Genomic DNA, 45,281 nt, shown 5'->3' on the forward strand with positions numbered 1-45,281 from the left:
GAGACCGCGGTGTTGTACCAGGAGGTGGCGGCCACGTCGGAGTAGCGGTTGGTCTTGGTCAGGTTCTCGTCGCGGACGTCGTCGGTCAGCAGGCGGAAGAAGATGGTCGTCGCCTCGGCGCGGGTGATCTGGCCGTTCGGCTGCACCGTGCCGTCGGGATAACCGACGATGTAGGCGAAGTGGTCGTCCGTGTTCAGGCCGAGGGGATCGTCATCAGGAATCTCAACGGTGGGCGTGGAGGGAGTGGGCGTGTGCTTCCTTGCAAAGGTAGCGCGGATCGTGTGGTTCTCCGTCACATTTTCAAACGTGTACGTGCTCACCGCGCCGACGCTCACGTCGTCCACCAGCACGTCCTTGATGCGGTAGCCGGAATCGGGCGTGATGGTAAAGGTCTGATCCTCGCCCTTGGATACGATGACTTCATCCGCGGGGCCGATCTTGCCGTGCTCGTCAGCCGTTGCGGTGATGACACGCACTTCATCGACCTTGACCTGCAACAGATGCGCTCCGTCCGTCGCATTGGCGTTCCCAACACCGATACCGTTATTTGCACTGAGATAGAATGGCGTATCGGTCTTTTCGCCATTCACAACATGATAACCGAACACCACTACAAGATAGTAGTCATTATAGCCCTCATAGGAGCTGCCTTCATATCTCGCGTGTTCCGTCTTTGCAATGGGAATGGTATTATGCTCGCCGTCCACATATTTAATTTCCACATTGCTTGTTGCGGTAGAAAAGTGCTCCGGTTCTTCCATGCTTCTCGGGCCGTTCAGAGTGTTCTTTCCGTCTCCGAGCGATACTTCGTCAAACCAGTAGTACTTAAAGTAAACGTAATCCTCGTTAGTACCCTGATTCTCCTTCAGCAGCGGGTGATCGACCTGAATACCGATCGAGTGCTCCTTGCCGTCGCCGATGGTCACGGTGAAGGGCTGGTCAGCATCGACCAGCTTGGATTCCCCATCCACAAGGTAAGAGATCGTGGGCGCAAGGATTTCATACTTGCCGCCGCCGGAAACAGCCGTTACTTCATCTTGGTCAGCTTTCAGATTCTTGGTAACGTCCAGAACCTCATCGTTTTCTTTGAGCTTCCAGCCACCGCCGGTCACATATTCATATCCGGGCTTCGGATCAACAGGAGTGCCGGAACCCTGTGCTGTGGGCAGTGCATACGCATCATTGAGTTCCCAGAATCCGGTCGTATTATCCAGCTGATACCCAAGCGGCTTGCCGTTCAGGTGCAGTTCTGTTTTATCGGTATCCTCAAAGGTGATTTTGACCGGATAGGTCATTGCTTTCTTTATATCGGCTCGTGGGTTGTAGTTGTCATATGCCGTCTTATTGGCAAAAACAAGCATACGGCTGCTCCCGCTCCGGAAATCAAATGCTTCCGGGTTATAGCCGCTGACGTCTGTACTCCTAAGCACAATCTGAGTGATGTGATCAACACTTCCGCTCATATAATAGAACGCTTCTTGCTCAATTTTCTTTACCGATTCGGGAATAACTACCTTAACATCATTTTTAAAGCAACCGTAGAAAGTATGTTTTCCAATCGCCGTAAGTTTTGCAGGTAACTCAAAAGTTGCATCTGCATTGGAACTCTCTGTACGAATGCTTTCCATGTTGGAGCATCCATAGAAGATAGAACCAGCTGTGTACCATCCGCCATCACTTTCAAGATTTCCAAGCATTTCCAGCGAATCAGGAAGAATGACTTCCTTCAACGCTGTACACTCATAAAATGCTCTCTTCTGAATCGCTGTAATATTTGTACCGGACAAATCAATGCGAACCAAATTATTGCAACGTTGAAACGCCTGACTGCCGATAGTTGTTACCGCTACGCCGTCAATTTCCGCCGGAATGGTAACGGAAAGGGGCTTATCCTTATTTTGGGCAAGCCAATCCGCATCAATGCCCGTGATCACGCCGTTAGCTTTATCAAAAATCAACTTACCCTCGGGAACAGCAATCGGCGTGTCCGCCGCCGCAGGCGCGGCCAGCAGCATGGGCGCAGCCTCCACAGGGGCGGCCTCTTCCTCTTCCACGCCCGCAACAGGCGCCAGCACAACTTCGCCGTCTTCCGCCTCTCCCGGCGCGTCTGCCGCCAGCATTCCGACGGGAAGCAAAGTCAGCACCATGGTGGCTGCCAGCAGCCATGTCAAAAACAACTTGCCGAACTTCTTCTCTCTCATAAAAAAATCCTCCCTCTTGTCCCTGTGGACCCGAGGAAGGAGAGTTCTCCGTCTTAGGCAGCCCGGCTGTCGTGCGGCTTGCGCTGTTTAGACCCGTGGCTTTGCGACACCGGCTTTCGCCGGCTGTGTCTTTGTCTGTACGCTTTGCCCCACTTTCGCGAGCCGCACAGATCATTCGATGATAAATTTATTATAGCAGTCAAAAAATAATCTTCAAGCGGAATCCCGTCGAATTTTGTCGGCAGTAAAACTTTTAATACCTGTTGAGTTTTGTCACGTTTCAGAAATACCTTGCAGTTTAATCGGTTTTATGACAGAACAGGAGGGGCGGATCGCTCCGCCCCCTGTCCTCTCTCAATCTCGTCTCCCTCGTTCACTTGCAATACTGGCGCAGCTCGCCGCACAGGCGCTCGGCCTCCTGCTCGCCGCGGGCAACGATCGCCACGGCGTCGTTGCCGGAGATGCAGCCGAGCATATCGGGCAGCTTCATCGCGTCGATGGCCGCGCCCGCCGCATCGGCGAGCCCCGGCAGCGTCTTGAGCAGCACGACGATCCCCGCGTAGTCCACGCCCACGCTGCACTCGTTCAAAATGAGCTTCAGGCGCTTCGTGTTGTCGATGTGGTCGGCCTTGCCGGACACGGCGTAGCGGCTGCGGCCGCCGCCGATCGGCTCCTTATAAAGGTACAGCTCCTTGATATCGCGCGAGACGGTCGTCTGCTTGCTCTCGATGCCGCACTCGGCGAGACGCGCAATGAGCTCCTCCTGCGTCTCGATATTGTACTTTTCGATCAGCTCCAGGATCTTCTCTTGTCGCTTGCTCTTCATGGCTCTCTCCCATTTTCCTCCGCCCGGCCAGCTGCCGGCGCGGATGAGCTCTTCTCTCTTCTCTCGTTCTGCGGTGGAATTTTTTACAGGTCGTCGCGGTTGACGGGGCAGGACATGCAGCGCGGGCCGCCGCGGCCGCGCGACAGCTCGGCAGACGGCACGGTCAGCACGTCGAGGCCGTGCTTTGCGAGCAAGTCGTTCGTCACATAGTTGCGCTCATAGGTGATGACGCGGCCCGGCGCGATACACAGCGTGTTCGAGCCGTCGTTCCACTGCTCGCGCTGCGCGGCCATCAGGTCGCCGCCGCCGCAGCGGATCAGGTCGACCGCGGGCAGCTTGAGCTCGAGGGCCAGAATGTCCTTGAGTTCTTCCTTGATCGCGCCGAAGCGGAGCTCGCCGTGCTCGTCGAGCGTCATCTCATAAACGCTCAGCGGGCCCTCGATCTCGGGATGGATGGTGAACTTGTCATAGTCGACCATCGTGAACACGGTGTCGAGGTGCATGAACGCGCGCGTCTCGGGAATGTCGAAGGCGAGCACCTTCTTAAAGTCGGAGTTTTGCAGAAGGTTGCGCGCGAACGTCTCCGCGCCGGAGACCGTCGTGCGCTCGGACAGGCCGACGGCCACGATGTCCTTGGACAGCACGAGCACGTCGCCGCCCTCGATGGAATAGCTGTCGGACAGGTCGTACCACATCTTGTTGTCCTGCGTGGCAAAGTCGCGGTTGTAGAGGAACATGTACTTTAAGAGCAGACTCTCGCGTTTGCGCGCAGGGGTATGCATGCGGTGGATGTTGATGCCCTCGCCCACGCAGGCGCCGGGGTCGCGGGTGAAGTACAGGTTCGGCATCGGGTCGGAGACGAACGGATAGTCGTCGTCTACTAAGTCCATCAGCGACGTCGGCTGTTTGGTGGCGACCTCGCAGCGCTTGATGCCCGCGATCATCTTCGTCACCATCTGCTTGGGCGGCATGTCGAGAAGTAAGCTCGTCATGCTCGCGCGCAGGCCCTTGGCGTGGATCTTACTGATGTTCAAAAAGTCGTTGACGAGTTGGATCTGGCGTGCGGGGTCGGCGATGGCCTTGGCGACCTCGTCGACATAGTAGATGACCTCGACGCCGTTTTCGCGCAGGACCTCGGCAAAGCGGTCGTGCTCCTCCTGGGCGACCTTTAAGTACGGGATATCGTCAAACAGCAGGCGCTCGAGCGTCGCGGGCGTCAGCGATTCCAGCTCCTCGCCGGGGCGGTGCAGCAGCACCTTGTTGAGCTTTCCGATCTCGGAAAAGTTATGAATGCCAGGATACATAGTCGTGCTCCCTTTCCCGGGACGCCGGCGGCTCTCTCATCGACCGCCCGTACATCCCGCTGTGTTTTCGATCGTCTCGCCGCGATGCGCGGCTTCTTTACGGATCGTTTTACCGTTATTACGCAGTAAAGTATACACGTTCTAAAAGCGCTTGTGATGTATCAGTGGTTTTGCTATTTCGTGTGCCAGTCACTCCTCCAGTTCTTCTTCCAGCGCTTTGCGCAATACGTCCATGCCCTGCCCCAGCCGCTCGTAGGATTCATAGGAGTAGTTGATGCGGATATGGTCGCGCCCGCCGTTCTTGCAGGGGTAAAAAACGTATCCGGGGATCAGCGTGACGCCCATGTTGTAGGCCCTGCGGATAAACTGCTTGCTGTCCACCCCGTCCGGCAGCCTGCACCAGACATATACGCCGCCTCTCGGCTTTGTATAACTCACGCCGAGCGGCGCAAGCTCGTCGAGCTTTTGGCATACCAAATCTCGATTCGTGCGGTAGACGTCGCGAAATTTTAAAAGCGACGTGTAGTAAATGCCGTCGTCCAGGTACATGCCGAGGAGCTTTTGCGTCATCCAGTCTGAGGCCATCAGCCGCACGGAGACGAGGTAGCTCAGCGCGCGGATAAAATCGCGGTTACCCGTGATGAAAGCAAGGCTCAGTCCCGGGATGAACGTGAGCGAGAACGAATAGATGTAAATAACATTTCCCGTCGTGTCGAAGGCCTTGATCGGCGGGAGCTTATCGCCGTCGTAGACGAGTTCGCTCGCCGCGTCCTCCTCCACGATCGGCACGCGGTAGCGGTTCGAGAGCTCAACGATCTTCTTGCGCCGCTCGAGCGACAAAATGTTTCCCGTCGGGTCGTGGTAGCTCGAATTGACGAAGATGAGCCGCGGGCGCGTCTGCGTGAGTAAGCTTTCGAGCACCTCGCAGTTCATGCCGTTCTCGTCGACGGGAACGGTCAGTATCTTCGCGCCCGCAAGCTCCATCACGCGGTACATGTCCGGGTGCACCGGCTCTTCCATCACCACGCTGTCGCCGGGCTTGACGAGCAGCGTCACGATAAAGTCGAGTGCCTGATTCGTCTCCGATAGGATCTGAATTTCGCCCGAGGACGCCTTCACGCCCTTCGTGCCGAGAAAGGCCACGAGCTTCTGCCGCAGGAATTTATCGCCTTTATAGGGGCTGAAAAAATACTGGCACGGGCCGCTGCCCGTGAGCAGTGTCGCAATGTCGCCCGCGACACGCTCGGACGTGTACACCTCGCGCGAGGCGACGCCGCTGCCGAGGGAATAGTGGCTCTCATCCGTAAAGCGCTGGAACAGGTCGTCAAACGTCTTTTCCATGTCGAGGTATTTATCGGCCACCTCGCTGACCCAGTTGACACGGCCGGACTGGACCTCGCTGCTTTCCTCCTCCGGCGCTTTTTCGCTGCTCGCCGCGGCCACGACATAGCCCACGCCCTGGCGCGACTCGATCCACGCGTCGCTCTTGAGCTCACTGTAGGCCTTGACCACGGTGTTGCGGTGCACATCCAAGATCTGCGCGAGCGCGCGCTCGCTCGGCAGCGCGCTCCCGCGGGGCAGCGCGCCGCTGATGATCTGCGACTTGATCTGGTCGGCGATCTGCAGATAGACCGGCACCTTCGAAAACTTGTCGATGCTGACTTTCATGTACTTCTCTTCTCCCTCTCGCCGGCAGGCCGCGCTCTCATCCGCAGCCGTCGGAATTTGCGTTGGTCTCGCAGAGGTCTCTCTGTTCGCATTTTACCACATAACCGTGTGCGTTGTACAGTTATTTTTGTGCATATGACATAAAATTCAAAAAGAAAGAGCCAAGGCATCCCGATGAGATGCCTCGACTCTTTCAGGTCAGCAACCTGAGTAAGGGAAAAGAAGCTTTTCCTTTTTAGAACAGCAGATGCGCGATGGGGCAGACGATCAGCAGGCTGATGATGGTGCGCTCCAGGAAGATGACGAACAGCTCCCAGATGTTGAGAGGAAGTTTGGAGCCGAGGATCAGACCGCCGACCTCGGAGAGGTAAAGCACCTGCGTGACGGAGACGACCGCGACAATAAACTTGGCCATCTGGCTGGTGGACTCCGCGATCAGGATGGCGGGGGTGAGCATGTCGGTGAAGCCGACGATCATCGTGGAGGCAACAGCGTCCGCTTCGGGCACCTGAAGAAGCTGGAGCAGCGGGCGGAACGGGATGCCGAGCCATTCAAAGATCGGCGTATAGTTGGCAAGGATCAGTGCGATGGTACCGATGGCCATGACGGAGGGCAGAACGCCGAACCACATGCTGCAGGCGTTCTTGGCGCCGCTCTTGAAGAATTCACCGATGCCCTTGTGCTCGGCAACGCGCTTCATGGCGAGGTCCATGCCGTACTCGACGTTGCTCTTGTAGCCCTCAGGAAGAGTGTCGGGAGCAGCCTTGCCTTCGACTAAGTACGTGTTGGGCTTTTTGCGCAGGGGATAGAGATACGGGCAGATGATGGCGCAGATGATACCGACGAGGCAGACGATCAGGTAGTAGATGCCGAAGTAATCGAGCAGCCCCACCGTATCGAGAACGACGAGGGTAAACGTGATGGAAACAGCGGAGAACAGCGTGGCGATGATGCTTGCTTCCTTGGCGGAATAGTAGCCACCCTCATACTGGTTGCAGGTCAGCATAACGCCGAGCGTACCGTCGCCAATCCAGGAGGTGATGCAGTCGACCGCAGCACGGCCGGGAACCTTGAAGAGGGGACGCATGACCTTGGTGAGCAGCGCACCGACGAACTCCAGCAGGCCGAAGTCGAGCAGCAGCGGCAACAGCAGGGCCGCGATGACGAAGATGATAACGAGCGTGGTGAGCAGGTCATAGAGGACAAAGCCGCCCTGACCGCCGCCGGTGATCATACCGACGAGACCCACATCTTCCTCGCCCACACCGAGATAGGTGAGCCACACGAAGATGACCGCGAGCACACGGATCACGACCCAGATGGGTTTGCAGGCGAAGCATTCCTTCATGATGTCGCTATTCATAATGAATTTGGGCTTTGCCAGCGCAATGAGGGACATCACTGCCGAAACGGTGAGGATCAGCACGCACAGCAGCGGCAGGAAGCCACCGATGACACCAGAGATGATGTCGGCCAGGATCTTGACCACAACGGTCCATTCACCTGCTGCGTTCTTGACCGGGATCATGAACAGGATGACGCCGACGACTGACGGGATGATAAACAGAGCTTTCAGTTTCGCGTTACTTTTGGTTTCCATTCTCTCTCCTCCTTCATATTGGCAAGTCGCGCCGGAAGGCGGTCTCTCTCATAGCCGCTTCCCCGGCAGACAGCTCTTGCCTTTACTTTATACGAATTCAGCAGTAAAGCAAGTGCCAGCAACGTTCTCAATTTGTATACCAGCAATAAATTTCTCCATTTTGTCATTCACTTTTTTGTCGAATCTGTATGTATCTTTTTTGCTTTTTGGGAAAAAGCCCATTTTCCCGTGCCGTTTCAGGGATTTTGGAGAAGAAAAAAGGGAGACGCGATACGCGTCTCCCTCCCGTTTGCTTTATTGCAAGTTTTCAACGTCCTTCTTGCCGACCGCCATGCGCTTCCATTGCTCAGGAAGGCCCGGCGCGATGAGCGGGAACAGATTTTCCGTGTCCGACGTCGGCTGGATGTTATAGGTGCCGTACTTGTTGACAAGATCGGCGCAGTCGTCCGGCTGGCCGAAGCGCGCCTTGAGCATCGGTGCCAGGTCATACGGCATGCCGGGGTCTTTTCGCGGCATAAAAATCACCTCCGGACTTAGTATGTCCGGAGGCGGCAGATTTTTTCGATTTGTCTCGCTCACGCGCGCAGCGTTTTGGGGTACACGCCCGCGTCGTGTAATTTCTGAAGCTCGCGCTGCACCATTTCCTTATCCTCGTGATACGTCATGCCGAACCAGCGCGCGCTCGAGCGCAGAACGGAGACACTGAGCTCGCCGCGGTCGATGAGCTCGCCGATCAGGCTCGGCAGCAGGCACTCTTTTTTGAGCTCGCCGTCGGGCAGCGCGCGGAGGAAATCCTTAAAATAGGCGTCCAGCTTTTCAAACAGCCACGGCGTAAAGCCCCAGAAGTTCATCGAGACCGGCGTCTCGGGCGCGTAGACCGGACCGTCGCCGTCTTCCTGAATGTCGCGGATCCTACCGTCGGCGCAGGGCTTTAAGTGGAACGTCTCGACCACGCGGTCGAGCATCCCCTGTTCGTTCACGTGGCACACGCCGCGCGTGACCGTGCCGTGCTCGCTCACGGTGTTGCAGAGGTCATAGCCGACCATCGTGCCCTCGCCGCTTTCGGCGAGCTTTGAGAGCTCGGCGTAAATCGTCTTGAACGCGTCCACGCCGTAATAGTCGTCAGCGTTGATGACGACGAACGGCTCGTGCACGAATTCGCGCGCGCACAACAGCGCGTGCACCGTGCCGAACGGCTTGACGCGCTCAGACGGCACCTTATAAAAATTGGGCACGCTCGAAAAATCCTGATACGCGTAGCAGACCTCGACGTTTTCCCCGTCCGCGGTCTTGCGCGCGGCAAGGTGATGTCCGACCATGTTCTCCATCAAGTCGCGCATGTCGGGCTTGATGATGAAGACCACCTTCGTAAAGCCCGCGCGCAGCGCGTCGAAAATGGAGTACTCCATCAGGATCTCGCCGTTCGGGCCGATGCCGTCCACCTGCTTATTGCCGCCGTAGCGCGAGCCCATGCCCGCCGCCATAATGACCAGCGCTGCTCTCATAAAAACAAAACTCCTCTCAAAGTTCTCGATCTCGTTGTTCCGAGCTGCGCACCGCGCGCTCGTCTCCGCCCATCATAGCGTATCCGAACTGGCATTGCAACCGTCTTTTTCGTCTCTTGTCTTTTGCCGCAGGCGTGTTATACTGGTGTAACTATTTCTTAACACCGAGGTCACACCATGGAAGGATTTCTGCACGCGGTCTCTTCTGTCACCATCATCCTGCTGCTCACGGTGACGGGCTATTTCTGCGCGGCCAGGGGCTGGATGGGCCCGCAGGCCAAGGCCTTTATCGGCAAGTTCACGCTCTCTGTCGCCATCCCCTGCATGTCGGTCTACGGGCTGACGAATAACCTGACCCGTGATCTTCTGGTTCAGTCGGGCAGCTTTCTGCTCGTGCCGCTGCTCGGCACCGTGGTCATCACGATCCTGTCACTGCTCGTCGGCAGGCTCTTGAAGCTGCCGCGCAAAAAGCTCGGCGTTTTCATGATGATGTGCTCGGTGTCGAACGCCATCTTCGTCGGCCTTGCGATGTGTACCGAGCTCTTTGGCGACACCTGCACGCCCTATGTTATGCTCTACTACCTTGTCAACACCAGCTTTGTCCAGCTCTTGTTTCTCTCGCTTGTGCGCTGGTCGGGTGAGAGCCGCGGCTTTGACCTCAAGATGCTCCAGAAATTCCTGACCACGCCCGCCGTCATCGCCGTTTTCGTCGGCCTCGCGCTCGTGTGGTTTGAAGTGAGGCTCCCCTCGCTCGTGATGAGCTACTGCCGCTATATGAACAACCTCGTCACGCCGCTGGCGCTGCTGCTCACGGGCTATATCATCCACGACATCGGGCTCAAAAATGTCCGGCTCGACCGCGACTTAGGCATCGCGATGATCTTCCGCTTCCTGCTCGCGCCGACGCTCTCGGTCGCGCTGTGCAGGGCGTTCGGCGTGACGGGCCTTGCTCACGACGTGCTCATCGTCGAAACGGCGATGCCGGTCGTGACGCAGACGGTCGTCGCCGCCGCGGAATACGGCGCGGACGAGGAATTCGCCGCGCAGGGCGCCGCCCTCTCCACGATCGCGTGTTTCGTCGTGATTCCTGTGCTGATGCTGATTTTGTAATCAAAAAAGTGGCAAAGCCACTTTTTTGAGAAGGTTTCGCTGCGTTCTGTGCCTCGGTTGTCCGCTAAAAGCGGACAATTCGACCTTACACCGTTGCGGCACTACGATTCCCGCGCCCTTGCAGGCGCGCCAATCGTGCCGCTTCCTCGAAACCGACTTGCTGTTTCCGCCGCTGGCGGCACTTCGCCGGTTTCCACTTCGCGCAAAGAGTTTTCTGCCAGAAGGTGAATTGCCCCGCAGCGGGCAAGAGAAGCCCCTCTGGAGGGCGCACATGTCGCGGCGGAAAACCGATTTGAATTTATTTCGTGCCGTGCGCGGCACCTGGGCAGCCGTTGGCAGCTTTGCTGCCTTACGGATGCTGTGTACCCCTTGCGGGTAAAAACTCTGCGAGGCTCTCTACCCTGAAAAGAATTCCGCGCCGTGGGCGCGGGATTCTTTTTGTTTTCAATTTCCGATCAGTGCGGACAGGCCGCCGGTTCTCAGTTCGTCTTTGTAGTAGTTGAGCTCATCGCCGATGAGCTCGTCGAGCACGCGCATGCCCAGCACCTCGACAGGGGCCTTGTCGTCCGTCAGGATGCAGCTTCCGCCCTCATAGGGCGTGAGCTTGGAGTAGACCGTGCGCATCATATCGGCATAGTCGCTGTCCTTGAGCTTTGCGATGCTGCACAGGAACGTCTCCTCCCAGTCATCCGCGTTCGTGCAGAAGACCTCGGTATTCGTGTTGCCCTTCACCGGCGCGGTGACGGTGTGCTGGAAAACGCTCGCCATCGTGTCGCAGAGGTATTCGTTGATCGAGCCGTTCTCCGCCGACGTCATGTTGAGGTTCACGACCATCACGCCGTTCGGCTTCAAATGAGAGCGCACTTCATTGAAAAACTCGACGCTCGAGAGCTGGAACGGGATGGTGATATCCTGATAGGCGTCCACCATGATGACGTCAAACTTCTCCTTCGACGCGGCAAGGTACGCGCGCCCGTCCTCGACCGCGACGGTCACGCTGCCTGGAAGTCCGAAGTAGTCCGTCGCGATGCCGGCAATTTTTTTGTCGATCTCCGCGCCCTGCACACTCGCGCCGGGGAAATAGCGCGTGCAGTAGCTCGCGTACGTGCCAGAGCCCATGCCGAGGATCATCACGCTGCGGTTTTCGTTGTCCGTGCCGTCCATGCCCGCCATGCAGGGCGCGGCGAGCGCGTAGTCATAGTACATGCCCGTCAGCGCGTCGCCCTTGACCTGCACGCTCTGCACACCGAAGAGCACGTTCGTCGAGAGCGTCGTGCGCTTCGCGTCGTCCTGCACCTGCAAATAGTTGTAGATGGACTCGTCCTCAAGCGTGATGTCGCTCTGCCAGAAGGCGAAGCTGTAAGACGGCAGGGCAAAGCACAGTCCAGCGATCAAAAGGACGGAGACGATCCCCGGCACGCTCTTTTTCTTCTCGAACACGAAGTACGCGATGCCGATGGCCGCGAGCACACCGGAGAAGATCAAAAACGTTGCCGCCGTGCCGACGGCGGGGATCGTCACAAACGTCGGCACGAAGGTTCCGATGATGCTGCCGATGGTGTTGAGCGCGTTGAGCCTGCCCACGGTCTTGCCTGTGTCGTCGAGGTTGTCGACCGTGAAGCGCGTGAGCGACGGCGTGACGGTGCCGAGCAGCACGCACGGGAACGCGAAGATCACAAGGCACGCCGCGAGCGCCGCCCAGACGAGGAAGTTTTTCGTCACAAAGAGCGCCAGCAGCAGCGAGATGCCCGCGATCAGGTACCGTCCCACAAACGGGATAAGCGCGATCCAGATGGCCGCGATGATGAGGCGGCGGTAGAGCTTATCGGGCGTCGCGCTCCTGTCGGCGAGCTTGCCGCCCCAGACGTTGCCGATGGCCATCGCGATCATAATGACGCCGATGATAACGGTCCACACGATCTGCGACGAGCTGAAATACGGGGCCATGAGCCTGCTCGCACCGAGCTCGACCGCCATGACGGACATACCGGCAAAAAATTCGGTCAGGTATAAAAAGTATTTGCTGCGGATGAGTTTATTTTCCATGCAGGACCTCCCTGTCGTTTCGTTTGTGCCGTCTTCGGTGTAGACAGAGAAATTATAACATGCCTGAACCGCTTTGCACAACGTTTTTGCCGCGTATTCATTCCCGATGCGCATATTCCCTCTCTGCACGCATATAGATGGAGCAACATGAGTCAGGAGTGTGCTGCATGAAGGGTAACATGGAAGAGCGCGCCTGCGCGCTGGCCGCCTACATCATCGAAAACCGCGCCACCGTGCGCGCCGCGGCAAAAAAGTTCGGCGTGAGCAAGTCCACCGTGCACAAGGACCTGCAGGACCGCCTGCCGCAGTTCAACCGCAGCCTATACTTGCAGGTCAAGGAGGTGCTGGAGGTCAACAAGGCCCAGCGCCACATCCGCGGCGGCATGGCCACGCGAAAAAAATACAAGGGATTTTGAAACTTTTTTCGACTTTTTGCGTCTAACATAAGAGTGCGCCCTCCGCGCGGCAAAATTTCTCTTGCACAATTCCGCCGCGCAGGGTAGAATGCATTATTGTCAACCAAAAGAAAAAAGAACGGAGCAATGAGATGAGAAAACAGGACTATTACGAGCCCGACTTTGACGACGTGCCGCGCCGCAGCAAAAAGGCAAAAAAGCGCAAAAGAAAGCAGTCCGGCAGCCGCGGCGAGCGCGTCGTCGTCACGCTTCTGTCGCTTCTTTTCCTGACCGTGGCCGTCGTGGCGACGGTCAAGTACGTCGTGCGCGCGCCCGAGCCCGTCACGGACGGTGAAGACCAGCAGACGCAGCAGGACGGCACGGCGGAGGACAGCGACGCCATTCAAACCATTTCTAACGGCAAAGAGCGCAAAAAATACTGCTATACGATCCTCGCCTACGGTGTGGACAACGACGCCGGCGGCAGCGACACGAACATGCTCGTGCGCTTTGACGCGGAGAACAAGAAGATCGACGTCGTCAGCCTGCCGCGCGACACGCTGATGAGCAACGGCCACAAGCTCAATTCTTCTTACAACAACGGCGGCACGGAAAAGCTGCGCAGCAACATTGAAGATATGCTCGGCATTCCCGTGGACTTCTACGTCTCCGTCGACCTGAAGGGGTTCATCGCGCTCATCGACCAGATCGGCGGCGTCGACTTCGACGTGCCCGAGGACATGGACTACGACGACCCCTACCAGGATCTGCACATTCACTTCAAAAAGGGATTGCAGCATCTCAGCGGTCAGCAGTCTATGGAGGTCGTGCGCTTCCGCCACAACTCCGACAAGGATAAGCCCGCCTACGGCGGGCGGCAGGATATCGGCCGCATCGGCACGCAGCAGGCGTTTTTGAAGACCGTGGCGCAGAAGCTGATGAAGATTGAAAACGTCCCCGCGATGGCGGAAACGTTCTTAAAGTATGTCAAGACCGACCTGACGCTCGGCAACCTCGTGTGGCTCGCCAACCAGGCGCTCTCCATGGGCGGGACGGACGCCATCAGCTTTGCCACGCTCCCCGGCGACGGCGCGGGCTGGTACAATGGCAAGTCCTTCTACACGCTCTATCCCGAGCAGGTGCTCGAGATGACGAATTCGATGCTCAATCCCTATGTCGCCGACATCACCGCAGACGAACAGAACATTTTAGTCCCGTGATCCCCGTGAAATTTTGAGAATGTGAGAAAGAGAGAGCAAACGCCATGAAGTTCCGCTTTGCGCTGCTTGTCGCGGCGCTCGCACTTGCGCTGAGCATCAGCGCCTTTGCTTACAGCGAGAAGCCCGCGCAGGACACTGCCGCTCCCGCACAGGAGGAAACGACGACAGACGGCAGCGCCCCGTTTGTGCTGCTTCGCGTCTACGAGGGCCAGTTTGCCGACGTGAAAGACGGCGACTGGTTCGCCCCCTCGGTCGTCTCGGCCTATGAATACGGCGTACTCAACGGCCGCAGTGAGAGTTCCTTTGCGCCAAGCGGCAACGTGACGATCTCCGAGCTTTTGACCATCGCCGCGCGGCTGCGCGCCATCTACACGACCGGCAGCGACGCGGTCATCCCCGCCGCGAAGGAAAACGAGGCGTGGTATGCGCCGTATGTCTCGTATTTGAAGAGCCAGAATTTGCTCGACAACAGCTTTGAGGGCTTCTACCTCCTGCCCGCGTCGCGCGCGCAGATGGCGGGCATTTTCGCCTTCGCCGTGCCGGAGGAATGGTACACCGAGCCCAACGCCTCGCTCGTCACCTCGGCCTACGCGAGCCGCGACTACATCGCCGATGTGACGGACAAAACGCCCTACCGCAGCGAAATTCTGCTGATGTACCGCCGCGGGCTGCTCTCCGGCATGGACGCAAAGGGCAGCTTTTATCCCGACCACAGCGTCAGCCGTGCGGAGATCGCGGCGCTTTTGACGCGCGTGGTCAAGCCCGAAACGCGCCTGACGCTCACGTGGACGGTCGCGCCGTATCACTCCGTCAAAAATGCGACGCTCGCAAGCCTTGTCAAAGCGCCCACAAGCACGCCGCTCCCGACGTCGGCCAAGGACACCGCCGCCATCAATGGACTCGTGCGCAATATGCTCGCGCGCGGCGAGCACACGATCACGCTGAACTACCCGAAGGCGCTCACCACCTCTACCGCCAGCGCGCTGACGCAGGCGTTCACCTCCTGCGTCAAAACATACTGCGAGCAGATGTACAACGCCGTCTCCTGCCGCTCGTATTCGACGGGCAAGGTCGTACTCACGTTTTCGTCCACCGCCTGCGCGGACGAAACACTCGAATCGTACCGCGCCAAGGCGCTCGCCGCCGCGATCAAGGTCCACGACTCCCTTTGGGAGAGCGGCACGCTGAGCTACGACATGAGCCAGTATGAGATCGCGCGCACGTATTTTCAATGGCTGTGCGACCACTGCCGCTACGATAACGCCACCGCAGACGATTCCGCGAGCCATCTTGCCTACGGCGCGCTTGTCAGCGGCCTTGCCGTGTGCGACGGCTACACGGGCGCTTACAATCTGCTCTTGAAGCTCGAGGGCATCGAGTGCACCTCGCTTTTTAACAACAGCCACATCTGGACGCTCGCGACGCTGGACGGCACGCAGTACCACATCGACGTCACCTGGGGCGACCAGTACGGGCGCACGGACCTGCGCTACTTCGGCATGAGCGAGGAGCAGTCCTACCAGTGCCACCCGTGGGGCACAGCGGACAAAAAGAAATAAGGATCGACATATAGGGATCCCTGAGACGGTATGTCTCAGGGATCCCTTTTTTATCACCATTCGAGCTTTGTGCGCACGTGCGCCAATGGCAGGTGAAAGCTCTCTCGCAGGACGTTGCGATGTTCCGGAGGAAAGTGCTCCTCTGAAAATTCATACAGCGGCAGAACCGAACCGTACTGCTGCGCGGTCTCGTAGAACCAGCAGCCGAATTCCAGACGTTCGAGCTTCGTTTGCAGCGCCGCGATCTGCGCGCGGACGTTGTCGCGCTCTTTGGCAAGGATGTCGCGGCGGGCGCTGAGTGTCTCTCCGCCGGGCCGGATGAGCGGCAGGAACGAGCGAATCTCCTTGAGCGGAAGACCGCAGAATTTCAGGTACTCGATGATTGAAAGCGTTGCAATATCGTCGTCTGTGTACGTTCGCTGCCCATTGCTCCCGCGCACACCGAGAGACAGCAGCCCCTCCTTTTCATAGTAGCGCAGGGTCGATGGGGCAATATTCATCATGCGTGCCACTTCTCCGATTGTATAAGGCATACGAAAATCTCCTCAAAAAACTGTTAAGATGACCGCGCGAAAACCTATTGACTTAAAGGCGACTTTAATAGTTACAGTTTACTTATCCAAATCGGTATTGTCAACAGAAATTAACGGGTAATTTTTCTTCCGTTTGTGCATGATGTTCCGGTACCGACAGTTTTTAAGAAGGAGAAAAGAAGCTATGAGAAAAATGATGCAGCGATCCCTGAGCTGTCTGCTGACTCTCGCGATGGTCGTCACGATGCTGATGACCAGCACGCTCGCAGCAGAGAAAAGCGTGAAGATCACGCTTGAATATCCTAAGGATGTTCCCGCAAACGACGTAGTCGTAACCATGTTCAAGGGTATCCCCGCATGGTATCAGAAACGTGAAGCAAAAACCGTCGAAGGTATTGTCAAGGCCTTCACCGAGCCTAATAGCGAAAACTATCCCAAGCTGACAATCATTGAACCGGACAAGGACGGCAAGTACACCGTTACCGAGGCGGGCGGCTACTGTTATCTCGTCCACGGCAAGGTCGAGAGCAAGTATTACAGCATCGTCAAGCTCTTCCTCGTCACTGAGGCAGACCTGAAAGCTGGTGCGAAGACACTACCCGTCAAAACTGCGCCCATCGCCGGCACCGGCTATGAGACCAGTAACAACAATCCCGTCGGCGTGAACGGTGAAAAGGCCCCCGCAGGTTTTGACCAGGGCGTTGGCTACGGCGTTCCCATCGAGGGAACCGATGAGATGGAGTACCTGCTCGGCACGGACGAGCTCGTCGGCTACAAGCCCTTCACCACTCCCGCCTTCCAGGAGGGCCGCGCGCTCTATCAGGCCACCACCAACGAAGAGATGACCGCTTTCATCAAGGAATACGCGACTAAGAGCAGCTACATGCACGTTTTCAGCGCCGGTAAGACTGCCCACTATGGCTACGACTACCCCGTGCTCGTGTTCACCAAGAAAAATATTCCCGCAAACGCCACCATGGACGATGCGGCCAAGATCCTGCGCGAGGACGGCAAGCCCATCGTGTGGCAGCAGGCCCAGATTCACCCCTATGAGCCTGCCGCCGGTGAGAGTGCGCTCGTCATGATTCAGGAGCTCTGCGGCCAGTACGGTGAGGACATCCTCGACAAGATCGATATCGTGATGATCCCCCGCATCAATGTGGAGGGCGCATTCCTCTTCGTCCGCACCGATTATGACGGCATCGACATGAACCGCGACCACATGGCGATCAACTCTAAGGAAACGGCCATGCTGCACGAAACATACTACAAGTTCATGCCGCACGTTGTGATCGACAACCACGAATTTTTCTTCTCCGAGATGGGCAACTACAATAACGATCCCGAGAAGTTCGAACTCAATGACTTCCAGATCACCGGCGCTTCCAGCCTGAACGACGATCCCGCCGTGACCAAGCTGACCACCGAGCTTGTCATCGATAAGATGCACAAGGACCTGCTCGACACCGGTTTCCGCGCCTACCACTACGGCATCACCAGCAATAACCCCATTGGCCGCGCCTACTACGGTCTCGGCAACGCCATCTCCATTCTGATTGAGAGTCACGGCGCTGACGGCGCGCTGTTCGCCATGCCGCGCCGCGTATACGGTCAGGTCGTTGCGACCAAGTCCATCTATGACACCACCGCCGCCAACGCCAAAACCGTTATGGACACCGTGAACACCGCCCGCGCCAAGGTCGCCGAGACCGGCAAGACCTACAGCGAATCCGACGTTCTCGTCCTCAAGCAGAGCGCCTCCGGCAAGGTCAAGAGCCCGACCCCGCTGCATCAGTATGTCGCCGATATCTACGGTAACATCAACAGCATCGGCGCCAACGCCATCAGCCTGCAGGACACCATCGTCCGCAGCCGCACCCGCCCGACTGCCTACGTCGTCCCCACGGACGTTGAGTGGATCGACAAACTTCTCTACACGCTCGACCACCACGGCGCAGAGTACTATAAGCTCAATGCCGGTTCCAGTGCCGAGCTCCAGCAGTACTATTACATCGAGGCCGACGGCACCAAGAGCTGCATCGCCGACCTGCGCGACAGCGCGAAAGTCACCTTCGAAAAGGGCGCTTACGTGATCCCCATGGATCAGGAGAGCGGCACGATCATCGGCATGCTGATGGAGCCCGACGTCGGCGACAGCGCACGCTACAACGGCACGATCTATCAGAACGGTCTGCTCAAGTATGATGAGACCACGAAGAACTTCCCGCTCTACCGCTACACCGGCAATGACCCACGCACCACGCTCGTGAGCAACGGCACCTCCGCCGAGCCCACCCAGCCCACGCAGCCTGAGAAGCCCTCCCAGCCCGCGAGCAGCGATACCTACACCGTCGTCTCCGGCGACAGTCTGTGGAAGATCGCCAGCAAGCAGCTCGGCAGCGGCAGCCGCTGGACTGAGATCTATGACCTGAATAAGGACACCGTCAAGTCCCCCTCGGTCATTTTCGTCGGTCAGATCCTCAAAATGCCTCTCACGGCAGTGAGCCAGTAAAAAATACGTCAGTGTTTTTTCTCCACAAATCCCCTTCGAACGGGAAAGCGCCTTCCGCGATGCGGAAGGCGCTTTCCTTTTTATTTTCAAATCTCGAATTGCTGACCGTCGCGCGTGATGCGCGCGATGATGCCCTTTTCGTCCGGGTGCGCAGCGATGTATCGGTCGATGACCTCATACTTTTTCCACATGTGCATCGGGAAGATGTGCTGCACCGTCACATTCTTCAGCAGATACTCGATGCCGAGGCCCTCGCTGCCTTCACCAAGGCGCGGGTCAAGCGGTGCCATCGCCGCCGTGATCTCGGGCGCGATGCCGTTGTCCGTCGCCTCGTTGCGCACGGCGGAGGCGAGCTTTTCAATGGCCGCATGGTAGTGGACGGTCATGTTGTTGCAGTAAGCCTTGCCCTCGCTCTCCCAGTTCCACCAGTTGAGGTCGCCCCCGTGGTAGACCATCTTCCCCTCAGCGCGCAGAAGATAGGCATTGCCGATGTCCGTCGACTTGATGGCGCGGATGCTCAAATCCTCGCCCGCGACGTCGGTGAGCAGGATGCTGTCGGGCCGCAGAACAGTCGTGCGGGCAAAGGCTTCGTCGGAGATGTTCAGCCATTGCCGCTTGCGCTCGGTGAGGCGCGTATCGCGCGAGACGAAAAAGCGCGTGTCGGGGTACTTTTCCAAAAGTGTGAACACCTTGGCGTCGAAGTGGTCCTCGTGGCTGTGGCTCGCGAAGACGAGCAGCGGCTTGTCTGGGTTCAGCTCCGGCAGCTCGCCCGTGTAGTCGGGCTCGTAGGTATAGTCAAAGAGCGTGTAGAACTTGTCCCACTCGACAAGATACGCGCTGTGGGCGATAAACGTGACGGTCATGCGGTTTCTCCTTTCGCTGCGGAGGATGGAAGTTTGCCTGTAGGATTATAGCAGACGCCGCGGCGCGGCGCAAGGGGAAAAGGCTTTGCAAAATCGCGCGGATATGGTAAAATATTTAAATCTATCCCCTGACTTCACGAAAGGAGCCGCGCGATGCTGAAAAAAGCCTATGTCGAGATCACGAACCGCTGCAACCTCGCCTGCTCCTTCTGCCCCAAGACAAAGCGCGCGCCGCGCACGATGAGCGCACAGGAATTCGACCTTATCCTCTCGCGGCTCGAGGGGTATGTGCAGTACGTCTATCTGCACGTGATGGGCGAGCCGCTGCTGCACCCTGAGCTTACGACGCTCTTCGCCCTTGCCAAAGCGCGGAACATGAAAATCTGCATCACGACGAACGGCACGCTGCTCCAAAAGCGTTCCGACGAGCTGCTTGCCGCCGAAAGCCTGCACAAGATCAGCGTCTCGCTCCACAGTTTTGAGGGCAACGACGGCGCGGACGAGCGGGAGCTTTCTTACCTGACACAGGTCTGGAACTTTGCTGAAAAGGCCGCGAAAAAACGCGTCATCGTAGCGCTGCGCCTCTGGAACGACGGCGGCGCGGACGCGCGCAACGGCGAAATTCTCGACTTTCTGCGCTCTCGCACGGGGAATGACTGGCCGGAGATGCGAAACGACAGCTTTTTTCAGCGCGACCACCTGTATTTGGAGCGCGCGGGCAAATTCGACTGGCCTGATCTGAGCGCCGGCGAATCCGGCGCGCAGTTCTGCTACGGTCTGCGCGACCAGCTCGGTGTCCTTGTCGACGGCACCGTCGTGCCCTGCTGCCTCGATCACGAGGGTGACATGGCGCTGGGGAACCTCTTCACTCAGCCGCTTGACGAAATTCTGAACTCCCCGCGCGCGTGTGCTCTGCGCGAGGGTTTCTCCCGGCGGAAGCCCGCCGAAGAACTCTGCCGCCGCTGCGGCTTCGCCGCGCGCTTCAACAAATGATATGATGACAGAACATTGGGAAAACTTAAATGCTCTGACCGCGCCGCTGCTCACGTGGTATGACTTAAACGGCCGCACGCTGCCATGGCGCAGCGTCGTCACGCCGTACCGCACGTGGGTCTCGGAGATCATGCTCCAGCAGACGCGCGTGAGTGCCGTCATTCCGTACTTTGAGCGCTTTATGGCAGAGCTGCCCGACGCCGCGGCGTTAGCCACCGTGCCGGAGGAACGGCTTTTGAAGCTCTGGGAGGGGCTTGGCTACTACTCGCGGGCGCGGAATCTGCAAAAGGCGGCAAAGGTCATCGTCTCGGACTTTGGCGGCGAGTTGCCGCGCACTTGTGCAAGTCTCAAAACGCTCCCCGGCATCGGCGACTACACCGCCGCCGCCATCGCCTCGATCAACTTCGGCGAGCCGGTCGCCGCGGTGGACGGGAATCTGCTGCGCGTCGCCGCGCGCGTCAGCGGCTGCGCCGATGACATCATGGACGCGAGGGTACGAAAGCAATTCACCGCGCATCTCAACGACGCCATCGACTTACATCGCCCCGGCGCGTACAATCAGGCGATGATGGACCTCGGCGCGACGGTGTGCCTGCCGAACGGCGCGCCGAAGTGCGAGATCTGCCCCGCGCGAATGATGTGCGAGGCGTACAAAAACGGACTCACCGAGATTTTTCCCGTGCGCGCGAAGAAAAAGGCGCGCAAGATTGAGGAGCGCACCGTGCTGCTGCTCTTTCAAAATGGCAAGGCCGCGCTGCGAAAGCGCGCGGACACGGGGCTTCTCGCCTCACTCTGGGAATTCCCGAGCGTTTTGGGGAACCTCGACGAGGCGGGCGTTTCGCTTGCGCTTGCGCAGATGGGGCTTTCGGCGCAAACTGTCGAACCCGCGGGCAGCGCGAAGCACATCTTCACCCACATCGAGTGGGATATGAAGGGCTACTTCGCCGACGTGACGGGCGAAAACGACGATCTATTCTGGGCGGACGCCGCGGCGTTCGACGCCGCCGCCATCCCCACCGCATTCAAGAAATTTGCCGCGCTCGTTCGCGCGCGGCTGCAATAAGAGAGGGAGAACAACGACCATGGCACAGCTTTACTTCAAATACGGCGCGATGGGCTCGAGCAAGACGGCCAACGCGCTGATGGCGCGCTTCAACTACGAAGAGCGCGGGCAGAAGACGCTCCTCTGCAAGCCCCAGCTCGACACGCGCGACGGCGACCACATGGTGCACTCGCGCATCGGGCTTGAATACCCCTGCGTCTACTTCCATGAGATGCGGCAGATGGACGAAGAGGAACTCAAAAAGAACGCCTGCATCATCGTCGACGAGGCGCAGTTTTTGACAAAGGAGGAGGTCTTATACCTCGTCCATCTCGTCGACGACTGCGGCATCCCCGTCCTCTGCTACGGGCTGCGCGCCGACTTCAAGGGCGACCTTTTCCCCGGCAGCTACGAGCTGCTTGTCATGGCCGACAAGTTAGAAGAGGTCAAGACCATCTGCTGGTGCGGCAAAAAGGCCGCGTTCAACGCGCGCTTTGACGCGCAGGGCCATGTCGTCAAGCAGGGTGCGCAGGTCGTCATCGGCGCGAACGACCAGTACATCGGCCTGTGCCGCAAGCACTGGATGCTCGGCGACCTCGGCCCCGACTTCAACGGTCAGGGCACGGGCGACTGATGCGCTGCGAGATCTGTCCCCGCCGCTGCGGCGCGAAGCGCACGGCGGAGAAAGCAGGCGGCGTCTGCCGCATGCCCGCGGGCTTAGTCGTCGCGCGCGCGATGCTGCACCTCTGGGAAGAACCCGTGCTCAGCGGTAAAAACGGCGCGGGCTGCATCTTCTTTTCGGGCTGCAATTTGGACTGCGTGTTCTGCCAGAACGGGCGCATCAGCCACGAGAATTTCGGCAAGGTCATTACGCCGGCACATCTGCGCGAGATCATGGAAGACCTCGTTTCGCAGGGCGCGCACTGCATCGATCTTGTCACGCCCACGCACTTCACCCCCTGGGTGCTCGAAGCGCTGGATCAGCCGCTTCCCGTCCCCGTTGTGTGGAACAGCGGCGGATACGAGCGTGTGGAAACGCTCAGAATGCTTGAGGGTAAGGTGCAGATCTATCTGCCCGACTTAAAATACGCCATGGAACGCCCCGCGCGCGAGCTTTCCGCCGCGCCGGACTACTTTGAAGTTGCCGCCGCGGCCATCGACGAGATGGTGCGTCAGGTCGGACCGTATCAGATCGGCGAGGACGGGCTGATGAAGTCCGGCGTCATTTTGCGCCACCTCGTCCTGCCGGGGCAGATGGAGAACACCAAGCGCGTCATCGACTATGTTTCGTCCCACTTCCCGCCAAAGACCGTGCTCTTTTCGCTCATGAGCCAGTATACGCCGCAGAGCGGCGCGACCGGCGCGCTCGCGCGGCGCTTGAATGAGCGAGAATACCGCACGGCGGTACAATACATGCTCGACTGTGGCCTGACCGACGGCTTTTGTCAGGAGCTCTCGAGCGCCAAAGAGGAATACACACCCGTTTTCGACCTACAGGGGGTATAGGATGGCGAATCAGCTCAACTGCCTGCGCTGCGGCGCAGGGATGCGATTTATGGGGCGCGACAAGCTCCAGCGCCGCCCTAACCTGCTCCTTTCGGACCTGACCTTCGCCCTCGCGGGCGGAATGGAGATCGACATCTATTCCTGCCCCAAGTGCGGGAAGATCGAGCTGTTCCAGCCGGAGGCAGCGTCGGACGGCCTTGCGCAGAAGCAATGTCCCGTCTGCGGCGCGGTCATCGACTTCGATTACGGCCGCTGCCCACACTGCAAACACGAATTCTGATAGCAAATTGTAATATTCTTTCTCATAAATACAAGGAGGACTCGATATGGAGCGTGTCAGCAAGCGGAATTACTACTTAGACATCGCGCAGACGGTGCTTGAGCGCGCGACGTGCCTGCGCCGCGTCTACGGTGCAATCATCGTCAAAAACGACGAGATCATCTCCACCGGCTACAACGGCGCGCCGCGCGGACGCAAAAACTGCGTCGACCTCGGCTATTGCACGCGCGAGCAGCTCAAGGTCCCGCGCGGCGAGCGCTACGAGCTCTGCCGCAGCGTCCACGCCGAGGCGAACGCCATCATCTCCGCCCAGCGGCGCGACATGGTCGGCGCGACGATCTACTTGGTCGGCCGCGACGCGCGCAGCGGCGAGCTGCTGCACGATGCGACGAGCTGTCCCATGTGCCGCCGCATGATCATCAACGCCGGCATCGACGAGGTGGTGATCCGCCGGACGGAGGAGGAGTTTGATATCGTTCCGGTGCAAAAGTGGATCGACGAGGATGACTCGCTATAACTTCAAAAAAGCGGCAAAGCCGCTTTTTTGAGGGGAATTGCCGCCCGCTGCAGCGCACGCGCCGTAGGCGCGCACGTTTGCGGGCTAAGAAGTATTTTTTCTGACGCACATGTCGTCAGAAAAAATGATTGAAATTCATTTGCGCCGTGCGCGGCGCAAAGTCTGCGACGCTTCTATTTCTTTCGCGTCTGCGGACGCGAAAATCTGCGATGCGTTATGCCTGTTTGCCGCCTGGGGGGCGGCAAATGCGGCGATCCTACTCTTTCAAATCGAAAAAGTGCGGTGCTTATGGCGCCGCGCTTTCTTCTTTTGGGGAAAAATTCTGTAAAACCTTGCAAATACCGCCCTTTCGGTGGTAGACTGTAAATAATTACACCCCGCTTTCATTCGGCGCGGGCAGAAAAGAGGAAAACACCAATGGACAAGAAGAAATTCTATATCACGACCCCCATCTACTACCCCTCCGACAAGCTCCACATTGGCCACACCTACTGCACCGTAGCGACCGACGCGATGGCGCGCTACAAGCGCCTGACGGGCTATGACGTCATGTTCCTGACCGGCACCGACGAGCACGGCCAGAAGATCGAAGATAAGGCCAAGGCCGCGGGCGTGACCCCGCAGCAGTTCGTCGACAACATCGTCTGCGGCGAAAAGGGCATCCTCGATCTGTGGAAGCTCATGAATATTTCGAACGACCGCTTCATCCGCACAACGGATGACTACCATGTCGAGGCCATCCAGAAGATCTTCAAGAAGATGCACGACAACGGCGACATCTACAAGGGCACCTACAAGGGCAAGTACTGCAAGCCCTGCGAGAGCTTCTGGACCGAGAGCCAGCTCGTTGACGGCAAGTGCCCCGACTGCGGCCGCGAGGTCGAGGACGCCGAGGAAGAGGCCTACTTCTTCAAGCTTTCCAAGTACGCCGACCGCGTGCAGCACCTGCTTGAGGACACCGACTTTCTCCAGCCCGCCTCTCGCGTCAACGAGATGGTCAACAACTTCATCAAGCCGGGCCTTGAAGACCTCTGCGTCTCCCGCACGAGCTTCACCTGGGGCATCCCCGTGGACTTTGACCCGGGTCACGTCGTTTACGTCTGGGTCGATGCGCTCTTCAACTACTGCACGGCGCTCGGTTTTATGAACGAGAAGTACGACGATTACGACAAGTATTGGCCCGCCGACGTGCATTTTGTCGGCAAGGAGATCGTCCGCTTCCACTCCATCATCTGGCCCGCGATGCTCATGAGCATGGGCATGCCGCTCCCCAAGCACGTCTACGGCCACGGCTGGCTCGTCATGGACGGCGGCAAGATGAGTAAGTCCAAGGGCAACGTCGTTGACCCGTATGTGCTCGCCGAGCGCTTCGGCGTGGACGCGCTGCGCTTCTTCCTGCTGCGCACGTTCCCGTTCGGCTCGGACGGCAACTTCTCGAATGAACTGCTCATCAACACCATCAATGTCGACCTCGCCAACGACCTCGGCAACCTCGTCTCCCGCACGACGGCCATGGTCGAAAAATATTTCGGCGGCACGCTGCCGGAAAGCCGACAGACCGATGCGCTCGACGACGAGCTCATCTCTCAGCTCTCCGCGCTGCGCGGCAAGTATGAAGCCGAGATGGAGAAGTTCCAGTTCCAGAACGCGCTTGAGCTCATCTTCAAGTGCATCCAGCGCGCCAACAAGTATATCGACGAGACCGCGCCCTGGGCGCTCGCCAAGGACGAGGCCAACAAGCCCCGCCTCGCTTCCGTCATGTACAACCTGCTCGAGAGCATCCGCATCTGCACAGTGCTGCTCAACCCGTTCATCCCCGATTCCTGCGAGAAGATCTTCGCGCAGATCGGCGCGTGCGAGTGCTGCCGCGACTGGGACAGCGCCGCGAAGTGGGGCAGCCTGAGCGCCACCGTCACCGTCCACAAGGGCGAGGCCATCTTCCCGCGCGTCGACGCGCAGAAGGCGCTCGAAGAGCTTGAGGCCATTCAGGAGGCTCAGAAAAAGGCTGCCCTCCCCGCGATGGAGTTTGAGCCGATGGCGGAGGAAAAGGTCGATTTCGACACGTTCTGCAAGTCCGACTTCCGCGCCGTCAAGGTCAAGGCCTGCGAGGCCGTGAAGAAGAGCGAAAAGCTCCTGCGCTTCACGCTCGACGACGGCACCGGCACCGACCGCCAGATCCTCTCCGGCATCCACAAGTGGTACAAGCCCGAAGAGCTCGTCGGCAAGACGCTCGTCGCCATCGTCAACCTGCCCCCGCGCAAGATGATGGGGCTTGAGAGCTGCGGCATGCTGCTCTCTGCTGTCCACACCGAGAAGGGTGAGGAGGTCCTCAACCTTATTATGGTGGATGATAAGATCCCCGCTGGCGCAAAACTTTGTTAAATTAAAGGGGTAAGCCCCTTTCGTTTTCCCCACCTGACGTGGGGAACGGGTAAAAGGGGGATACTCTCTTTTTCGAAAGAGAGTATCCCCCTTTAAATCCCCCGAGAGAAAGGTTTCCATTGCCGGTCTTGGGCTTGAAGAGCTGCACACGCTGCGCATTCAGGTGCGGTGTACATGGCTTCGCCATGAGTCCCTACAAGTCGTTACCAATCGCAACCGCGCCTTACTATCGTGAGGCGCGTGTGACGTTCGTTCGGCGGCAGACTGCCTGCCGAATGCGGCATTGCTGCGCTCGCCGCATTGAGGAGTGCTCCAGTAGGCGAAAATTAGGCTGTACTCCTACAAGACGGGCAGAGCGGCAGCGGATAGTAGGAGTAAGTCAAGTCGTATAGCAACACCAAACGCGGCAACGCCGCGCTATGGGCAGTGCAATCGGCAAGCATTGCAGCTCTTCGAGTTGCTCGCTTGCAATGTAGGCACCTTTCTTTTGGACGGTCACACCGCCCGTTTTCTTTCTCGGGAAAGAAAATGGGCGGTGTGGTGTTGCCGCCCGCAGGTGGCATATCCCCGCGCCCTTGGGGCGCGAAAACCCACCCTCTTTGGGCCTGCAAAGGAGAAAAGAGCCATGTATGAATACTTTCATGTAAAAGTCGCCGCCAATGCGTCTATTCTTGGCGGATTTTCGCTTGACCCCGAATACCGGAACATCATCGACCGTGCAGCGGAGGAAGGCTGGCGCTATGTTGGCTTTCTGCCTGTGTCGCAGTCGGTGAATGGCGCGATCCTTGAATATGACCTCATCTTTGAGCAGGAGAAGGCATGAATCTGATTTTTGACACCCACGCCCACTACGACGATGAGGCGTTCGACGCTGACCGCGAGGCATTGCTCGCGTCCATGCCCGAAAACGGCGTGGGGCTGATCGTCGACCCGGGCTGCGACTTGGATACCTCGCGCCGCGCGGTGGAGATTGCGGAACAATATCCCCACGTCTACTCCGCCGTCGGCTGGCATCCGGAAAACTGCGCGCCCTACACGCGCGAGAGCCTCGACACGCTGCGCGCATGGGCAAAGAACCCGAAGGTCGTCGCCATCGGTGAGATCGGGCTCGACTACTACTGGGAGCAAAACCCGCCGCGGGAATTCCAGCAGGAGGTTTTCCGCGACCAGCTCGCGCTGGCGCAGGAATTAGGTCTCCCCGTCATCGTGCACGACCGCGACGCGCATGCTGACTGCCTCGCCATCGTGAAGGAGTTTCCGCAGGTGCGCGGCGTGTTCCATTGCTTTTCCGGCAGCGTCGAGATCGCGCAGGAGCTGATAAAGCGCGGCTGGTACCTGGGCTTTGACGGCCCGCTGACCTACAAGAACGCGAAGAAGACCGTCGAGGTCGCAAAGGTCGTCCCGCTTGACAGGGTGCTTCTCGAAACGGACAGCCCTTACATGGCCCCCGTTCCCGTGCGCGGCACGCGCAACGACTCGCGCAATGTGTTCCATATCGCGGCAAAATTCGCAGAAATTCGCGGCATGAGCACAGATGAAATCATCGCCCTGACGAACGAAAACGGCCGCCGCTTTTTCGGCATTCAATCAGCGAAAGAGGAACGAAGCTGACCGCTTCCGTTCCTCTTTTTTCATTTCAAAACTGAACGGCGCGGCAAATTTGCTGGCAATATTACCCGATTTTTTCCGCATGTTTATTCTTCCGCTTTAGTCAAGTGTGACTAAGTTGCGAATTTTCCCGCATTTTCTGTTGACGTGTGCTTTTCACGGTGCTATGATACCCACAACCTCAATATGATTTTCGGAAAGGATTTCGACGAAATGTTCTCCTACACTTCTCGAATGTTAATGTGCATGAACATGGACATGGCGATGCCGATGCCCACGATTGCTCATGCTCATTTTCCTGCCCGATACGCACAGGAACGAAATTGCCGCCGCTGATTGAAAGCGCGCAGAAGGGTCTTGCCACCCGAACATCGTTTGACCTGAAGCGGGGAGCTCATGAGCTCCCCGCTTTTTTTGTTTGCTTTTGGGATAAAGGAGGAATTCACTTGATCGAACTCAAGAACATTTCCAAGGACTTCGGCTCGGGCGAAAAGGCCGTGCACGCCGTGCGCGACGTGTCGCTCTCCATCGGCTCGGGCGAGATCTTCGGGATCATCGGCTTCTCGGGCGCGGGCAAGTCCACGCTCGTGCGATGCATCAACCTTTTGGAGCGGCCAAGCTCCGGCAGCGTCTTCGTCGCGGGACAGGACTTGACGGCGCTCTCTGCCAAGGATCTGCGCGCGGCGCGCAAGAAGATCGGCATGATCTTCCAGCACTTCAACCTGATGCCGTCGCGCACGGTGGCCGGAAACGTCGCCTACCCGCTCAAGGGCAGCGGCCTGAGCAAGGAGGATATCCGGAAGAAGGTCGCAACGCTCTTGGAACTCGTCGGCATCGGCGACAAGGCGGACGCCTACCCCAGCCAGCTCTCCGGCGGACAGAAGCAGCGCGTCGCCATCGCCCGCGCCCTTGCCAACGACCCACAGGTGCTTCTGTGCGACGAGGCGACCTCCGCGCTCGACCCGCAGACAACGAAGGCGATCCTGCACCTTCTCAAGCACCTCAACGAAACGCTCGGCATCACGATCGTGCTCATCACGCACGAGATGGCTGTCGTCAAGGAGATCTGTGACCGCGTCGCCGTCATGGAATACGGCCGCGTCGTCGAGCAGGGCGAGGTCTTCACGGTCTTCGCTGAGCCCAAGCAGGACATCACGAAGAGCTTCATCCACACGACCTCGAACCTCCAGAAGGTCGAAGCGCTCATCGCCGAGGATTCCCCCGTCACGCGTCTCCAGCCTGGCGAGCTCATTGTCCGCCTGTCCTATGTTCAGCGCAACGTCAACGAGCCGATCATCTCCGCCGTGTCGCAGATGTTCAACGTCTCGCTCAACATCATTTTCGCCGATATCACCATCGTGCAGGATTCCCCCATCGGCGGAACGGTCGCCATCATCAGCGGCGAGAAAAAGCAGATCACGAAAGCGATCGAATACCTGATCGAAAAAAATGTTGGAGTGGAGGTCATCAAAGATGCAAGAGCTGATCGTTAACATTGCCCCGAACCTTGCAAGCAAGCTGCCGGACTTTTATAAGGCCCTCGGCGACACGATGCTCATGGTGCTCTGGTCGGGCCTCATCTCGTTCGTATTCGGGCTTCTGCTCGGCGTGGTGCTCACGGTGACAAAGCCGAACGGCATTTTGGAGAACAAGGTCGTCTACCAAATTCTCGACAAGCTCGTGAGCCTGTTCCGCTCCATCCCGTTTATCATCCTACTGACGTGGGTCATGCCCATCACGCGTGCGCTGGTCGGCACGGTGCTCTATGTGCGCGGTGCGATCGTGCCGCTGGTGTTCGGCTCAGTGCCGTTTTTCACCCGTCAGGTCGAAAGTGCGCTCGCCGAGCTCGACGGCGGCCTTATCGAGGCGGCGCTCTCGATGGGCTCGAGCCCGCTTGAGATCATCTTCCGCGTGTATCTCAAGGAGAGCATCGCGGCCATCGCGCGCGGCACGACCATCACGATCGTGAGTCTCTTAAACCTCACGGCCATGGCCGGCGTCGCCGGCGCGGGCGGCCTCGGCGACTTCGCCATCCGCTACGGCCACGACCGCAACATGGCCGACATCACGAACGTCACCGTGCTCGTCCTTGTGCTCATCGTCTGCGTCATCGAATTTGCCGGCGGACGCATCGTCAAAAAGAACACGCATTAACGTGATCCCCATACAGTCCCTACCCACCCCATTACAAAAAATTATTTTAACGGAGGATATTTCCATGAAGCTCAAAAAGTTCTTTGCCCTCACCCTTGCAGCCGCCACGCTCGCCCTCGCACTGACCGCCTGCGGCTCCAAGGCCGGCGACTCCGCCGACAACAGCGATGCCAACACCGACAATCAGACCGGCGAGACCGTGACCGTCAAGCTCGGCGTGGTCGGCGGCATCTATGACGACCTGTGGGCGAGCGCGAAGGCCGCGCTCGCCGACGAGGGCATCGACCTCGAGATCGTGCAGTTCTCGGACTACGTGACCCCGAACAACGCGCTCGCCAACGGCGACATCGACCTCAACGCCTTCCAGCACCGCATTTATCTCCAGAACGAGATCGACAACTACGGCTATGCGATCCAGAACATCGGCAACACCTTCATCATCCCGCTGAACCTCTACTCCCAGAAGGTCAGTTCCGTTGACGAGCTCAAAGACGGTGACGTCGTCGCCATTCCCGACGATCTGACCAACGGCGGCCGCGCGCTCAAGGTGCTCGAAGCCGCGGGCCTCATCGAGCTCGACCCCAACGCCGCCTTCAACCCCACCGTTGACGATATCACGAGCTACAAGGTCAACATCACCATCGAAGAACTCAAGGCCAACACCATCCCCTCCGTCCTGCCCGACGTGGCCGCCGCGGTCGTGAATGGCAACTACGCGCTCGACTTTGGCCTCAAGACTGACGAGGCCATCTACAAGGACAGCGTCCTCGACGTGGAGGAGTACTGGAATCTGATCGCCGCGCGCACCGCTGACATCGAAGACCCCGACACCGCCGCCATCTATGAGAAGGTCGTCGAAGCCTTCCAGTCCAGCGCGACGGAGGACGTGTTCAACAACACCTTCGGCGGTTACTTCATCGCAGTGGGCTGGAATCAGGACCTGATCAATCAGTAAACACCATCTGACCGCCGCCGCGCTCCCGCAACGCAGGGAGCGCGGGCGGCGGTACGCCTTTCCGGGAGGAATTGATTATGGCACTTGATCTTTCCGCGCTGCGGCGCATCATTGCAGACGAAAACCGCCTGCTCACCGGCGCGGACATTCCCGCAGAATACCAGAGCGACGTGCTCGGCCGCGTCCACGGCAGCGCCGAGGCGCTCGCCTTCCCCTTATCCACCGAGGAGGTGAGCGCGCTCCTGCGCTACGCGCGCGCACCGCGTTCCCGTCACGCCGCGCGGCGCGGGGACGAATCTTGTCGGCTCTACCGTGCCGCTCGAGGGCGACATCATCCTCGACCTTTCCCGCATGGACCGCGTGCTCGAGCTCGACGAGGACACGATGAGCGTCACGGTCGAGCCCGGTATGCTCTTGCAGGACTTGCAGGCCTATGTCGAAGCGCGCGGGCTGTTCTACCCGCCCGATCCCGGCGAAAAGGCCTCGAGCATCGGCGGCAACATCAGCACGAACGCCGGCGGCATGCGCGCGGTGAAGTACGGCGTCACGCGCGACTATGTGCGCGGGCTCGAGGTCGTGCTCGCTGACGGCACGGTGATGCAAGTCGGCGGCAAGCAGGTCAAGGACGCGAGCGGGCTTTCGCTCAAGCACCTTCTCATCGGCTTGGAGGGTAGCTCGCCGTCATCACAAAGTGCCTGCTGCGCCTTGTTCCCAAGCCCGAGGCCTCGCTCAGCGTGCTTGTGCCGTATGCCGACCTGAAAACCGGCATCCAGAGCGTTTTGACCATCCTGCGCGCGAACGCGAACCCCACGGCGGTCGAATTCATGGAGCGCAAAGTCGTCGCGCTTGGCGAACGCTTCTGCGGCGTCTCTTATCCCCGCCCCGACGCCGGCTCTTATATTCTCTTGACCTTTGACGGCAGAAGCGAAGAGGTCACGGCCAATGCCGCGCGCGTGCGCTCTCTGGCGCTGCAAAACGGCGCGCTCGACTTTATCGAGCTCTCCGACGCGCGGCAGTGCGCTGACATCTGGCGCGTGCGCGGAGCGCTTGTCAAGGCCGTGGAGGCCGTTTCCGAGCAGGAGCCGGTCGATATCGTCGTGCCCATCAGCCGCACGGCGGACTTCATCCGCTTCATCAACGACTTGGAAGCCCAGAGCGGCATGCAGATGGTCAGCTTCGGCCACGCGGGCGACGGCAATGTGCACCTGTGCGTCGTGCGCGGCGAGCGGGATGAAGAAACGTGGCAGCGCGAGCTGCACGAAAACATGGACAGGGCCTATGCCGAAGCCTATCGCCTCGGCGGCGTCGCCTCCGGCGAGCACGGCATCGGGCTATCGAAGCGTCCCTACTTCCTGCGCCAGACGGCGAAGGAAAATTTACAGGCCATGAACGCCATCAAAACGGCGCTCGACCCGCAGCATATCTTGAACAACGGAAAATCTTATCTCACAGGAGGAAACAATAATGCAGGCACTTTCTGACCGCACCGCGAGCTTTACCGATTCCGTCATCCGCCGCATGACGCGCATCTCCAACCAGTACGGCGCGGTGAATCTCTCCCAGGGCTTCCCCGACTTCGACCCGCCCAAGCCCATCCTCGACCGCCTCTCTCAGGTCGCCTACGAGGACTTCCATCAGTACTCCATCACCTGGGGCGCGCAGGACTTCCGCGAGGCGCTGGCGAAGAAGCAGTCCCACTTCATGGGCCGCGACGTCGACCCCAACGGCGAGATCGTCGTCACCTGCGGCAGCACCGAGGCCATGATGGCCGCAATGATGACCGTCGCCAACCCCGGCGACAAGGTCGTCATCTTCTCTCCGTTCTACGAAAATTACAGCGCCGACACGATCCTCTCCGGCGCGGTGCCCATCTATGTGCCGCTCACGCCGCCGTCGTTCACGTTTGACCCCGAAGTGCTCGAGGACGCGTTCCGCCAGCACCCCAAGGCGCTCGTGCTGTGCAACCCCTCGAACCCCTGCGGCAAGGTCTTCACGCGCGAGGAGCTTGAGATCATCGCGGGTCTTGCCAAGAAATATGACGTCTACGTCATCACCGACGAGGTCTACGAGCACATCATTTACGCCCCGCACCAGCACACCTATTTTGCGACGCTGCCCGACATGTGGGAGCGCACGCTGTCCTGCTCGTCGCTTTCCAAGACCTATTCCATCACCGGCTGGCGCCTTGGCTACATCATCGCCCCGCCGGAGATCATCGACCGCGCGAAGAAGGTCCACGACTTCCTCACCGTCGGCGCAGCGGCACCCCTACAGGAGGCCATCATCCCCGGCCTCAACTTTGGTCAGGACTACTACGACGCGCTGCAGGCCGAGTACACGCACAAAAAGGGCCTGTTCTTAAAGGGCCTTGACGATCTCAAGATCGTCCACAATGACCCCGAGGGCGCTTACTACGTGATGCTCGACATCTCGGAGTTCGGCTACGAGAGCGATCTTCAATTCTGCGAGGACCTTGCGAGCAAGGTCGGCGTGGGCGCGGTGCCGGGCTCGAGCTTCTTCCGCGAGCCGGTCAACCACCTCATCCGCCTGCACTTCGCCAAGAAGGACGAAACGCTCACCGACGCGCTGAACCGCCTCGAATCCCTGCGCGAAAAGATCCCTGCCAAGGGTTAAGAAAGGAAATTCGCCATGAACGCCCTGAGAGAAGAGTGCCAGCAGCTTCGCGACAAGCTCATCGCACTGCGGCGGGAATTTCACCGCGCCCCAGAGCTCGGCCTGCACGAATACCATACTGCCGCGCGCATCGAGCGCGAGCTTGACAGGTGCGGCATCCCGCACGAGCGCGTCGGCGAGACCGCCGTTGCCGGCCATTTGACCGGCAACGGCAATGGAAGCGGCCTTGTCGTGCTGCGCGCGGATATCGACGCCTTACCCATTCAGGAGACGAACGACGTGCCCTACCGCTCGCAAACGCCGGGCATGATGCACGCCTGCGGCCACGACGCGCACACGACGTGTCTTCTCGGCGCGGCAAAGGTTTTGAGCGCACACCGCGCGGACTTTGGCGGCGAGGTGCGCTTCCTCTTCCAGCCCGCCGAGGAGATCGGTCAGGGCGCAAGGCCGCTCATCGCCGCGGGCATGCTGGATGGCGCACAGCGCGTCTTCGGGCTGCACACGGCGTCCGACCTTCCCGCGGGGACCGTCGGCGTCAAGCCGGGGGCCAACAACGCGGGCGTCGACCACTTTATCATCCGCATCCACGGCAAAAGCGCGCACGTCTCCACGCCGCAGCTCGGCGTGGACGCGCTCTATATCGCAAGCGAGCTCGTCGTCGCGCTCCAGTCCATCGTCACGCGCATGACCTCGCCGGTCGAGCCGGTGCTCATCGGCGTGGGCAAGCTGAACGCCGGCACGGCCTACAACGCCGTGGCCGAGACCGCCGTGCTCGAGGGCACGACGCGCATGTTCTCGCCCGAGAGCCGCGCGCACCTTCGCGAAACGATCAACGCCGCGGCCGCACACATCTCCGCCCTTTACGGCGGCACGGCAGAGGTCGAATGGGACGACTTCGCCACGCCGCTCACGAACGACGCCGGTGTGTGCGGGGAGGTCGAGCGCGTCGCCGACGCGCTCGGCATCCCCACGACGGCAAACCGCGCGCTGTCGCTCAGCGGGGACGATTTCGCCGAGTATCTGCTGCAAACGAAGGGCGCTTACGCCTACCTCGGCACGGCAAACCCCAAAAAGCCGCACACCTGCATCTCCAACCACCGCGGCGATTTCGACATCGACGAGGAAACGCTCCCCCTCGGCGCGGCGCTCTACGCGGCATACGCGCTGTCCGTCCTTGATCCGCAGTTTGCCAAATAATTGTTTTTTTCGATGAAATCGCCTTAGTCGTGTGCAAATTTCGATTTTACTTTTTGCGTTATTCTATTTAAAATATAATCCTCGCCACTGTCAGCACAGCGGCGGGGATTTCTTTAGCAAATTTGGAAAAGAGGTTAATTATGAAAAAGCTGTTTTCTCTGCTGCTTTGCGTCGTGATGGTGCTCTCTCTGGTCGCCTGCGGCTCGAAGACTGATGACACGCAGACGCCCGACGAGCCTCAGGACACCGCTCCCGAGCTCTCCGGCACGATGAAGGTCGTCGCCACCGGCGACGTCTACGGTCCCCTGTTCGACGCGTTCACCGCCGACACCGGCGTGGAGGTCGAATGCCTGTCCATGTCCTCCGGCGAGGTGCTCTCCAAGCTCCGCGCCGAGGGCGGCACCCCGTCCGCTGACCTGTGGTTCGGCGGCGGCATCGACGCATTCATGAGTGCCAAGGACGACGGCCTGCTTGAGCCCGTCACCTTTGACGCGGCCGCCGAGCTCGGCGACGAGTACAAGGATACCGAGGGTTACTGGTATTCCAAGGGCATCACCATTGTCGGCTTCCTGCTCAACAACTCTCTCATGGAGGAGCTGGGTCTGACCGCTCCCGAGAGCTGGGATGACCTGACCGACAGCCAGTATGAGGGCGAGATCGTCATGTCCAACCCCGCCGTTTCCGGCACCAACTACGCCGTGGTCAACGCGCTGCTGCAGGCCAAGGGCGATCAGGGCTGGGACTACTTCGAGGCCCTGAACAGCAACATTGCCTACTATGGCAAGCGCGGCTCCGACCCGAAGAACAAGGTCTCTTCCGGTGAGTTCGCTGTCGGCATCTCCTACATCGACGCCAGCATCGAGCAGGCCGCCGAGGAGAACGACCTGACCATCGTTTACCCCTCTGACGGGATGCCTTGGGTCCCCGAGGGTGTGGCCGTGTTCAAGAACGCTGAAAACGTCGACGCCGCCAAGTACTTCGTCGAGTGGCTCTTCAGCAGCGACGATCATCTCCGTCAGCTCGCCGAGATCGAGCAGAAGAACGGCATCAAGGTCATCAAGCCCTCCATCGAAGGCATTGAGCTGTCCTATGACCCCACCCTCCTCATGACCGAGGACCTGTCCCTGTTCGGTTCCCAGCGCACCGAGATCCTCGATCGCTTTGAGCCCCTGATGGGCGACAAGGCCGCCGCGGAATAAATGAAGTCCGCCGGCGCTATCCAAAAAAATACAGAAAAAAGGGCATCTCACGATGTCCTTTTTTCCCTATGTGAAAACGCGGCCGACAAGCTGATCTTACTTGTCCTGCTCGGGAGCGTGCTGCTGTTCATTCTCTGGCCCATCGCGTGCATCGCGCTGCGGAGCCTGCGCGGCGCGGACGGCGGCGTGAGCTTTGCAATGTTCGGCACTGTTCTGCGCCAATGCGGCGAGAGTCTGCGCAACAGCGTATTTGTCGGCGTTTTTACGGCAGTGCTGTCCACTATCCTCTCGCTCTCAGCGGCGCTCGTATGCGCCACGGCGCGCGGGTGGAAGAAGACACTCTGCATGATCATCATGCTCGTCGCCATGGTGTCGCCGCCGTTCGTCTCGTCGCTCGCCTATATCCAGCTCTACGGGCGGCGCGGGTGGATCACCTACCGCCTGCTGCACCTGAGCCTGAACCCCTACAATCGCTGGGGCGTCATCCTGATGCAGTCGATCTCGTTCGTGCCGCTCAACGCAATGTTTCTCTCCGGCATCCTCGAAAAGCTGGACGAGGGCAGCCTTCGCTCAGCGCGCGACCTCGGCGCATCGGGCGGCGTCATCCTGCGCGATATTGTCCTGCCGCTCATTCGGCCCGCGACGCTCGTGTGCCTGTTGCTCTCGTTCGTCCGCTCGCTCGCGGACTTCGGCACGCCCATCATCATCGGCGGGCGCTTCAGCACGCTGGCCGCGGACATCTATTTGCAAGTCGTTGGATACTCGGACCTTGAAAAGTCCTCGGCAATGAACATGTTCCTGCTCATCCCGTCCATTGTGTTCTTTTTCGTCTACCGCGCGCTGATGCGCCGCTCGGACAGGCTGACCGACGCCAGCCGCACCGCTCAGACAGAGCTTGGCCTTTTGCTGCCGCACTGCGGCGCGATGGGCTGGGGCATGATCGCGCTGAGCACCGTCTTCTTCGTAATGATCGTGCTGCAATACGGCTGTGTGTTCCTCTCGGGCTTTTTGAAGAGCACGAAGGGTGTCTACTCCTTCACGCTGCAATACTGGGATCAGCTCTGGCGCATCGGCTCGTCGACGATGCTGCGAAGCGTTGAATACGCGCTCATCGTCTCCATCGCCGGTACGGTTTTTGCGATGCTCTTCGCCTATTACATGGACCGCCGACGCATCATCGGCCGCAGCCTTTTCGACTGCCTGGCGACGCTGCCCTATATGCTGCCGGGCACGTGCTTCGGCATCGGCTACATTCTCGCGTTCAACCACGCGCCGCTCAAGCTGACGGGCACAGCCCTCATCGTGCTGGCCAACATGCTCTTCAAGCAGCTGCCGACCTCCACGAAGATCTGCACCGCGTCGCTCGCGCTCCTACCCGAAGTGCAGGAGCGCTCGGCGCGCGACCTTGGCGCGGGACGGCTCGCTGTGCTGCGCGATGTGGTCTTTCCCGCACTGCGGCCCGCGTTCTTGAGCTGCTTTGTCTATAACTTCACGAGCAGCATGACGACGGCGGGCTCCATCATCTTTCTCATCGACGCCAAGCGTCAGCTGGCCGTCTTCAAGCTCTTTGACGCGGTATATCAGGGCGATTACGCCCTCGCCTCGCTGATCGCGAGCGTCATCACCGTCATCGTCCTTCTTGTCGAAGGCCTCGCCTTCCTCATCACCCGGAAAGGAGAAAATCGCCGTGTATCTCGAACTTGACCGCTTGAGCAAGCAGTTTGACGGCAAATACGCCGTGCATGACCTCTCCCTCGGCCTGGAAGAGGGCGGACTTTTGTGCATTCTCGGCTCGTCGGGCTGCGGCAAGACGACCACGCTCAACATGATCGGCGGCTTTCTCAAGCCCGACGGCGGCAGGGTACTCCTCGACGGGCAGGATATCACCGCACTACCGCCCGAGCGGCGGCCGGTTTCGACTGTCTTCCAGTCCTACGGTCTGTTCCCGCACATGAGCGTGCTGCAAAACGTGACCTACGGACTCAAATTCCGCGGCTATTCCCGCGCGGAGGCAAAGGAAAAGGGCCGCCGGTACCTGAGTCTCGTTGGCCTTGCCGAGCGCGAGAACGCGCGCATCGGCGAGCTCTCGGGCGGCCAGCAGCAGCGCGTGGCACTCGCCCGCGCGCTCATCGTCGAGCCAAAGCTCTGTCTGCTTGACGAGCCGCTCTCGAACCTCGACGCGGCGCTGCGCGTGCGGATGCGCGGGGAGCTCAAGCGCTTGCAGCGCGAGCTCGGCACCACGATGGTCTTCGTCACACACGATCAGGAGGAGGCGCTCATTCTGGCCGACTCCATCGCCGTGATGAGCGAGGGCGAGCTCTTGCAGCTCGGCTCGGCAGAGGAGGTCTTCCGCCATCCTGCAAACGACTATATCGCGTCATTTCTGGGCCTCAACGACATTGTCTGGAAGGACGACGGCAGCGTACTGAAGGTCATCCGCCACGGAGAAAAGGAGTAAACTTACCATGCTTGTTGATATGCACCTGCACGAATGCACCTACTCGACCGACAGCTTTCTCCACCTGGAGGAGATCGTCTCCATCGCCAGGCAAAAGGGGCTGGACGCGATCTGCATCACGGACCACGACAGCATGGGCCTGCGCGAGCGCGCGGAGGCCTATTCCCGCGAGATCGGCTATCCCATCTTCGTCGGCGTGGAATTTTTCTCGCTCTGGGGCGATATCACCGCCTGGGGGATCGACGGCATCCCCGACCAGCGCGTCAGCGCACAGGACCTTATCGACCTGGTGCGAGAAAAGGACGGTTTCTGCGTCTCCTGCCACCCCTTTCGCAGCAACAATCGCGGGCTGCGCGAGCACCTGCGCGACGTGCACGGCCTTGACGGCGTGGAGGTCCTCAACGGCAGCACGCCGCTTGAGGAGAACCGGACGGCACTGCGCTTCTGCCGCGAGCTGGGGCTCAAGGCCATCGGCGCGAGCGACGCGCACGTGCCGGATCAGGTGGGAAAATACGTGACATGGCTGCCCGAAACGGTCACAACGCTGCCTGACTTTGTCACCGCGCTGCACACGCTGGAAACGCGTCCCGCCATCTGGACGGGCAGCGGGTACGATGTCGTCACCGAGTTTTGAGATGAATTTTCAGCGGGCTGGGGTATCATGCTCCGGCCCCTTCTTTACATTCCGCCGTGTCATATCCGATATTCATGCAGGAAAGCTGTGGTAATATTTCACAAGAACCCATTCTTCCGTGTAAAAAGATTCTCAAAATTTGGAGAAGTGGAAAATTAGGGATTGACATTTTCCCAGCATGGGAGTAAGGTAACGCCAACAATTTCAAGCGCCCGATCGCGAGGTCGGGAAGATAGAGGCGCGGCTGACAAAAGTAGCGCGTTCGCACCGGCACAGGAAGCCGGAGCGCGCGAAAGGGGATGCCGCCGAAGTGGAAACTGTTCCTGTGCCGTTTGCCGCTGGTTCGTCGGAGAACATCCGCCGGACTGTCACGTATGTGGAGCGCTATCGAGGTCGGCAAGCTGTTTATCCCCCCAAAGGTGATGACCGGTTTGCCGGATTGCAGTACAGTTGCAGCCGTAAATGCTTCACAAAGCATTTACGGCTTTGTTTTTTGTCTGCATCGGGAGTGCGCTGAAGGCGTAGAAAGCAGGACTCCCCTGTTTTTGAAAAATCAACCTCATCACAAGAAAGGAAACCACCATCATGAAGCTCAGAACCTTTACCGCCCTCCTGCTGGCGGCCATCATGCTCTTCGCACTCACCGCCTGCGGCAGTCAGGCTGCCGACGATTCCAGCAACGATCAGCAGCAGGAGCAGCAGGACACCACCACAAACGAAAGCAATGAATTCCGCGTCGGCATGGAGTGCGCTTACGCCCCCAACAACTGGCAGGAAAGCGAAGCGACGGACTCGAACGTCCCCGTTGAAAACGTCGCCGGCGCGTATGCCGAAGGCTATGACGTGCAGATCGCCAAGGCCATCGCAGACGGTCTCGGCAAGGAGCTCGTCATTGTCAAGCTCAGCTGGGACGGCCTGATCGACGCGCTCAATCAGGGCCAGATCGACGCCATCATCGCCGGTATGATGGACACCGCCGAGCGCCGCGAATCCATCAACTTCTCCGAGCCCTACCGTGAGACCACCTACGGCCTGATGGTGCTCGCCGATTCCCCGTACTTAAATGCCACCTCCATTCAGGACTTCTCCGGCGCGGCCGTCCTCGGCCAGCAGGGCACGGCGCTTGACGATGTCATCGAGCAGATCGAAGGCGTCGACCACTTAAGCCCCGTCGGCAGCGTGCCCGACATGATCTCCCGCCTGCAGCAGGGCACCTGCGACGCCATCGTCATCAACGTTGAGAACGCGCAGGGCTACCTCGCTTCCAACCCGAACTTCCGCCTGGTCACCTTCGATGAGGGCAGCGGCTTCACGCTGCCGGCCAAGGGCTCCTGCGTGGGTCTGCGCAAGAGCGACAATGAACTCCTTGATCAGATCAACACCATCCTCTCCGGCATCGACAGCGACACCCGCGCCGCCATGTGGCAGGCAGCCGTCGACGGCCAGCCCCAGTAATATATCCCACGCACCGCCGCCGCGTGAAAAACGCGGCGGCGGGTACGCGAAGCACTCTAGAGACAACGCGCTTCGCACCATAAAGGAGGAAACACCATGGCAGCATCCACCGCGCCCCGGAAGAACTTCATCACCAGGGATCACCGTTACGTTTATTTAGGCGGCAGCCTCATCGCCCTGCTGGGTCTCGGCATGTTCTACTCCGCCCCCAGCCCGTACAGCTTCATCCCCGCGCAGTCCGTGTTCGGCACGGCGCTCGCGGCGATCTGCTGGTTCTTCCTCGGCGTGAGCGCCATGGCGCTGCTCGTCAAGTGGGCCTATTGGAACAATTACAGCTCCACTATTATGAAGCGCCCCCTCATCGTGCGCGTCAGCCGTTACCTCTCGTATCTCGACGCCGCGGCCTGCGCGCTGCTGGTGCTCGACCGCTTCATTTTAAAGCTCGCCTACATCATCAACGCCGCCATCCATGCCGACAGCAACCCGACCGACACGCTCTCCACCATGGCCTACATGGCGTACAACCAGCGCTCGCTCTTCGCCATCGGCATTTCGTACACGGTGCGCCTCGCGCTCTTCGGCACGGCGATCGCGTTCGTGCTGGCGCTTCTCATGGTCTTCCTCCGCATTCAGGAGCCCGACAAACGCGACAACGACTTTGTGAAGTTCCTCAAGATCGATGCCAACAAATTCTCCCGCTTCTATATCTTCGTCATCCGCGGCACGCCGATGATGGTGCAGTCGCTGATCCTCTACAACGCGGTGTTCGGCCTTTTCAAGCGCACGGGCATGAGCGTTTCGGACATCAACCGCGTCTGGCCGCTCTTTTTAGCGGGTCTTGTCACGATCTCGCTCAACTCGACGGCATATCTTGCCGAAGTGCTGCGCGGCGGCATTCTCGCCGTGGACGCGGGCCAGATGGAGGCCGCGCGCTCGCTCGGCATGACGCACTGGCAGGCCATGCGCAAGGTCGTCTTCCCGCAGGCCATCAAGAACTCGCTTCCCGCCATCGGCAACGAATTCATCATCAACATCAAGGATTCGTCCGTTCTCTGCGTCGTCGGCGTGTCCGATCTGATGTTCATGACCCGCTCGGTCGCCGGTATTTATTATAAAGGTACCGAGTGCTACCTCATCGCCGCCATCGTTTACCTGTTCCTGACGTATCTTTCTTCGCTCCTGCTCAAGGCCATCACGGGAAAGATGACCGCGCCGAACAACACCAAGCGGCACCAGGGCAACCAAACCGTCGATCTGGGGCTTCCCAGCTCGAACTGACAGGAGGGCGCTATGACGAACGATCCCATCATCAAAATCGAACAGCTCGAAAAGTCCTTCGGCGACCTGCACGTGCTCAAGGGCATTGACCTTGAGGTCAACCGCGGAGAGGTCGTGTGCATCATCGGCGCATCCGGCTCTGGCAAATCGACGCTGCTGCGCTGCATCAACTTACTGGAAGAGGCCGACTCGGGTCACATCTGGTTCGACGGGCAGGATTTAATGGACTTAAAGGTCAACCTGAACGCCCTGCGCCAGAAGATCGGCATGGTGTTCCAGGGCTTTAACCTCTTCAACAACAAGTCTGTGCTCGACAACTGCACCCTCGCTCCCATGGACGTCAAGCACATCCCCAAGACGCAGGCCGAGGCCACGGCCATCAAGCACTTAACGACCGTTGGCCTCGCCGACTTCATCCACGCCGACTCCCGCCGCCTCTCCGGCGGGCAGAAGCAGCGCGTCGCCATCGCGCGGGCGCTGTGCATGGAACCGGAGATCATGCTCTTCGATGAACCGACCTCCGCGCTCGACCCCGAGATCGTCGGCGAGGTGCTGGATGTCATGAAAAACCTCGCCCAGCAGGGCATGACGATGGTCGTCGTCACGCACGAGATGGCGTTTGCCAAGGAAGTGAGCGACCGCGTCGTCTTCATGGATCAGGGGGTTATCTTAGAGCAGGGCTCGCCCAAGGAGGTCTTCGGTAACCCCAAAGAGCCGCGCACGCGTGAGTTTCTCAGCCGCTATCTGGAGGATAAAATGGCATGATACAGAAAAAAGTGACCGATTTTTTTGTCCTGGAGGGCAATTATCCCGACTTGGACGGCGAGGGCGCGGCCGCGCGCCTGTCCGCCGCCATCCGGTGCAAGACCATCAACTACTTTGACCACAGCCGGACGGACTACACGGAGTTCGACAAGCTGCACGCGCACATCAAGGCAAGCTACCCCAACATCATGCGCGTGGGCACGTTTGAGCGCATCGGCCACCACGCCGTGCTCATCACCATCCCCGGCAGCGACGCTTCTCTGCGCCCCTGCCTCTACATGTCGCATCAGGACGTCGTTCCCGTTGTTGAGGGCACAGAGCAGGACTGGACGCATCCCGCCTTTTCCGGCGACATCGCGGACGGCTATATCTGGGGCCGCGGCACGCTTGACATCAAAGAGCAGGTCTTCGGCGTGCTGGAGGCCGCGGAATATCTGCTCGCCCACGGCAAATCCTTTGCCCGCACGGCGTATCTCGCCTTCGGCGACGATGAGGAAACGCTGAACCTTGGTGCGCTCGCCATCGCCGAGCATTTGAAGGCGCAGGGCGTGACGCTCGAATTCGTTCTTGACGAAGGCGGCTGCAAAATTGAGCCCGGCACGGCCTTCGGCGCGCCGGAGACGGCCATCGGCAGCGTGCAACTGATGGAAAAGGGCTACGCCGACTTGGAGCTCTCTGTCCACAGCATCGGCGGGCATTCGAGCCGTCCGTTCGGCGGCACGTCGCTCGAGCGTCTCTCCGGCGCGATCGCCGACATCACGCGCGCGCCGTTTTCCGTGCACCTCAACAGCGCCATGACCGGCGCGTTTGAAACCCTCGCTCCCTACATCACCGAGGAGCCGCTCAAGACTCTTGTGCAGGATGTTGCGGGCAACGCGGACGCCATCGCTGCCTGCTGCATGGGCTCGCCCGACCTCTTCCCGTTTGTCACCACCACCATCGCGCCCACGATGATCCACGGCGGCAGCGCCGCGTGCAATGTGATGCCGCAGGACATGACCGCGGTCATCAACTTCCGCTTGGCGGACGGAGACACGGTCGAGAGCGTCATGGCCCACTGCCGTGAGGCCGTACAGGACAAAGGCGTCGAGATGCGCTTTTTGCAAGCGAACGACCCCTCCGCCATCGCAAAGCGCGACGGCTACGGCTATCGCAGGGTCGTCGAGAGCATGCAGCGCTACTTCCCGGACATCGTGTTCATCCCGTCGATGACCGCGGGCGCGACGGACGCGCACCGCTATGAGGAGATCTGCGACACGTGCCTGCGGTGCAGCCCGTTTATGACCGAGCCCGCGGAGGCCGCCTCCGGCGTGCACGGCACGAACGAGCGTCTTCTCGTCCGCTCGTATTTGCAGGGCATCCGCGTACTCATCGACCTGATGGAGCACGCCAACGTGGAACCGTGAATTTCCTTTCTTTTCAATGAAAAAGCCGGAGCAGCCTGAGCTGCTCCGGCTTTTCTTTCCTGTTCAGTTCTCGCCCATCGTGTAGACCATGTCCCAGAAGCGCAGGTCAAAAAGGCAACAATTTTCGAAGATCTCGCAGAGCCGCTGCGCCTTCTTTTCGTCGATCACTTCGGCGAGCGCGTCGATCCGGTCGATCAAGGCCTGATTCGTCTGCCGGTACTCCTCGGAAACGTAGCCCGCGAACCACGCGCCGTAGTTCTCATCGTGCAGGGCGCTTGGGTAGCGCTCCACCATCTGCTCGGCAATATACGCATAGCTCCACGAGCAGTTCAAAAGCGTCACGAGCCCCGTCAGTACATCCCCCGCCTGCGCCTCGCAGAGCATGTAATGGCTGTAGGCGCTGTTGTCGATGTGCGGGCGCGCATCGGCGATCTCCTCCTCCGTGACGCCGAGACGCTTCATGTACGGAAGATGCGTGCGAAACGTCTCGTTGATCGTGTTCGCCATCTCCCCGCTCAAAAAGCGGATCTGCTCGAAGTCATCGGTTTTCTGAAGGATCGCCGCAAAAATTTTCACGTAATCCCGCAGGTACAGATAATCCTGCACCATATAATATCGGAACTTTTCCTTCGGCAGCGTGCCGTCCGCCATCTCCGTCACAAACGGATGGGTCAGATACCGCGGCCAGAGCGCCTTTGCCCGCTCGTAGATCCTCTCGGAGAGCTTCACGCCGTTCTCCCCGCTCATTTGTGGGCGATGAGCGCGACGTAGCCGCCGCTCTGATAGCCGGGGACGACGTCCTCCACGCTCTCGTTGGTGTACATGGGGTTCTTCAAGAGCGTCTGGTAGAAGTCAAAATCGTGGAAGCCGAGCGATTTGAGCGCGTCAACCTTTTCCTCGGTCGAGTGCCACACGCCCGCGCAGCACAGTTCGAGCGGATACGGCAGTTTGGGCATGACACCGCGCAGGGACGGGTGGTCGAACGTGCCAACGGCCTTGGCGAGAAGGTACATGAAGCCGAACGCGCTCTCCTTGGGCACATCCAGCGAAATGAACTTGCCGTTCGGCTTGAGCGCCTTTTTGCACACGTCGAACGCGCGCGTCAGGTCCTCCATATAGCTGGAGCTGCCGTTCAAATAGATGATGTCGTAGGCGTTCTCCTCAAGCTCGACCTCCTCGATCGCGCCGAAGGCGATGACGTTGATGCCGCGCTTCTGCGCGATCGCGCCCATGTCGCGCGAGGGCTCAACGCCCTCGATGTTCTTGCAGTCGATCATACTCTCGAACAGGCCGCTGCCGCAGCCGACGGAGAGCACGCGCTTGCCCGAAATATCGCCGAGCGCCTTTTCAAGCAGGCGGAATTCGCTCTGGAACACGTTTTCGTTTTCCATAAACCAGGCGTCGTACTGCGCCGCGTAGCCGTCAAATTTGGGTTTCATCGTCAAGTGATCCTTTCTGTTTTGTCAATTTTCAAGG

At 59.3% G+C, this 45,281-nt stretch carries 41 protein-coding genes and 2 riboswitches; of the genes, 29 read left to right on the plus strand and 12 right to left on the minus strand.

What is annotated here, in order from left to right; all coding sequences use genetic code 11:
• From NI20_RS0101005 to NI20_RS0101035, 7 genes are all read right to left on the minus strand, one after another.
• Window positions 1-2,201 (minus strand): leucine-rich repeat protein (locus NI20_RS0101005; RefSeq protein ID WP_033119609.1); only part of this gene is annotated, 2,201 nt, incomplete at its 3' end.
• A gap of 53 nt (window positions 2,202-2,254) precedes the next feature.
• Window positions 2,255-2,341, minus strand: a riboswitch (cyclic di-GMP riboswitch).
• 233 nt (window positions 2,342-2,574) lie between these two features.
• The gene (locus NI20_RS0101010; RefSeq protein ID WP_033119610.1) at window positions 2,575-3,027 is read right to left on the minus strand and encodes an arginine repressor; all 453 of its coding nucleotides are present in this window, start codon (window positions 3,025-3,027) and stop codon (window positions 2,575-2,577) included.
• A gap of 83 nt (window positions 3,028-3,110) precedes the next feature.
• Window positions 3,111-4,331 (minus strand): arginine deiminase, encoded by a 1,221-nt coding sequence (gene arcA / locus NI20_RS0101015; protein WP_033119611.1) that lies wholly within the window; start codon window positions 4,329-4,331, stop codon window positions 3,111-3,113.
• Between the two features lie 189 nt (window positions 4,332-4,520).
• Window positions 4,521-5,999, minus strand: coding sequence for a PLP-dependent aminotransferase family protein (locus NI20_RS0101020; RefSeq protein ID WP_033119612.1), 1,479 nt, complete (start codon window positions 5,997-5,999; stop codon window positions 4,521-4,523).
• A gap of 235 nt (window positions 6,000-6,234) precedes the next feature.
• Complete coding sequence (locus tag NI20_RS0101025) at window positions 6,235-7,599, minus strand: YjiH family protein (RefSeq protein ID WP_033119613.1); 1,365 nt, start codon at window positions 7,597-7,599, stop codon at window positions 6,235-6,237.
• 294 nt (window positions 7,600-7,893) lie between these two features.
• Entirely contained in the window at window positions 7,894-8,115 is a 222-nt protein-coding gene (locus tag NI20_RS0101030) for a hypothetical protein (RefSeq protein WP_033119614.1), read from the minus strand.
• Between the two features lie 59 nt (window positions 8,116-8,174).
• Entirely contained in the window at window positions 8,175-9,104 is a 930-nt protein-coding gene (locus NI20_RS0101035) for a sugar phosphate nucleotidyltransferase (RefSeq protein WP_033119615.1), read from the minus strand.
• A gap of 177 nt (window positions 9,105-9,281) precedes the next feature.
• Between NI20_RS0101035 and NI20_RS0101040 the strand changes: the two genes are divergently transcribed.
• Window positions 9,282-10,214 carry an AEC family transporter gene (locus NI20_RS0101040; protein WP_033119616.1) on the plus strand — a complete coding sequence of 311 codons (933 nt, stop codon included), beginning with the start codon at window positions 9,282-9,284 and terminating at the stop codon, window positions 10,212-10,214.
• A 444-nt stretch (window positions 10,215-10,658) separates the two neighbouring features.
• Here NI20_RS0101040 and NI20_RS0101045 read toward each other — a convergent pair whose 3' ends face one another.
• Window positions 10,659-12,260, minus strand: a complete 1,602-nt coding sequence (locus NI20_RS0101045) for a spermidine synthase (protein ID WP_033119617.1) — start codon at window positions 12,258-12,260, stop codon at window positions 10,659-10,661.
• A 167-nt stretch (window positions 12,261-12,427) separates the two neighbouring features.
• Here NI20_RS0101045 and spoIIID point away from each other — a divergent pair, with 167 nt between their 5' ends.
• The 3 genes from spoIIID to NI20_RS0101060 all read left to right on the plus strand — a co-directional run bounded on the left by spoIIID (window position 12,428) and on the right by NI20_RS0101060 (window position 15,434).
• Window positions 12,428-12,676: a sporulation transcriptional regulator SpoIIID gene (gene spoIIID, locus NI20_RS0101050; RefSeq protein ID WP_033119618.1), complete on the plus strand. Its 249-nt coding sequence runs from the start codon at window positions 12,428-12,430 to the stop codon at window positions 12,674-12,676.
• Between the two features lie 131 nt (window positions 12,677-12,807).
• Window positions 12,808-13,875, plus strand: coding sequence for an LCP family protein (locus NI20_RS13935; protein ID WP_052084336.1), 1,068 nt, complete (start codon window positions 12,808-12,810; stop codon window positions 13,873-13,875).
• 44 nt (window positions 13,876-13,919) lie between these two features.
• Entirely contained in the window at window positions 13,920-15,434 is a 1,515-nt protein-coding gene (locus NI20_RS0101060; protein ID WP_033119619.1) for an S-layer homology domain-containing protein, read from the plus strand.
• Window positions 15,435-15,487: 53 nt separating this feature from the next.
• Here NI20_RS0101060 and NI20_RS0101065 read toward each other — a convergent pair whose 3' ends face one another.
• The gene (locus tag NI20_RS0101065; protein WP_052084337.1) at window positions 15,488-15,967 is read right to left on the minus strand and encodes a MerR family transcriptional regulator; all 480 of its coding nucleotides are present in this window, start codon (window positions 15,965-15,967) and stop codon (window positions 15,488-15,490) included.
• 184 nt (window positions 15,968-16,151) lie between these two features.
• On the opposite strand from NI20_RS0101065, the gene NI20_RS0101070 reads away from it, so the two are divergent.
• Window positions 16,152-18,479 (plus strand): LysM peptidoglycan-binding domain-containing protein, encoded by a 2,328-nt coding sequence (locus tag NI20_RS0101070; protein WP_033119620.1) that lies wholly within the window; start codon window positions 16,152-16,154, stop codon window positions 18,477-18,479.
• A gap of 86 nt (window positions 18,480-18,565) precedes the next feature.
• Here NI20_RS0101070 and NI20_RS0101075 read toward each other — a convergent pair whose 3' ends face one another.
• Window positions 18,566-19,342: an MBL fold metallo-hydrolase gene (locus tag NI20_RS0101075; RefSeq protein WP_052084338.1), complete on the minus strand. Its 777-nt coding sequence runs from the start codon at window positions 19,340-19,342 to the stop codon at window positions 18,566-18,568.
• Between the two features lie 153 nt (window positions 19,343-19,495).
• Here NI20_RS0101075 and NI20_RS0101080 point away from each other — a divergent pair, with 153 nt between their 5' ends.
• The 24 genes from NI20_RS0101080 to NI20_RS0101195 all read left to right on the plus strand — a co-directional run bounded on the left by NI20_RS0101080 (window position 19,496) and on the right by NI20_RS0101195 (window position 43,805).
• On the plus strand, window positions 19,496-20,335 hold the full coding sequence (locus NI20_RS0101080) for a radical SAM/SPASM domain-containing protein (RefSeq protein WP_033119621.1): 840 nt from the start codon (window positions 19,496-19,498) through the stop codon (window positions 20,333-20,335).
• Between the two features lies 1 nt (window position 20,336).
• Window positions 20,337-21,398, plus strand: a complete 1,062-nt coding sequence (mutY, locus tag NI20_RS0101085) for an A/G-specific adenine glycosylase (protein ID WP_156108525.1) — start codon at window positions 20,337-20,339, stop codon at window positions 21,396-21,398.
• A 19-nt stretch (window positions 21,399-21,417) separates the two neighbouring features.
• Window positions 21,418-22,011: a thymidine kinase gene (locus tag NI20_RS0101090; RefSeq protein ID WP_033119622.1), complete on the plus strand. Its 594-nt coding sequence runs from the start codon at window positions 21,418-21,420 to the stop codon at window positions 22,009-22,011.
• The gene (locus tag NI20_RS0101095) at window positions 22,011-22,883 is read left to right on the plus strand and encodes a 4Fe-4S cluster-binding domain-containing protein (protein ID WP_033119623.1); all 873 of its coding nucleotides are present in this window, start codon (window positions 22,011-22,013) and stop codon (window positions 22,881-22,883) included. The genes NI20_RS0101090 and NI20_RS0101095 overlap by 1 nt, the downstream gene beginning before the upstream one ends.
• Before the next feature lies 1 nt (window position 22,884).
• Window positions 22,885-23,163: a hypothetical protein gene (locus NI20_RS0101100; RefSeq protein WP_033119624.1), complete on the plus strand. Its 279-nt coding sequence runs from the start codon at window positions 22,885-22,887 to the stop codon at window positions 23,161-23,163.
• Window positions 23,164-23,209: 46 nt separating this feature from the next.
• The gene (locus NI20_RS0101105) at window positions 23,210-23,680 is read left to right on the plus strand and encodes a deaminase (protein WP_033119625.1); all 471 of its coding nucleotides are present in this window, start codon (window positions 23,210-23,212) and stop codon (window positions 23,678-23,680) included.
• 417 nt (window positions 23,681-24,097) lie between these two features.
• Complete coding sequence (metG, locus tag NI20_RS0101115; RefSeq protein WP_033119627.1) at window positions 24,098-26,062, plus strand: methionine--tRNA ligase; 1,965 nt, start codon at window positions 24,098-24,100, stop codon at window positions 26,060-26,062.
• A gap of 625 nt (window positions 26,063-26,687) precedes the next feature.
• The gene (locus tag NI20_RS0101120) at window positions 26,688-26,885 is read left to right on the plus strand and encodes a DUF4177 domain-containing protein (RefSeq protein ID WP_033119628.1); all 198 of its coding nucleotides are present in this window, start codon (window positions 26,688-26,690) and stop codon (window positions 26,883-26,885) included.
• A gap of 2 nt (window positions 26,886-26,887) precedes the next feature.
• Window positions 26,888-27,673, plus strand: a complete 786-nt coding sequence (locus tag NI20_RS0101125) for a TatD family hydrolase (protein WP_033119644.1) — start codon at window positions 26,888-26,890, stop codon at window positions 27,671-27,673.
• Between the two features lie 443 nt (window positions 27,674-28,116).
• Entirely contained in the window at window positions 28,117-29,163 is a 1,047-nt protein-coding gene (locus NI20_RS0101130) for a methionine ABC transporter ATP-binding protein (RefSeq protein ID WP_033119629.1), read from the plus strand.
• Window positions 29,144-29,824, plus strand: coding sequence for a methionine ABC transporter permease (locus NI20_RS0101135; protein ID WP_033119630.1), 681 nt, complete (start codon window positions 29,144-29,146; stop codon window positions 29,822-29,824). Before NI20_RS0101130 ends, NI20_RS0101135 begins: the two co-directional genes overlap by 20 nt.
• A gap of 64 nt (window positions 29,825-29,888) precedes the next feature.
• Window positions 29,889-30,779, plus strand: coding sequence for a MetQ/NlpA family ABC transporter substrate-binding protein (locus tag NI20_RS0101140; RefSeq protein ID WP_033119631.1), 891 nt, complete (start codon window positions 29,889-29,891; stop codon window positions 30,777-30,779).
• A 312-nt stretch (window positions 30,780-31,091) separates the two neighbouring features.
• Entirely contained in the window at window positions 31,092-31,538 is a 447-nt protein-coding gene (locus NI20_RS15920) for an FAD-binding oxidoreductase (protein ID WP_369699381.1), read from the plus strand.
• Window positions 31,514-32,260 (plus strand): FAD-binding oxidoreductase, encoded by a 747-nt coding sequence (locus tag NI20_RS15925; protein ID WP_369699382.1) that lies wholly within the window; start codon window positions 31,514-31,516, stop codon window positions 32,258-32,260. Before NI20_RS15920 ends, NI20_RS15925 begins: the two co-directional genes overlap by 25 nt.
• On the plus strand, window positions 32,244-33,413 hold the full coding sequence (locus NI20_RS0101150; protein ID WP_033119632.1) for a pyridoxal phosphate-dependent aminotransferase: 1,170 nt from the start codon (window positions 32,244-32,246) through the stop codon (window positions 33,411-33,413). Before NI20_RS15925 ends, NI20_RS0101150 begins: the two co-directional genes overlap by 17 nt.
• 15 nt (window positions 33,414-33,428) lie before the next feature.
• On the plus strand, window positions 33,429-34,610 hold the full coding sequence (locus NI20_RS0101155; RefSeq protein ID WP_033119633.1) for a M20 family metallopeptidase: 1,182 nt from the start codon (window positions 33,429-33,431) through the stop codon (window positions 34,608-34,610).
• Between the two features lie 140 nt (window positions 34,611-34,750).
• Window positions 34,751-35,809, plus strand: a complete 1,059-nt coding sequence (locus NI20_RS0101160) for an ABC transporter substrate-binding protein (protein WP_033119634.1) — start codon at window positions 34,751-34,753, stop codon at window positions 35,807-35,809.
• A 117-nt stretch (window positions 35,810-35,926) separates the two neighbouring features.
• A complete protein-coding gene (locus NI20_RS0101165; RefSeq protein ID WP_242842889.1) occupies window positions 35,927-37,513 on the plus strand; it encodes an iron ABC transporter permease in 1,587 nt (528 codons plus the stop codon).
• Window positions 37,497-38,267 carry an ABC transporter ATP-binding protein gene (locus tag NI20_RS0101170; RefSeq protein WP_033119636.1) on the plus strand — a complete coding sequence of 257 codons (771 nt, stop codon included), beginning with the start codon at window positions 37,497-37,499 and terminating at the stop codon, window positions 38,265-38,267. The genes NI20_RS0101165 and NI20_RS0101170 overlap by 17 nt, the downstream gene beginning before the upstream one ends.
• 7 nt (window positions 38,268-38,274) lie before the next feature.
• The gene (locus NI20_RS0101175; RefSeq protein WP_033119637.1) at window positions 38,275-38,901 is read left to right on the plus strand and encodes a PHP domain-containing protein; all 627 of its coding nucleotides are present in this window, start codon (window positions 38,275-38,277) and stop codon (window positions 38,899-38,901) included.
• Between the two features lie 225 nt (window positions 38,902-39,126).
• A riboswitch (Lysine riboswitch) is annotated at window positions 39,127-39,296 on the plus strand.
• A 190-nt stretch (window positions 39,297-39,486) separates the two neighbouring features.
• On the plus strand, window positions 39,487-40,356 hold the full coding sequence (locus NI20_RS0101180) for a transporter substrate-binding domain-containing protein (RefSeq protein WP_052084339.1): 870 nt from the start codon (window positions 39,487-39,489) through the stop codon (window positions 40,354-40,356).
• 96 nt (window positions 40,357-40,452) lie between these two features.
• Window positions 40,453-41,634, plus strand: coding sequence for an amino acid ABC transporter permease (locus NI20_RS0101185; RefSeq protein WP_081958318.1), 1,182 nt, complete (start codon window positions 40,453-40,455; stop codon window positions 41,632-41,634).
• Between the two features lie 12 nt (window positions 41,635-41,646).
• A complete protein-coding gene (locus tag NI20_RS0101190) occupies window positions 41,647-42,399 on the plus strand; it encodes an amino acid ABC transporter ATP-binding protein (protein ID WP_081958319.1) in 753 nt (250 codons plus the stop codon).
• Window positions 42,396-43,805, plus strand: coding sequence for a M20/M25/M40 family metallo-hydrolase (locus NI20_RS0101195; RefSeq protein WP_033119638.1), 1,410 nt, complete (start codon window positions 42,396-42,398; stop codon window positions 43,803-43,805). The genes NI20_RS0101190 and NI20_RS0101195 overlap by 4 nt, the downstream gene beginning before the upstream one ends.
• A 63-nt stretch (window positions 43,806-43,868) precedes the next feature.
• Here NI20_RS0101195 and tenA read toward each other — a convergent pair whose 3' ends face one another.
• Both tenA and NI20_RS0101205 read right to left on the minus strand, forming a co-directional pair.
• Window positions 43,869-44,534 carry a thiaminase II gene (tenA, locus tag NI20_RS0101200; protein ID WP_033119648.1) on the minus strand — a complete coding sequence of 222 codons (666 nt, stop codon included), beginning with the start codon at window positions 44,532-44,534 and terminating at the stop codon, window positions 43,869-43,871.
• Between the two features lie 14 nt (window positions 44,535-44,548).
• Entirely contained in the window at window positions 44,549-45,244 is a 696-nt protein-coding gene (locus NI20_RS0101205) for a class I SAM-dependent methyltransferase (protein ID WP_033119639.1), read from the minus strand.
• Window positions 45,245-45,281: the final 37 nt, after the last annotated feature.

The sequence above is a fragment of the Oscillibacter sp. ER4 genome, from assembly GCF_000765235.1.
In the GTDB taxonomy this organism is placed as follows: Bacteria; Bacillota; Clostridia; order Oscillospirales; family Oscillospiraceae; genus Hominicoprocola; species Hominicoprocola fusiformis.

Coding starts and splice junctions, on each gene's coding strand:
- NI20_RS0101010 (WP_033119610.1), bottom strand. CDS start 3,027: ATGAAGAGCAAGCGACAAGAGAAGATCCTGGAGCTGATCGAAAAGTAC.
- arcA (WP_033119611.1), bottom strand. CDS start 4,331: ATGTATCCTGGCATTCATAACTTTTCCGAGATCGGAAAGCTCAACAAG.
- NI20_RS0101020 (WP_033119612.1), bottom strand. CDS start 5,999: ATGAAAGTCAGCATCGACAAGTTTTCGAAGGTGCCGGTCTATCTGCAG.
- NI20_RS0101025 (WP_033119613.1), bottom strand. CDS start 7,599: ATGGAAACCAAAAGTAACGCGAAACTGAAAGCTCTGTTTATCATCCCG.
- NI20_RS0101030 (WP_033119614.1), bottom strand. CDS start 8,115: ATGCCGCGAAAAGACCCCGGCATGCCGTATGACCTGGCACCGATGCTC.
- NI20_RS0101035 (WP_033119615.1), bottom strand. CDS start 9,104: ATGAGAGCAGCGCTGGTCATTATGGCGGCGGGCATGGGCTCGCGCTAC.
- NI20_RS0101040 (WP_033119616.1), top strand. CDS start 9,282: ATGGAAGGATTTCTGCACGCGGTCTCTTCTGTCACCATCATCCTGCTG.
- NI20_RS0101045 (WP_033119617.1), bottom strand. CDS start 12,260: ATGGAAAATAAACTCATCCGCAGCAAATACTTTTTATACCTGACCGAA.
- spoIIID (WP_033119618.1), top strand. CDS start 12,428: ATGAAGGGTAACATGGAAGAGCGCGCCTGCGCGCTGGCCGCCTACATC.
- NI20_RS13935 (WP_052084336.1), top strand. CDS start 12,808: ATGAGAAAACAGGACTATTACGAGCCCGACTTTGACGACGTGCCGCGC.
- NI20_RS0101060 (WP_033119619.1), top strand. CDS start 13,920: ATGAAGTTCCGCTTTGCGCTGCTTGTCGCGGCGCTCGCACTTGCGCTG.
- NI20_RS0101065 (WP_052084337.1), bottom strand. CDS start 15,967: ATGCCTTATACAATCGGAGAAGTGGCACGCATGATGAATATTGCCCCA.
- NI20_RS0101070 (WP_033119620.1), top strand. CDS start 16,152: ATGAGAAAAATGATGCAGCGATCCCTGAGCTGTCTGCTGACTCTCGCG.
- NI20_RS0101075 (WP_052084338.1), bottom strand. CDS start 19,342: ATGACCGTCACGTTTATCGCCCACAGCGCGTATCTTGTCGAGTGGGAC.
- NI20_RS0101080 (WP_033119621.1), top strand. CDS start 19,496: ATGCTGAAAAAAGCCTATGTCGAGATCACGAACCGCTGCAACCTCGCC.
- mutY (WP_156108525.1), top strand. CDS start 20,337: ATGATGACAGAACATTGGGAAAACTTAAATGCTCTGACCGCGCCGCTG.
- NI20_RS0101090 (WP_033119622.1), top strand. CDS start 21,418: ATGGCACAGCTTTACTTCAAATACGGCGCGATGGGCTCGAGCAAGACG.
- NI20_RS0101095 (WP_033119623.1), top strand. CDS start 22,011: ATGCGCTGCGAGATCTGTCCCCGCCGCTGCGGCGCGAAGCGCACGGCG.
- NI20_RS0101100 (WP_033119624.1), top strand. CDS start 22,885: ATGGCGAATCAGCTCAACTGCCTGCGCTGCGGCGCAGGGATGCGATTT.
- NI20_RS0101105 (WP_033119625.1), top strand. CDS start 23,210: ATGGAGCGTGTCAGCAAGCGGAATTACTACTTAGACATCGCGCAGACG.
- metG (WP_033119627.1), top strand. CDS start 24,098: ATGGACAAGAAGAAATTCTATATCACGACCCCCATCTACTACCCCTCC.
- NI20_RS0101120 (WP_033119628.1), top strand. CDS start 26,688: ATGTATGAATACTTTCATGTAAAAGTCGCCGCCAATGCGTCTATTCTT.
- NI20_RS0101135 (WP_033119630.1), top strand. CDS start 29,144: ATGCAAGAGCTGATCGTTAACATTGCCCCGAACCTTGCAAGCAAGCTG.
- NI20_RS0101140 (WP_033119631.1), top strand. CDS start 29,889: ATGAAGCTCAAAAAGTTCTTTGCCCTCACCCTTGCAGCCGCCACGCTC.
- NI20_RS0101150 (WP_033119632.1), top strand. CDS start 32,244: ATGCAGGCACTTTCTGACCGCACCGCGAGCTTTACCGATTCCGTCATC.
- NI20_RS0101155 (WP_033119633.1), top strand. CDS start 33,429: ATGAACGCCCTGAGAGAAGAGTGCCAGCAGCTTCGCGACAAGCTCATC.
- NI20_RS0101160 (WP_033119634.1), top strand. CDS start 34,751: ATGAAAAAGCTGTTTTCTCTGCTGCTTTGCGTCGTGATGGTGCTCTCT.
- NI20_RS0101175 (WP_033119637.1), top strand. CDS start 38,275: ATGCTTGTTGATATGCACCTGCACGAATGCACCTACTCGACCGACAGC.
- NI20_RS0101180 (WP_052084339.1), top strand. CDS start 39,487: ATGAAGCTCAGAACCTTTACCGCCCTCCTGCTGGCGGCCATCATGCTC.
- NI20_RS0101185 (WP_081958318.1), top strand. CDS start 40,453: ATGGCAGCATCCACCGCGCCCCGGAAGAACTTCATCACCAGGGATCAC.
- NI20_RS0101190 (WP_081958319.1), top strand. CDS start 41,647: ATGACGAACGATCCCATCATCAAAATCGAACAGCTCGAAAAGTCCTTC.
- NI20_RS0101195 (WP_033119638.1), top strand. CDS start 42,396: ATGATACAGAAAAAAGTGACCGATTTTTTTGTCCTGGAGGGCAATTAT.
- NI20_RS0101205 (WP_033119639.1), bottom strand. CDS start 45,244: ATGAAACCCAAATTTGACGGCTACGCGGCGCAGTACGACGCCTGGTTT.